Origin of the sequence: Staphylococcus sp. 11-B-312 (assembly GCF_016743055.1) — a bacterium.
Taxonomy (GTDB): Bacteria; Bacillota; Bacilli; order Staphylococcales; family Staphylococcaceae; genus Staphylococcus; species Staphylococcus ureilyticus.
On sequence record NZ_CP068241.1, the window covers coordinates 865,072 to 922,742 of the forward strand.

At 32.9% G+C, this 57,671-nt stretch carries 62 protein-coding genes and 1 riboswitch (2 of these 63 only partly in view); of the genes, 54 read left to right on the plus strand and 8 right to left on the minus strand.

Going from position 1 to position 57,671, the window contains the following annotated elements; genetic code table 11:
• Window positions 1-171, minus strand: the start of a protein-coding gene (gene deoD, locus JG554_RS03960; RefSeq protein ID WP_046207732.1) for a purine-nucleoside phosphorylase. The gene continues 540 nt to the left of window position 1, outside the view; the window shows 171 of its 711 coding nt (coding positions 1-171); the start codon lies at window positions 169-171; its stop codon lies off the left edge, out of view.
• 179 nt (window positions 172-350) lie between these two features.
• On the opposite strand from deoD, the gene deoC reads away from it, so the two are divergent.
• The 4 genes from deoC to JG554_RS03980 all read left to right on the plus strand — a co-directional run bounded on the left by deoC (window position 351) and on the right by JG554_RS03980 (window position 3,931).
• A complete protein-coding gene (gene deoC, locus JG554_RS03965) occupies window positions 351-1,013 on the plus strand; it encodes a deoxyribose-phosphate aldolase (RefSeq protein WP_046207733.1) in 663 nt (220 codons plus the stop codon).
• Between the two features lie 67 nt (window positions 1,014-1,080).
• Window positions 1,081-2,382: a pyrimidine-nucleoside phosphorylase gene (locus JG554_RS03970; RefSeq protein WP_064209831.1), complete on the plus strand. Its 1,302-nt coding sequence runs from the start codon at window positions 1,081-1,083 to the stop codon at window positions 2,380-2,382.
• An 11-nt stretch (window positions 2,383-2,393) separates the two neighbouring features.
• Window positions 2,394-3,581 (plus strand): phosphopentomutase, encoded by a 1,188-nt coding sequence (gene deoB / locus JG554_RS03975; RefSeq protein ID WP_203265376.1) that lies wholly within the window; start codon window positions 2,394-2,396, stop codon window positions 3,579-3,581.
• Window positions 3,578-3,931: a DoxX family protein gene (locus JG554_RS03980; protein WP_046207736.1), complete on the plus strand. Its 354-nt coding sequence runs from the start codon at window positions 3,578-3,580 to the stop codon at window positions 3,929-3,931. The genes deoB and JG554_RS03980 overlap by 4 nt, the downstream gene beginning before the upstream one ends.
• Window positions 3,932-4,723: 792 nt before the next feature.
• Here the strand turns inward: JG554_RS03980 and JG554_RS03985 are convergent.
• Window positions 4,724-5,194, minus strand: coding sequence for an S-ribosylhomocysteine lyase (locus JG554_RS03985; RefSeq protein WP_070039529.1), 471 nt, complete (start codon window positions 5,192-5,194; stop codon window positions 4,724-4,726).
• 252 nt (window positions 5,195-5,446) lie between these two features.
• On the opposite strand from JG554_RS03985, the gene JG554_RS03990 reads away from it, so the two are divergent.
• From JG554_RS03990 to JG554_RS04000, 3 genes are all read left to right on the plus strand, one after another.
• Window positions 5,447-6,631, plus strand: a complete 1,185-nt coding sequence (locus tag JG554_RS03990; protein WP_107360112.1) for a M20 family metallopeptidase — start codon at window positions 5,447-5,449, stop codon at window positions 6,629-6,631.
• The gene (gene ldmS, locus JG554_RS03995; RefSeq protein ID WP_064209835.1) at window positions 6,628-7,821 is read left to right on the plus strand and encodes an L-aspartate--L-methionine ligase LdmS; all 1,194 of its coding nucleotides are present in this window, start codon (window positions 6,628-6,630) and stop codon (window positions 7,819-7,821) included. Before JG554_RS03990 ends, ldmS begins: the two co-directional genes overlap by 4 nt.
• Window positions 7,822-7,985: 164 nt before the next feature.
• Window positions 7,986-8,651 carry a DUF2750 domain-containing protein gene (locus JG554_RS04000; protein WP_070039528.1) on the plus strand — a complete coding sequence of 222 codons (666 nt, stop codon included), beginning with the start codon at window positions 7,986-7,988 and terminating at the stop codon, window positions 8,649-8,651.
• 141 nt (window positions 8,652-8,792) lie between these two features.
• On the opposite strand, the gene coaW is transcribed toward JG554_RS04000, so the two are convergent.
• Complete coding sequence (gene coaW / locus JG554_RS04005) at window positions 8,793-9,593, minus strand: type II pantothenate kinase (protein ID WP_046207741.1); 801 nt, start codon at window positions 9,591-9,593, stop codon at window positions 8,793-8,795.
• A gap of 91 nt (window positions 9,594-9,684) precedes the next feature.
• Between coaW and JG554_RS04010 the strand changes: the two genes are divergently transcribed.
• The 4 genes from JG554_RS04010 to JG554_RS04025 all read left to right on the plus strand — a co-directional run bounded on the left by JG554_RS04010 (window position 9,685) and on the right by JG554_RS04025 (window position 13,591).
• The gene (locus tag JG554_RS04010) at window positions 9,685-10,050 is read left to right on the plus strand and encodes a VOC family protein (RefSeq protein ID WP_070039527.1); all 366 of its coding nucleotides are present in this window, start codon (window positions 9,685-9,687) and stop codon (window positions 10,048-10,050) included.
• 86 nt (window positions 10,051-10,136) lie between these two features.
• A complete protein-coding gene (locus JG554_RS04015) occupies window positions 10,137-10,997 on the plus strand; it encodes a GNAT family N-acetyltransferase (protein ID WP_046207743.1) in 861 nt (286 codons plus the stop codon).
• Between the two features lie 115 nt (window positions 10,998-11,112).
• On the plus strand, window positions 11,113-11,655 hold the full coding sequence (gene rpoE / locus JG554_RS04020; protein ID WP_019468279.1) for a DNA-directed RNA polymerase subunit delta: 543 nt from the start codon (window positions 11,113-11,115) through the stop codon (window positions 11,653-11,655).
• Between the two features lie 325 nt (window positions 11,656-11,980).
• On the plus strand, window positions 11,981-13,591 hold the full coding sequence (locus tag JG554_RS04025; RefSeq protein WP_070039525.1) for a CTP synthase: 1,611 nt from the start codon (window positions 11,981-11,983) through the stop codon (window positions 13,589-13,591).
• Between the two features lie 104 nt (window positions 13,592-13,695).
• Here the strand turns inward: JG554_RS04025 and JG554_RS04030 are convergent, their stop codons facing one another.
• The gene (locus tag JG554_RS04030) at window positions 13,696-14,217 is read right to left on the minus strand and encodes a DUF2529 family protein (protein WP_046207745.1); all 522 of its coding nucleotides are present in this window, start codon (window positions 14,215-14,217) and stop codon (window positions 13,696-13,698) included.
• A gap of 220 nt (window positions 14,218-14,437) precedes the next feature.
• On the opposite strand from JG554_RS04030, the gene fdaB reads away from it, so the two are divergent.
• The 27 genes from fdaB (at window position 14,438) to fabZ (ending at window position 38,938) form a co-directional block, all read left to right on the plus strand.
• The gene (gene fdaB / locus JG554_RS04035; RefSeq protein WP_046207746.1) at window positions 14,438-15,298 is read left to right on the plus strand and encodes a class IIb fructose-bisphosphate aldolase FdaB; all 861 of its coding nucleotides are present in this window, start codon (window positions 14,438-14,440) and stop codon (window positions 15,296-15,298) included.
• 361 nt (window positions 15,299-15,659) lie between these two features.
• Window positions 15,660-16,919 (plus strand): UDP-N-acetylglucosamine 1-carboxyvinyltransferase, encoded by a 1,260-nt coding sequence (locus tag JG554_RS04040; protein ID WP_070039523.1) that lies wholly within the window; start codon window positions 15,660-15,662, stop codon window positions 16,917-16,919.
• Between the two features lie 87 nt (window positions 16,920-17,006).
• Window positions 17,007-17,330, plus strand: a complete 324-nt coding sequence (locus JG554_RS04045) for a winged helix-turn-helix transcriptional regulator (RefSeq protein WP_046207748.1) — start codon at window positions 17,007-17,009, stop codon at window positions 17,328-17,330.
• Between the two features lie 434 nt (window positions 17,331-17,764).
• Window positions 17,765-19,195: an aldehyde dehydrogenase family protein gene (locus JG554_RS04050; RefSeq protein ID WP_046207749.1), complete on the plus strand. Its 1,431-nt coding sequence runs from the start codon at window positions 17,765-17,767 to the stop codon at window positions 19,193-19,195.
• 560 nt (window positions 19,196-19,755) lie between these two features.
• On the plus strand, window positions 19,756-21,072 hold the full coding sequence (gene rho / locus JG554_RS04055) for a transcription termination factor Rho (protein WP_046207750.1): 1,317 nt from the start codon (window positions 19,756-19,758) through the stop codon (window positions 21,070-21,072).
• A gap of 133 nt (window positions 21,073-21,205) precedes the next feature.
• Window positions 21,206-21,463 (plus strand): type B 50S ribosomal protein L31, encoded by a 258-nt coding sequence (locus JG554_RS04060; protein WP_019468287.1) that lies wholly within the window; start codon window positions 21,206-21,208, stop codon window positions 21,461-21,463.
• A 202-nt stretch (window positions 21,464-21,665) separates the two neighbouring features.
• Window positions 21,666-22,265: a thymidine kinase gene (locus JG554_RS04065; RefSeq protein WP_046207751.1), complete on the plus strand. Its 600-nt coding sequence runs from the start codon at window positions 21,666-21,668 to the stop codon at window positions 22,263-22,265.
• Window positions 22,265-23,341 carry a peptide chain release factor 1 gene (gene prfA / locus JG554_RS04070; RefSeq protein ID WP_070039521.1) on the plus strand — a complete coding sequence of 359 codons (1,077 nt, stop codon included), beginning with the start codon at window positions 22,265-22,267 and terminating at the stop codon, window positions 23,339-23,341. Before JG554_RS04065 ends, prfA begins: the two co-directional genes overlap by 1 nt.
• Window positions 23,328-24,164 (plus strand): peptide chain release factor N(5)-glutamine methyltransferase, encoded by an 837-nt coding sequence (gene prmC / locus JG554_RS04075; protein ID WP_070039519.1) that lies wholly within the window; start codon window positions 23,328-23,330, stop codon window positions 24,162-24,164. Before prfA ends, prmC begins: the two co-directional genes overlap by 14 nt.
• 95 nt (window positions 24,165-24,259) lie before the next feature.
• Window positions 24,260-25,303 (plus strand): L-threonylcarbamoyladenylate synthase, encoded by a 1,044-nt coding sequence (locus JG554_RS04080; protein ID WP_070039517.1) that lies wholly within the window; start codon window positions 24,260-24,262, stop codon window positions 25,301-25,303.
• On the plus strand, window positions 25,300-25,722 hold the full coding sequence (locus tag JG554_RS04085) for a low molecular weight protein arginine phosphatase (RefSeq protein WP_046207755.1): 423 nt from the start codon (window positions 25,300-25,302) through the stop codon (window positions 25,720-25,722). The genes JG554_RS04080 and JG554_RS04085 overlap by 4 nt, the downstream gene beginning before the upstream one ends.
• Window positions 25,723-25,866: 144 nt before the next feature.
• Window positions 25,867-26,391, plus strand: coding sequence for a TIGR01440 family protein (locus JG554_RS04090; RefSeq protein ID WP_046207756.1), 525 nt, complete (start codon window positions 25,867-25,869; stop codon window positions 26,389-26,391).
• Window positions 26,392-26,412: 21 nt separating this feature from the next.
• Complete coding sequence (gene glyA, locus JG554_RS04095; protein WP_046207757.1) at window positions 26,413-27,651, plus strand: serine hydroxymethyltransferase; 1,239 nt, start codon at window positions 26,413-26,415, stop codon at window positions 27,649-27,651.
• Between the two features lie 16 nt (window positions 27,652-27,667).
• The gene (upp, locus tag JG554_RS04100; protein WP_019468295.1) at window positions 27,668-28,297 is read left to right on the plus strand and encodes a uracil phosphoribosyltransferase; all 630 of its coding nucleotides are present in this window, start codon (window positions 27,668-27,670) and stop codon (window positions 28,295-28,297) included.
• Between the two features lie 22 nt (window positions 28,298-28,319).
• Window positions 28,320-29,450, plus strand: coding sequence for a non-hydrolyzing UDP-N-acetylglucosamine 2-epimerase (gene wecB, locus JG554_RS04105; RefSeq protein ID WP_046207758.1), 1,131 nt, complete (start codon window positions 28,320-28,322; stop codon window positions 29,448-29,450).
• Between the two features lie 155 nt (window positions 29,451-29,605).
• Complete coding sequence (locus JG554_RS04110) at window positions 29,606-29,956, plus strand: ATP synthase subunit I (RefSeq protein ID WP_046207759.1); 351 nt, start codon at window positions 29,606-29,608, stop codon at window positions 29,954-29,956.
• A gap of 27 nt (window positions 29,957-29,983) precedes the next feature.
• Window positions 29,984-30,706: a F0F1 ATP synthase subunit A gene (gene atpB / locus JG554_RS04115; RefSeq protein WP_019468297.1), complete on the plus strand. Its 723-nt coding sequence runs from the start codon at window positions 29,984-29,986 to the stop codon at window positions 30,704-30,706.
• A 38-nt stretch (window positions 30,707-30,744) separates the two neighbouring features.
• The gene (atpE, locus tag JG554_RS04120) at window positions 30,745-30,951 is read left to right on the plus strand and encodes a F0F1 ATP synthase subunit C (RefSeq protein ID WP_002482721.1); all 207 of its coding nucleotides are present in this window, start codon (window positions 30,745-30,747) and stop codon (window positions 30,949-30,951) included.
• Window positions 30,952-31,048: 97 nt separating this feature from the next.
• Window positions 31,049-31,576: a F0F1 ATP synthase subunit B gene (locus JG554_RS04125; RefSeq protein ID WP_026034759.1), complete on the plus strand. Its 528-nt coding sequence runs from the start codon at window positions 31,049-31,051 to the stop codon at window positions 31,574-31,576.
• The gene (locus tag JG554_RS04130) at window positions 31,576-32,115 is read left to right on the plus strand and encodes a F0F1 ATP synthase subunit delta (protein WP_070039515.1); all 540 of its coding nucleotides are present in this window, start codon (window positions 31,576-31,578) and stop codon (window positions 32,113-32,115) included. Before JG554_RS04125 ends, JG554_RS04130 begins: the two co-directional genes overlap by 1 nt.
• A 20-nt stretch (window positions 32,116-32,135) precedes the next feature.
• A complete protein-coding gene (gene atpA / locus JG554_RS04135) occupies window positions 32,136-33,650 on the plus strand; it encodes a F0F1 ATP synthase subunit alpha (protein WP_046207761.1) in 1,515 nt (504 codons plus the stop codon).
• Between the two features lie 30 nt (window positions 33,651-33,680).
• The gene (gene atpG / locus JG554_RS04140) at window positions 33,681-34,547 is read left to right on the plus strand and encodes an ATP synthase F1 subunit gamma (protein WP_046207762.1); all 867 of its coding nucleotides are present in this window, start codon (window positions 33,681-33,683) and stop codon (window positions 34,545-34,547) included.
• A gap of 21 nt (window positions 34,548-34,568) precedes the next feature.
• Window positions 34,569-35,981, plus strand: coding sequence for a F0F1 ATP synthase subunit beta (atpD, locus tag JG554_RS04145; protein WP_019468302.1), 1,413 nt, complete (start codon window positions 34,569-34,571; stop codon window positions 35,979-35,981).
• A gap of 18 nt (window positions 35,982-35,999) precedes the next feature.
• Window positions 36,000-36,404 carry a F0F1 ATP synthase subunit epsilon gene (locus JG554_RS04150; protein WP_019468303.1) on the plus strand — a complete coding sequence of 135 codons (405 nt, stop codon included), beginning with the start codon at window positions 36,000-36,002 and terminating at the stop codon, window positions 36,402-36,404.
• Window positions 36,405-36,836: 432 nt separating this feature from the next.
• Window positions 36,837-37,070 (plus strand): DUF1146 family protein, encoded by a 234-nt coding sequence (locus JG554_RS04155; RefSeq protein WP_046207763.1) that lies wholly within the window; start codon window positions 36,837-36,839, stop codon window positions 37,068-37,070.
• A gap of 101 nt (window positions 37,071-37,171) precedes the next feature.
• The gene (murA, locus tag JG554_RS04160; protein WP_064209846.1) at window positions 37,172-38,437 is read left to right on the plus strand and encodes a UDP-N-acetylglucosamine 1-carboxyvinyltransferase; all 1,266 of its coding nucleotides are present in this window, start codon (window positions 37,172-37,174) and stop codon (window positions 38,435-38,437) included.
• Between the two features lie 63 nt (window positions 38,438-38,500).
• Entirely contained in the window at window positions 38,501-38,938 is a 438-nt protein-coding gene (fabZ, locus tag JG554_RS04165; RefSeq protein WP_046207765.1) for a 3-hydroxyacyl-ACP dehydratase FabZ, read from the plus strand.
• A 48-nt stretch (window positions 38,939-38,986) separates the two neighbouring features.
• On the opposite strand, the gene JG554_RS04170 is transcribed toward fabZ, so the two are convergent.
• The gene (locus JG554_RS04170) at window positions 38,987-39,427 is read right to left on the minus strand and encodes a YwpF-like family protein (RefSeq protein ID WP_046207766.1); all 441 of its coding nucleotides are present in this window, start codon (window positions 39,425-39,427) and stop codon (window positions 38,987-38,989) included.
• Between the two features lie 189 nt (window positions 39,428-39,616).
• Between JG554_RS04170 and JG554_RS04175 the strand changes: the two genes are divergently transcribed.
• The 7 genes from JG554_RS04175 to yidC all read left to right on the plus strand — a co-directional run bounded on the left by JG554_RS04175 (window position 39,617) and on the right by yidC (window position 45,540).
• Window positions 39,617-40,036, plus strand: a complete 420-nt coding sequence (locus JG554_RS04175; RefSeq protein ID WP_046207767.1) for a single-stranded DNA-binding protein — start codon at window positions 39,617-39,619, stop codon at window positions 40,034-40,036.
• Between the two features lie 448 nt (window positions 40,037-40,484).
• On the plus strand, window positions 40,485-41,186 hold the full coding sequence (locus tag JG554_RS04180; RefSeq protein ID WP_046207768.1) for a transglycosylase family protein: 702 nt from the start codon (window positions 40,485-40,487) through the stop codon (window positions 41,184-41,186).
• Between the two features lie 304 nt (window positions 41,187-41,490).
• Window positions 41,491-41,588, plus strand: a riboswitch (TPP riboswitch).
• A gap of 79 nt (window positions 41,589-41,667) precedes the next feature.
• Window positions 41,668-42,357, plus strand: a complete 690-nt coding sequence (gene tenA / locus JG554_RS04185; protein WP_046207769.1) for a thiaminase II — start codon at window positions 41,668-41,670, stop codon at window positions 42,355-42,357.
• Window positions 42,350-43,171, plus strand: a complete 822-nt coding sequence (gene thiD, locus JG554_RS04190) for a bifunctional hydroxymethylpyrimidine kinase/phosphomethylpyrimidine kinase (protein WP_070039513.1) — start codon at window positions 42,350-42,352, stop codon at window positions 43,169-43,171. Before tenA ends, thiD begins: the two co-directional genes overlap by 8 nt.
• Window positions 43,164-43,943 carry a hydroxyethylthiazole kinase gene (gene thiM / locus JG554_RS04195; RefSeq protein ID WP_046207793.1) on the plus strand — a complete coding sequence of 260 codons (780 nt, stop codon included), beginning with the start codon at window positions 43,164-43,166 and terminating at the stop codon, window positions 43,941-43,943. Before thiD ends, thiM begins: the two co-directional genes overlap by 8 nt.
• Before the next feature lie 2 nt (window positions 43,944-43,945).
• Entirely contained in the window at window positions 43,946-44,584 is a 639-nt protein-coding gene (thiE, locus tag JG554_RS04200; protein WP_070039511.1) for a thiamine phosphate synthase, read from the plus strand.
• An 86-nt stretch (window positions 44,585-44,670) separates the two neighbouring features.
• Complete coding sequence (gene yidC / locus JG554_RS04205) at window positions 44,671-45,540, plus strand: membrane protein insertase YidC (protein ID WP_046207772.1); 870 nt, start codon at window positions 44,671-44,673, stop codon at window positions 45,538-45,540.
• Between the two features lie 197 nt (window positions 45,541-45,737).
• On the opposite strand, the gene JG554_RS04210 is transcribed toward yidC, so the two are convergent.
• The gene (locus JG554_RS04210) at window positions 45,738-46,382 is read right to left on the minus strand and encodes an HD domain-containing protein (RefSeq protein WP_070039509.1); all 645 of its coding nucleotides are present in this window, start codon (window positions 46,380-46,382) and stop codon (window positions 45,738-45,740) included.
• 277 nt (window positions 46,383-46,659) lie between these two features.
• On the minus strand, window positions 46,660-48,144 hold the full coding sequence (gene cls / locus JG554_RS04215) for a cardiolipin synthase (protein WP_046207774.1): 1,485 nt from the start codon (window positions 48,142-48,144) through the stop codon (window positions 46,660-46,662).
• Window positions 48,145-48,284: 140 nt separating this feature from the next.
• Here cls and csoR point away from each other — a divergent pair, with 140 nt between their 5' ends.
• The 3 genes from csoR to JG554_RS04230 all read left to right on the plus strand — a co-directional run bounded on the left by csoR (window position 48,285) and on the right by JG554_RS04230 (window position 49,197).
• Window positions 48,285-48,578, plus strand: a complete 294-nt coding sequence (gene csoR / locus JG554_RS04220; protein ID WP_046207775.1) for a copper-sensing transcriptional repressor CsoR — start codon at window positions 48,285-48,287, stop codon at window positions 48,576-48,578.
• 14 nt (window positions 48,579-48,592) lie between these two features.
• On the plus strand, window positions 48,593-48,799 hold the full coding sequence (csoZ, locus tag JG554_RS04225; RefSeq protein WP_046207776.1) for a putative copper chaperone CsoZ: 207 nt from the start codon (window positions 48,593-48,595) through the stop codon (window positions 48,797-48,799).
• A gap of 257 nt (window positions 48,800-49,056) precedes the next feature.
• Window positions 49,057-49,197 (plus strand): Lmo0850 family protein, encoded by a 141-nt coding sequence (locus tag JG554_RS04230; RefSeq protein WP_099091318.1) that lies wholly within the window; start codon window positions 49,057-49,059, stop codon window positions 49,195-49,197.
• 266 nt (window positions 49,198-49,463) lie between these two features.
• Here JG554_RS04230 and JG554_RS04235 read toward each other — a convergent pair whose 3' ends face one another.
• Window positions 49,464-50,651 carry an FtsW/RodA/SpoVE family cell cycle protein gene (locus tag JG554_RS04235; RefSeq protein WP_203265377.1) on the minus strand — a complete coding sequence of 396 codons (1,188 nt, stop codon included), beginning with the start codon at window positions 50,649-50,651 and terminating at the stop codon, window positions 49,464-49,466.
• A 259-nt stretch (window positions 50,652-50,910) separates the two neighbouring features.
• Here JG554_RS04235 and JG554_RS04240 point away from each other — a divergent pair, with 259 nt between their 5' ends.
• From JG554_RS04240 to JG554_RS04265, 6 genes are all read left to right on the plus strand, one after another.
• Entirely contained in the window at window positions 50,911-51,981 is a 1,071-nt protein-coding gene (locus JG554_RS04240; protein ID WP_046207778.1) for a D-alanine--D-alanine ligase, read from the plus strand.
• 12 nt (window positions 51,982-51,993) lie between these two features.
• Window positions 51,994-53,349, plus strand: a complete 1,356-nt coding sequence (locus JG554_RS04245; RefSeq protein ID WP_070039505.1) for a UDP-N-acetylmuramoyl-tripeptide--D-alanyl-D-alanine ligase — start codon at window positions 51,994-51,996, stop codon at window positions 53,347-53,349.
• Window positions 53,350-53,737: 388 nt separating this feature from the next.
• Window positions 53,738-55,252: a degradosome RNA helicase CshA gene (gene cshA, locus JG554_RS04250; RefSeq protein WP_046207780.1), complete on the plus strand. Its 1,515-nt coding sequence runs from the start codon at window positions 53,738-53,740 to the stop codon at window positions 55,250-55,252.
• Between the two features lie 221 nt (window positions 55,253-55,473).
• A complete protein-coding gene (locus JG554_RS04255) occupies window positions 55,474-55,953 on the plus strand; it encodes a PH domain-containing protein (RefSeq protein ID WP_070039503.1) in 480 nt (159 codons plus the stop codon).
• Window positions 55,946-57,451 (plus strand): PH domain-containing protein, encoded by a 1,506-nt coding sequence (locus JG554_RS04260; protein WP_070039501.1) that lies wholly within the window; start codon window positions 55,946-55,948, stop codon window positions 57,449-57,451. The genes JG554_RS04255 and JG554_RS04260 overlap by 8 nt, the downstream gene beginning before the upstream one ends.
• Window positions 57,444-57,671: the 5' portion of a PH domain-containing protein gene (locus JG554_RS04265; RefSeq protein WP_046207783.1), read on the plus strand. Its footprint extends 264 nt past the window's final position; the window shows 228 of its 492 coding nt (coding positions 1-228); its start codon is at window positions 57,444-57,446; the stop codon falls past the right edge of the window. Before JG554_RS04260 ends, JG554_RS04265 begins: the two co-directional genes overlap by 8 nt.

The following is a 57,671-nucleotide window of genomic DNA, read 5'->3' on the forward strand; positions in this document are numbered from 1 at the left end:
TCCTTTATAAGTGCCTGTATAACCAAACATGTTTCTAACTTCATTAAATTGTTTTACATCTTCTAAATAGTTATCAGCGATATATTTAGCTCTCAAGGGATCCCCAGGCATTAAAACAGTTTTAGCAATTTTAACTCCGTTAGGTTGAATATGTGGTGTAGATTTTGTCATAGACTTCTTCTCCTTTAAATTCTTTTATCAAAATAAAGATAACATTTGTTTATTATTTTTGCGAATTTTTGTAATATAGAGGTAAAGCACTTGTTGTGATGTTATTAATTTTTTAGAATAGTAATGACTTTCAAGAATTAGAATAATTTCATACAGTTAATATATTAGGAGGAATTAGAATGAATTATGCAAAATATATAGATCACACTTTACTAAAACCGGAGTCTACTAGAGCACAAGTAGATAAAATTCTTGATGAGGCAACAGAATACCATTTTAAGTCAGTGTGTATTAACCCTACACATGTTAAATACGCAGCTGATAAATTACAAGATACTGACGTATTAGTATGTACAGTTATTGGTTTTCCATTAGGTGCTACAAATACTGAAGTGAAAGTGTTTGAAGTAGAAGATGCTATTAAAAATGGCGCATCAGAAGTAGATATGGTTATCAATATTGGTGCCTTAAAAGACGGACGTTATGATGAAGTCCAAAAAGATATTGAAGGCGTAGTAGCAGCAGCTAATGGTAAAACGGTAAAAGTAATTATTGAAACTTGCCTTTTAACTGATGATGAAAAAGTAAAAGCTTGCGAACTCAGTAAAGCAGCAGGTGCTGACTTTGTGAAAACATCAACTGGATTTGCTGGTGGTGGTGCCACACCTGAGGATGTTAAATTAATGAAAGATACAGTCGGAGATGCATTAGAAGTTAAAGCTTCAGGTGGTGTCAGAAACTTAGAAGATTTCAATAAAATGCTAGAAGCTGGTGCTACTCGAATTGGCGCTAGTGCAGGTGTACAGATCATCCAAGGATTAGAAAGTAATTCAGATTATTAATCACTATCTTTAAGTTTAAAATGAGACATATAAAGACATAAATGTCTAACAGGGGAGGCCAACTCAAATGAGAATGGTAGATATTATTGAAAAGAAACGTGATGGTCAAGCTTTAACAAATGAAGAAATAGAATTCTTTATTAATGCTTATACCAGTGGTGAAATACCAGATTACCAAGCTTCGAGTTTAGCGATGGCAATTTTTTTCCAGGATATGAATGATCAAGAAAGAGCAGCACTTACAATGGCAATGGTTAATTCTGGTGACGTGATTGATTTATCAGCGATTAATGGGATAAAAGTTGATAAACATTCTACAGGTGGTGTTGGAGATACAACGACACTAGTATTAGCTCCATTAGTAGCTTCTGTTGGTGTTCCTGTGGCTAAGATGAGTGGTAGAGGATTAGGTCATACTGGCGGCACAATTGATAAATTAGAATCAGTTGAAGGGTTTCACGTTGAAATTAGTGAAGATAAATTTGTTGAACTTGTAAATGAAGCAAAAGTAGCTGTAATAGGACAAACTGGAAATTTAACACCGGCTGACAAAAAACTTTATGGGTTGCGTGATGTGACTGGAACAGTTAATTCAATACCACTGATTGCATCTTCTATTATGAGTAAAAAAATTGCCGCTGGCGCTGATGCTATTGTATTGGATGTCAAAACAGGCAATGGTGCCTTTATGAAAACAATCGAAGATGCTGAAGCACTTGCACATGCGATGGTTAGTATTGGTAATAATGTTGGCCGAAACACGATGGCGATTATTTCAGACATGAGTCAACCATTAGGTAATGCAATAGGTAATGCCTTAGAAGTTAAAGAGGCGATTGAAACACTGAAAGGTCAAGGTCCAAAAGATTTAACTGAGTTAGTTATGACTTTAGGTTCGCAAATGGTAGTGGTTGGCGGCAAAGCTAAAGATTTAGAGGAAGCCCAAGCATTATTAGAAAAAGCAATTGAAGATGGTTCAGCATTGGAAAGTTTCCGTACATTTTTAGAAAATCAAGACGGTGATGGCTCAGTAGTTGATGATGTTAGTAAACTACCACAAGCGCGTTTTCAAATTGATTTACTTTCGCAAAAATCTGGTACAGTAACCGAAATTATTGCCAATGAAATCGGTGTTGCATCTATGATGTTAGGGGCAGGTAGACAAACTAAAGAAGATGATATTGATTTAAGTGTTGGCATTGTCCTTCACAAAAAAGTAGGAGATTCAGTTGATGAAGGCGAAGCTTTATTAACGATTCATAGTAACCGTGAGCAAATTAATGATGTTAAGGAAAAATTAAATCAAAGCATTACGATAAGTTCACACGGCGAAGTTCCTACGTTGATTCATAAAATAATTACTGAATAGGAGATGGAATGATGTCTATACCATTTAAAAGGGTACATTTAATTGTCATGGATTCAGTGGGTATAGGCGAAGGGCCTGATGCAAAAGCATTTAATGATGAAGGTAGTCACACTTTGAAGCATACGCTTGAAGGTTTTGATAAATCATTACCTAATTTACAAAGGTTAGGTCTAGGTAATATCGCTGCATTACCTAATGTCGAAAAAGTGTCTAAACCAGAAGCGTTTTATACTAAGATGAGTGAAGCTTCTGTAGGTAAGGATACGATGACGGGCCATTGGGAAATTATGGGCTTAAATATTATGCAACCTTTTAAAGTTTATCCTGATGGATTTCCACAAGAATTAATCAGTGAAATTGAAACGATGACAGGTCGAAAAGTAGTTGCAAATAGACCAGCTTCTGGTACACAAATTATTGATGAGTGGGGAGAGCATCAGATGAAAACTGGAGACCTGATTGTCTATACATCAGCAGATCCAGTACTTCAAATTGCGGCACATGAAGATATTATTCCACTCGAAGAATTGTATGATATTTGTGAAAAAGTAAGAGAACTAACTAAAGATCCAAAATATTTAATTGGTCGAATCATTGCACGACCATATGTAGGTGAACCAGGTGCTTTTACAAGAACTTCTAATCGACATGATTATGCGTTAAAACCATTTGGACGAACAGTGATGAATGAGTTGAAAGAGAATCAATTTGATGTGATTGCATTAGGAAAAATCAATGACATTTATGATGGTGAAGGTGTTACTGAAGCAATTCGAACAAAAAGCAATATGGATGGCATGGATAAGCTCATAGAAACTGTACAACGTGAATTTAAGGGGTTAAGTTTCTTGAATTTAGTGGATTTTGACGCTCTGTATGGACATCGACGTGATAAAAATGGATATGCTGAGGCATTGAAAGATTTTGATGAGCGTTTACCAGAACTTATCAAACATCTTAAAGATGACGACTTAGTAATCATTACTGCAGACCACGGCAATGATCCTACGGCACCGGGGACAGATCATACAAGAGAATACATCCCAGTCCTAATGTTTAGTCCTAAAATAAAAGATTACCATGAACTATCTACGGACGATACTTTTAGTTCTATAGGTGCTACAATTGCGGATAATTTTGACGTTACATTACCAGAATTTGGTCGAAGCTATTTAAAAGAAATGGGTGTCGATAAATGAAGCGGTTATTAAGCTTGATTTTAGGCTGTGGCTTCATGATTATTGGTGTCTTACATTTTAAACATGAGTCACGTTTTAGAAAAATTGTACCTGAATATTTACCACTTAGAAAATCTGCGGTTATTATTTCGGGTGTAGTCGAAATAATTTTTGGCTTGCTTTTAATAGTTAATAGACCTGGCCAATGTCTCAAGAAAATGATTAATATGTTTTTATTAGCAGTATTGCCTGCAAATATTTATATGGCAAGAAAAAAATTGCCACTAGGCGATAAACAACTGCCGAATAGTTTGTTATACAGTCGAATCCCACTACAATTTGTCTTAATAAAAATCGTGAACAAACTATAGAGTGAACAATCAATAATTGCGTGACTGGATATACATTATAAAGCGCCATGGTTAGAATGCTCTGATTATAGACTAAACGCCAATTTCTATTAAATTAATATAGAAATTGGCGTTTTCTATGTGTTATATATCATAGTTAAGGTGTAAACTTGAAAAAACAAAACTTAAACGATAACATCATTTCTTTTAAAAATAGAGTTTTATAGCTGAGTCGAAACATGCGGACAGGCAAGGTAACCTTATAATTTGAGCGGTTGCATGTTCAAACTTTACAAAAATATATTTCTGATAAACATAAACGTATAAAAATGAAAAAAATATAAAAAATACCATTTTTCAATTTTGTTTTAATTATCATTAGCGCATTGAGTTACTACTTTTTTATATTAAATGCCATTAAAACAAAGAAATAAAGATTCAAATATGGACTTGTTTTTAAAGTGTTTTAATGTGAAATTACATATAAATACGTTGTATTTTGGCGAGACGCTTGAGGGAACGGAACAATCTGAAAACGACAGGCTGAAGTCGTCCTCTTAAGCAAGCGAGCCAACAATAATACGCCGCAGTATTGAATAATAAAGAAGCACGCAGATGTATTAATTAAATCATCTGCGTGCTATTTTTCTAGGTTTTATGTCTCAGATTCTTGTGTATTTTGACATTAGATGATAACGATTCAAATCAAGCATCTTTTTAAATAAATTAGAATATTGTCAGTGCTTATTCAAAAATAGTTACTTATATTTTGAATTTGATTTTTGTATCTTATTTTACAACGGTAATAAGATATTATTTGCCTTCGCCATAAATATCATGCCATTGATTCTTTTTATCTAAAAATGCTTGTGCAATTTCTTTGGCACCTTCTAATGAATGGCTAGCAGCCCAACCACATTGTACTTCATTACATGCTGGAACTTCTGTAGCAGATAATACATCTTGAAGTGTTTGTTCAATTATACTTAACACATCATCATAATCACTATGATTGATAAAAGATACGTAAAAACCAGTTTGACAACCCATTGGACTTATATCAACAACTTTATCTGAATGATTTCTAATATTTTCAGCCATTAAATGTTCAAGTGAGTGCAAACCAGACATTTCCATATGTTCTTTGTTTGGTTGTTTAAAACGAATGTCATATTTATGGATAACATCTCCATTAGCACCTTCCATTTTACCTGCAAGTCGAACAAATGGTGCTACTACTTTGGTATGATCTAAATTAAAACTTTCAACGTTCATTTTTGGCATGTGATGTCCTCCTAAAATAATAATTATCATAATTGTAACAAGACGTAACGCTATTTACAATTTCTATAAATTTTAGAAAACACAACTAAATATCATTTTTTAAAATTTCAGAAAAATAATGACAGAATTAATCAAAACGGATAGAATAAGTAATAATAAAAATGTATTTTGCACATTTAGTATTAAATATGCTTTATTTATAAGTTTTATAATACGTGTAAAATGTTGTAGTACAAGGGAGTTGTATTGAAAATGACACATGAACAAATCATATTAGATTATATAGAAAATGAAAAATTAACATACATAGAATTGAGTCACCTTATTCATCAAAGACCTGAATTAGGTAATGAAGAAATATTTGCTTCAAGAACGTTAATTGAAGATTTAGAGAAGCATGGGTTTGAAGTTGAAACAAATATTGCAGGTTATGCTACGGGTTTCATTGCACGTTATGATTCAGACATCGACGGTCCAACCATTGGATTTTTAGCAGAATATGATGCTTTACCAGGTCTAGGTCATGCCTGTGGTCATAATATTATAGGCACGGCAAGTACATTTGCTGGTATAGCTTTGAAGCAAGTGATTGAACAAACAGGTGGAAAAGTAGTAATACTTGGTTGTCCAGCCGAAGAGGGTGGTGTCAATGGTAGCGCAAAAGCTGCTTACGTTAAAGAAGGTATTGTAGATGAAATGGATGTTGCTTTAATGATACATCCCGGAAATGAAACTTACAAAACAATTAACACATTAGCGGTAGATGTTTTAGACATTAAATTTTATGGTAAAAGTACACATGCTTCTGAGAATGCTGAAGAAGCAAGAAATGCTCTAGATGCAATGATTACATATTTTAATGGCGTGGCTCAGCTAAGACAGCATATCAAAAAAAGTCAAAAGGTTCATGGTGTTATATTAGATGGTGGAAAAGCTGCTAATATTATCCCAGACTACACACATGCGCGCTTTTATACACGTGCAACATCTCGTAAAGAATTGGATATTTTAACTGATAGAGTAGGGCAAATTGCAAAAGGAGCCGCGATTCAAACGGGATGTGACTATGAATTTGGTCCCATACAAAATGGTGTTAATGAATTTATTAAAACGCCCAAATTAGATGATTTATTTGCAAAATATGCTACGAAAATGGGAGAGGCAGTGATAGATGATGATTTTGGTTTTGGCTCGACAGATACGGGTAATGTAAGTCACGTTGTACCAACGATTCATCCTCATATTAAAATAGGTTCTAGAAATTTAGTGGGACATACACATCGTTTTCGAGAGGCGGCAGGAAGTGCCCATGGAGATCAAGCTTTAATAAGAGGTGCTAAAATCCTTGCATTAATGGGATTAGAATTAATAGAAAATCAAGCAGAACTTAATGAAATAGTTGAACAGCACCAATATATAAAGGGGAACAAAAAATGAAAAAACTAAGTACTCAACACCCTAAATTAACACTTAGTGATTTATACAATGATGATGTCGTATATACTTCTAGACCATCTTATATTTCCAATCCATGGTTAGAACCAGAGGAACATCAATCTAATTTTTTGACTGGTAGGGAATTGATTATAGCTGATCAAATGCCTGTTATTGTGCATCAAGCAAGTGTCACAAAGAAATTGGAAAGGTTATTGGAATTGATTGGCAAACCAATGCCGACCAATATCTATACTTTTTATGATCAAACTTCGTACGAAAAAACAATAAAAAAACTTGCCAAACAAGACAATAAACGCATTTATTTTCAATATATTCATAGTGAATCTATTTTAGAAAAAGAATATTACGCAATGGATAAAGATATTTTTGTTGCATTAAATAATAAAGCACGCATTCCAGAATGGACGAATCAAAAATATTTACCTGCACGTGAAGTGGTAAAAGTAGAAGCGTTTGAAGATGCGATTACAAACTGGACGTTTCCTTTTGTCTTGAAGCCTGGTGATGACTTACCAACTGCAGGCGGTTATGGCGTGATGATATGTTATGACGATGAGGACTTGATTAAAGCAAAATCACGTATTGAACAAGCAAAAGATGAGACTGACACAATTATTATCGAACAAAAAATTCAGGAAATAGCTAATTATTGCGTGCAATTTGCATGTGAAAAAGAAGGGGATATTCACTATATAGGTACATCAGAGCAAATTACAGACAAATATGGACATTATAGTGGTAATCAAAATGTACATGATGTGCCTGAATCAGTCATTCAAGCAGGCAAAGAAATCATGGAAATAGGTGTGTCGAAAGGTTATTTTGGGATCGCGGGTTTTGATTTACTTATAGATGAGCACGGTGATATATTTGCGATTGATTTAAATTTTAGACAAAATGGCTCAACAAGCATGCTTTTATTAGATCCATTAATTCAGTCTGGATATCAAAAGTTTTATAGTTATATCGCACCTCATGATAATGAACATTTCTTCCAAACAATTATAAAATATGTTCGTAAGGGTTGCTTGTTTCCGCTATCATATTATGATGGTGATTGGTATAATAATGAAAACGTTCCTTCAAGATTTGCATGTATTTGGCATGGACAGTCTCAAGAACAAGTGGATAAACTAGAACAACAATTTTTAAAAGAATTAAAAATATAATCAGTAATATAGGAAAAATTCAGTTAATAGGATTTGTTAACTTAGTTTATTGTTTAGATATATTAAAATTTTAATATTTATTGTATGACGTTAATTGACTATAGTATTATACTCATTTATATTTTAAATATAGTTAAATATTTTAATGAATTGAAGGTGTGATTATGTCTTATAAAGCAAGTTCATTTTTTCAAGATATTCTGGTAAATGAATATTTTTATATAGCAACAAAGTCAAAACAACTAATTAGACATGAAATTTTAGGGAAAGATGTCATTTGTGTTTGGACTCAAAAAGAAACAGCTGAAACATTCTTAAATAAACATGACACCGATTATGATAAGATTAAAAAAATTGATATTGATCGTTTCGTAACATATGAAATGGATGATGTGTTTGCAGAAGGTGAAGAAGTGTTGATGAATGCTTCATCTCAGACAGATGGTGATTTAGTAAATATTATTGATTTTACAAATGAATTGATGTCAGATTTAGATGAAATTCGTCTCAAAGAATTTGTTATTGATGTAGCAGAAGAAGATGCTGTATTTGGTTTAACTAATAAAGATGCCAAACAATTCATTATGATTAGTGATGATGAGCATCAAAAACCACATATTATGCCGGTGTGGAGTATTAGAAATAGGGCAGAAAAAGTAAGAAATGAAGATTTTGAAGAATGCGATATTATTGAAATAGAGGGTGAAGTCTTCGCAGAATGGTTAGATACTTTAAGAGATGATGACAAAGCAGTAGCGATTGATTTGAAATCAGGCGTTGTAGGTACCGTAGTCTCAGCTCAGAAAGTATTAGATCAATTACCGTTTTAATATCATTGAATACAAGCACTGTTGGAAGTAATTATTCCGTTTGAATGAATTGTGATATTCAAACGGAATAATTACGTTCATTTTTTACCATGACATAAGTAAAGAAAAAACAATTCTTTACATTTATGTCATGGTATTTTTTTAACTTAAATGAATTGCGCCTAGTGCACCGGAAAAGGCACCGTGTTCAATATAAAATGGTTTAAAACCACGTAATACTGTATAATCTTTTACAACTTCTTTAAGTAAATGATTATTGTGGAACGAAGAACCGATATAAGCTACGTTTTCTGTACCATATTCTCTCGCTACTGTAATAGACATCGTAGTAATGACTTCTCCCACTACACCAATCAATGAAGCTAATTTGTCAGAATCTGAAAAATCCTTGTCTAAATTATGTAACACATGACCGAAATTAGCAGCAGTTAAATCTCCTGAAATAGGAGGTTCACTATCTTTATAGATATGTTTTACTTTTAAATCAATAAATTCGCGATCTCCTTTTTGGGCAGTATCTGTCAATTGTTTGTAATCTTTTAATCCAGTTAATAAATAACCCAAGCCTTGTATCATACCACCGCCTGTACCGACACCACCAACACGTTGTTGTTCTTTGCCATTTGAATAATGCAATGAAGTTCCAGTACCAACATTAGTAAAAATATAATTATCTAAATGATGACCTTGTTCTTCTAACAAGAGTTCTAAACCTTTTGCAGCAGCATCAAACTCTACAAAAATACGAGATTCACAATTTAAACTATTTTGAATTGTCCCAGCTTGCCCCCCTGTTAAACTAATACTTTCACAAGATTGTTGTTCCAACCATTCAATGACGTCATTTATTTCAGTAGTTAATTTTGTAGTATATTGTCGTTTACCATTATCATCTTGAACAATTTTTATAAGTGTTCCGCCGGCATCAATGCCTATTTTCATCTGTGTACCTCCTAAAAAATTTACATTATAACTTATATTATAATAAAATGAGGGAAAATCAAATATAGAAAATTAGAAAGGAATGGTTTTAATGAAATTAAGCCCTTTTATTAAAGTAGATGATGTAGAACAAGCATTAACATTTTATAAAAATGCGTTTGGTGGTAGCGAAAAAATATTAAACGAAACAAACGGTAAAACTTTACACGCGGAGCTCCATATTAATGAAACAGTTGTATTACATATTTCCAGCACATATGGACGGGAATGGAGCAATGACAACACAAATATAATTTTAACTTTCGACGATTTGGAAACTCAAAAACAAGTATATGATAAATTAAGCGAAGCGGGAGACCCACATATGCCTCTGTCTAAAACATTTTTTAATGCGATGCATGGACAAGTGAAAGACCAATTTGAAGTCAACTGGCTCATGAATTGTTTCTTAGACTAATAAGACAAAATGTCCAACTTTCGATTATACTAGTGTAAAAGTGGTATTAATAACTAATAAAAGTTAAACACAATAGGGGATATAATATGTTTATTAAAGAAACGTTTGAAAATATTACAATACAAGTTTTTGAAGAAAAATATAAATCAGCTGTTTGTCATTTTAAATTAAGTGAGCGCCAACAGATATATTCTTCATTGCCAAAAGATGTGCTTAGTGATGCATTGAAGGATAACGACCGAGTAGCTAATATTGCTTTGAATGATGAAGGAGAAGTAGTAGGTTTTTTTGTCTTACATCAATATTATCAACATGAAGGATACGATACACCTAAACAAGTTATATATGTTCGTTCTTTATCTGTAAACGAAGATTTTCAAGGGTTTGGGTATGGTACAAAAATGATGATGTATTTGCCACAATATGTTCAAAAGCTATTTCCAAATTTTAATCATTTATACTTAGTTGTAGATGCGGAAAATAAAGGTGCATGGAATGTATATGAACGTGCAGGTTTTATGCATGCTGCCACAAAAGAAGAAGGCCCGATTGGCAAAGAACGTCTATATTATTTAGATTTAGATTCTAAACATGTATCTTCTTTAAAGCTAACAGCAAATGGAGATACATCACCTTATGATGTGCATATTATTGATATGATGAAAGACGATAATAAGGTAGGTTTTATAGCAATTGAGCAACATGAACAGCGTATGAATATTAATTCAATTGAAGTTGATAAAGCAGAGAGACATAACGGTATAGCGGAAAGTGCATTGAGACAATTACCTACATATATTCGAAAACATTTTGAAGGTATAAAGCTAATAACGATTACACTTTATGGGGAAAATAATGAATTAAAACCACTATGTATAAACAGTAATTTTGTTGAAATTGAAAAGGCAGAAGATTTTTCTGTTTTTGAAAAATATATTAATTATTAATAGTGTTTGCGAAATCAGGGATTGTCATTTATAATTTACTTTTGTTATTATTACTTAAGATGAATAGTACTGATTTGGATAAATGCATAAATGCCTCTGAAAGGAAGAATAAATAATGAGAATTCAAGATTACACTAAAGAAATGGTTGACGAGAAATCATTTATTGATATGGCCTACACATTATTACTTGAAAAAGGCGATACAATGAACTTATATGATATTATTGACGAATTTAAAGCTTTAGGTCATTACGAAGACCACGAAATTGAAAATAGAATTGTTCAATTCTATACAGACTTAAACACAGATGGTCGTTTCCTAAATGTTGGAGAAAACATATGGGGCTTACGTGATTGGTATTCAGTTGCCGATATTGAAGAAAAAATAGCACCAACTATCCAAAAATTCGACATTTTAGACGATGACGATGAAGAAGATAAAACATTAAAATTACTTGGTGAAGATGAGGCAGACGACGATGATGACATCCCAGCAGTCACTGATGACCAAGAGACAATCGAAGAACCTGATGAAGAAGAAGTTGACGAAGAGATTCCTGAAAATGAAATCGTTATTGATGAAGACGATGACGAAGATGAAGATTTAGAAGAAGACGAAGATGAATATGATGAAGAGGAAGAAGACGAAGAAAATTAATCAATAATCTATCAATATTCATTTGACTTTTTCTGCGAAAATGATAAAATTTTATTCGGGCTCCTTTAATTAGGACGACGTGTATAAATATTATACGCTCCCCCTTGCAAATGCTGTGAGAGGGAGCGATTTTTTTATTTAAATGACTATACAAATTTTATAAAATTTTAATTTATGACGTTATTTTTAGTGAATATAATGATATTTAAAAATTATAACGCTTAGACGTTTACATAAATTATAACTATTTCAATGATTAATGAAACATGCCATAAATTTTTGTTGGTATTGTGGGAATGACTGTTTTAATAATAGGAGGCAGAAAATGACAAAATTTATTTTTGTAACTGGTGGGGTTGTATCTTCACTAGGTAAAGGTATCACAGCAGCATCTTTAGGACGTTTATTAAAAGATAGAGGATTAAAAGTTACAATACAAAAATTTGATCCCTATTTAAATGTTGATCCAGGTACAATGAGTCCATACCAACACGGTGAAGTATTTGTTACTGATGATGGTGCGGAAACAGATTTAGACTTAGGACATTATGAAAGATTTATTGACATTAATTTAAATAAGTATTCAAATGTTACTGCTGGTAAAGTTTATTCACATGTTTTGAAAAAAGAACGCCGTGGTGATTATCTTGGTGGTACGGTTCAAGTAATTCCTCATATTACAAATGAAATTAAAGAGCGTTTACTTTTAGCAGGAGAAAGTACGAATGCTGATGTAGTTATTACTGAAATTGGCGGTACTACTGGAGATATTGAATCATTACCATTTATAGAAGCGATTAGACAAATTCGTAGTGACTTGGGTCGTGAAAATGTCATGTACGTACATTGTACACTTTTACCATTTATAAAAGCTGCCGGTGAAATGAAAACAAAACCCACACAACATAGTGTTAAAGAACTTCGTGGGTTGGGTATTCAACCAGACTTAATCGTAGTACGTACAGAATATGAATTAACACAAGATTTAAAAGATAAAATTGCTTTATTCTGTGATATTAACAAAGAAAGTGTCATTGAATGTCGCGATGCAGATTCACTCTATGAAATTCCATTACAATTAAGTAAACAGGACATGGATGATATTGTAATTCAACGCTTAGAACTTAACGCTAAGTATGATACTCAGTTAGACGAATGGCAGTATTTACTAGATACAGTAAACAGTTTAGATGGCAAAATAACTATCGGCTTAGTTGGTAAATATGTAAGTCTTCAAGATGCTTATTTATCAGTAGTTGAATCATTAAAACATGCAGGTTATCCATTTAAAAAGGATATTGAAGTTAAGTGGATAGATTCTAGCGAAGTAACTGATGAAAATGTACATGATATACTGAATGATGTTGATGGCATTTTAGTTCCTGGTGGATTTGGATTCAGAGCAAGTGAAGGAAAAATATCCGCTATCAAATACGCGAGAGAGAATAATGTACCATATTTCGGTATCTGTTTAGGAATGCAACTTGCTACAGTAGAGTTTGCAAGAAATGTACTTGGCTTAGAAAATGCACACTCTGCAGAATTAGATCCCTCAACGCCACATCCGATCATTGACCTATTGCCTGAACAGAAAGACATTGAAGATTTAGGTGGTACGTTAAGATTAGGGCTGTACCCATGTCATATTAAAGAAGGAACTTTAGCGCATAAAATCTATGACGCAGTAGATATAGAAGAAAGACATCGTCATCGTTATGAGTTCAATAATGAATATAGAGACCAACTAGAAGAAAAAGGTATGATTTTCTCTGGAACTAGTCCAGACGGTAGATTGATTGAAATGGTAGAAATTCCTGAAAATGATTTCTTCGTTGCATGTCAATTTCATCCAGAATTCTTATCTAGACCTAATCGACCACAACCTATATTCAAAGCATTTATAGAAGCATCATTGAATCATCAACAAACAAAGTAAATATTGATTAAAAAGGCTGAAACGATGACATTCGTTTCAGCCTTTTTAAAGTTAGTTTGTTTATTAAATTAGATGAGATATGAAGAATAATAGTGATTTAGATGTTAAAGATTTAAATCTCTAACCATTTCAACCATTTGTGTATATATATCATAATAAATGTAGTTGAATGCAATTGGATGTGGTATAACAATTTTATCGTAATCTTCGGTATACACAATAGGTCTTGGTGTACTTAGATTAACAAAATGAAATAAATGATCTGGAAAATTTCCTGTTTTTGGTTTATTACAAATTAAGACAAAGTCTACATCATTTGCAATTAATGACTTAACATCATTTTCAACATTCTCAGTATAGTAAGGGGAAAAAAGAAACACTCTATCTGTTGTGTCAATATCTTCGAATGTATTAAGTGAGGATAATGCAACACTAGATTCTAACTTTTCATTACTATTTAAAATATAATTTTCAAAAAAATTCAAGTCCCCATAACCTTTAACAAACACATTACCTTCTCCACCTATTGCTTGAATTAAGCATTGAGCTGCCATTTGAATATCTAAATCTTGTGCTTCAATTCGATTGAAAACACCATTTAATTGTGTGTTTAAAATTTTAGACATATATGTACCTCCGATCTATTCACTCAACTTATTTTAAATAATGATAGAAAATATTGCAATTTTATATAAAAATATGAATGCTAAAGACTGATTTAAATGAAATAAATTAAAAAAATAAATTAAAAACGCTTACAAATGAATAGAAGAATGCAAATTGTTTGGGATTTTGATATAATTAAATTGTAAAAATATGTGCTCAATGCACTAAGGAGGAACTTTCATGCCTTTAGTTTCAATGAAAGAAATGTTAATCGATGCAAAAGAAAATGGTTATGCGGTTGGCCAATACAACTTAAATAACTTAGAATTTACACAAGCGATATTGGAAGCTTCACAAGAAGAAAATGCTCCAGTTATTTTAGGAGTTTCTGAAGGTGCAGCACGTTATATGGGCGGATTCTATACAGTAGTTAAAATGGTAGAAGGATTAATGCACGATAAAGAAATTTCGATTCCAGTTGCAATTCACTTAGACCATGGTTCAAGTTTTGATAAATGTAAAGAAGCTATCGATGCTGGATTTACATCAGTTATGATTGATGCTTCTCATGAGTCATTTGAAGATAACGTAGCAATTACATCAAAAGTAGTTGAATATGCTCACGAACATGGCGTATCGGTAGAAGCTGAATTAGGTACAGTAGGTGGACAAGAAGACGATGTTGTTGCTGAAGGTGTTATTTATGCAGATCCTAAAGAATGTCAAGAGCTTGTTGAAAGAACAGGTATTGATACTTTAGCACCAGCGTTAGGTTCAGTTCACGGACCGTATAAAGGAGAACCCAAATTAGGATTTAAAGAAATGGAAGAAATTGGTGCTTCAACTGGCTTACCATTAGTATTACATGGTGGAACTGGTATCCCAACTAAAGATATTCAAAAAGCGATTCCATTTGGCACTGCAAAAATAAATGTTAATACAGAAAATCAAATTGCTTCTGCAAAAGCAGTACGTGAAGCTTTAGACAATGATAAAGAAATGTATGATCCTCGTAAGTATTTAGGACCAGCACGTGAAGCGATTAAAACAACAGTAGTGGGTAAAATTAAAGAGTTTGGTACATCAAATAGAGCTAAATAATCTGCCTATAATAGAAAGATGCATATTTTAAAGTAATCTTGATGATTCAATCGGTAAGGCTGTGACAATTTTTAATGTCGCAGTCTTATTTTTTTATGTTATAATCTATGAGCGTTAAAATTAAGCAAATTGAAATATCAACATAAATTTTAAACAGAAATAAGATAAATAAGATTTGAACCCTATTAAATCGGGAATAAAAATATCATTATAGTATACATAAAAGTGAAGCAATACATAATTTAAAATTAAAAAAGTTTTGTTTCATTGGTGTGTTTTGCAAACTTCATTTTTTTACTTTATAATGCAAATAATGTAATTAAATTGAAATACTGATTGAAAGGCAAAGGAGATCAAGCGAATGGCTCAAGAAGTAATAAAAATTAGAGGCGGTCAAACACTAAAAGGTGAAGTTAATAATCATGGTGCAAAAAATAGTGCTGTAGCAATCATTCCAGCTACAATTCTAGCGGAAGATAAAGTTACAATAGAAGGGTTACCACAAATCTCAGATGTTGAAACGCTAGTGAGTTTATTAGGTGATTTGAATATTGATGCAAAGCTAGACGGCACGACACTTGAAGTTGATCCAAATGAAATTGAAAATGCTCCATTACCTAATAATAAAGTAGAATCACTACGTGCTTCATATTATATGATGGGGGCAATGTTAGGTAGATTTAAAAAATGTGTAATTGGGTTGCCTGGCGGTTGTCCATTAGGTCCACGACCGATTGATCAACACATCAAGGGTTTTAAAGCATTAGGAGCGCATGTTGATGAATCCAGTGAAACATCTATGAAAATTGAAGCTGATCGTTTAACAGGTGCTAATATATTTTTAGATATCGTTAGTGTAGGTGCAACGATTAATATTATGTTGGCAGCAGTACGAGCTGAAGGACAAACTGTAATTGAAAACGCAGCGAAAGAACCAGAAGTGGTTGATGTAGCTAACTTCTTAACAAGTTTAGGCGCTAATATTAAAGGTGCTGGTACAAGTACAATCAAAATAAAAGGTGTTGAGCATTTACATGGATCACATCATCAAGTGATACCAGATAGAATTGAAGCAGGAACTTATATGTGTATTGCCGCAGCTTGTGGTGAAGATATTGTGATTAATAATATTATCCCTACCCATGTTGAGCCATTAACTGTTAAGTTGAAAGAACTTGGTGTAAACATAAATGTTGGTGATGATAGTGTAACAATTAAGAGAAGTACACCATATTCTAGTGTAGATATTAAAACATTAGTATACCCAGGTTTTGCTACAGATTTACAACAACCTATTACGCCATTATTATTTATGGCTGATGGAGTTTCTTTTGTGACTGAAACAATCTATCCAGCTCGATTCAAGCATGTCGAAGAACTTAAAAATATGGGTGCTAATATTACATCAGATAATGGTACTGCAACAATCAAACCATCTAAATTAACAGGCGCAGAAGTATACGCGAGTGATTTACGTGCAGGTGCTTGTCTAATTGTAGCTGGCTTATTAGCTGAAGGTGTTACTACAATTTATAATGTAAAACATATTTATCGTGGTTATACTAATATTGTTAAAACACTAAAATCACTTGGAGCAGACATTTGGACTGAAAAAATATAAAACATGTGGTATAATAATTATACTGAATGTATAAAGTAAATTATAGTTTATGCAGTGGGGAAATATAATTGATATGAGGTGATGACCATGGAGGTTTGCCCTTATCTAGAAGAGACCTTTAAAATAGTAGGTAGAAGTTGGAACGGTCTTATCATTAATTACTTGTCTAGGTGCACGGAAAAATCTGCTCATTTTTCTGATATGAAACGTGATTTGAAAACAATTACGCCTCGTGCACTTAGCATAAAGCTCACAGACCTTAATGAATGGGGACTTGTAGAGAAAAAAATTATTTCTACTAGTCCTATGAACATTTTATATCAACTTACAGATAAAGGTGATGCCTTAGCATCGGCATTGGTTCCTATGGAAAAATGGGCCCAAGAATATATCGAGTTAGAAAGCGAATGATTTTAACTTTTTAATTTGACATTTTCATGTAATATTTTATTTGAATATGATTGTTATATCTAGTCTGTTTTTAACATACTAAGATTAGCTATAAAGAAATCTTTAATTAAAGATTTCTTTATAGCTTTTTTATTTATTGTCGAATCATCTAACCTTTAGTAGTGTTAAAATAATTTTGTTGATTAAGAGTGGATGTGCCGATTGACATGTCATGGTATGTTTAAATATTCTAAAAAAAGCAAAATTTTAAGGATATAAATGTTATTTCTAATTGATATATAACAAAATAATGCTATTATAACTATGCATAAATTTCAGGCGTAAAACCCTGTAATAACAACGTTTGCAATGATTTGGAATGAGCAGATATGTTTTAAAATTAAAAATCTAGGTTAGAATAAAAGCATGAACACAAATTAAGGAGTGAATAATTGATGAGAAATTTCACTAAACAATATATCGACGGAGAATGGGTAGAAAGTGCAAGTGGAGAAACACTTGATGTAATCAACCCAGCAACTGAAGAAGTGGCAGGCACAATTGCTAAAGGCAATAAAGAGGATGTTAATAAAGCGGTAGAAGCAGCAGATAAAGTATATTTAGAATTTAGACAAAGTTCTGTAGCAGAAAGAAAAGAACTGTTAGATAAAATTGTTCAAGAATATAAAAATAGAAAAGATGATATTGTTGACGCAATAACTGACGAATTAGGAGCTCCTTTAAAAGTATCTGAAAATGTCCATTATCAAATGGGATTAAATCATTTTGAAGCTGCACGAGATGCATTAGATAATTTTGAATTTGAAGAAAGACGTGGCGACGATTTAGTTGTTAAGGAAGCAATTGGTGTTGCTGGATTAATTACACCATGGAATTTCCCAACTAACCAAACTTCATTAAAATTAGCAGCAGCTTTTGCGGCAGGAAGCCCAGTTGTATTAAAACCATCAGAAGAAACACCATTTGCAGCCATCATTTTAGCAGAAATATTTGATAAAGTTGGCGTACCTAAAGGTGTATTTAACTTAGTGAATGGTGATGGCCAAGGCGTTGGAAATCCACTAAGTGAACATCCAAAAGTAAGAATGATGTCCTTTACTGGATCTGGTCCAACTGGTGCAAGCATTATGAAGAAAGCAGCTGAAGATTTCAAAAAAGTATCATTAGAATTAGGAGGTAAATCTCCTTATATTATTTTAGATGATGCTGATATTGATGGTGCTGCAAGTGCAGCAACTGGTAAAGTCGTCAATAATACAGGACAAGTTTGTACTGCAGGAACTAGAACATTGGTACCAGCAAGTATAAAAGAAGAATTCTTAACAGCTGTTAAAGAAAAATTTAGCCAAGTTAAAGTTGGTGATCCTCGTGAAGAAGGTACACAAGTAGGACCAATTATTAGTAAAAAACAATTTGATCAAGTTCAATCATATATTGATAAAGGTGTAGAAGAAGGTGCCGAATTATTATACGGTGGTCCTGGAAAACCTGAAAACTTGGAAAAAGGCTATTTTGCAAGACCAACTATTTTTAATAATGTTGAAAATGATATGACAATTGCACAAGAAGAAATTTTCGGTCCTGTTATGTCTGTGATCACTTACAACGATTTAGACGAAGCAATTGAAATTGCAAATGATACGAAATATGGCTTAGCTGGTTATGTATATGGACAAGACAAAGAAAAACTGCATAAAGTTGCGCGTTCAATTGAGGCTGGAACAGTTGAAATAAATGAAGCTGGACGAAAACCAGACTTACCATTCGGTGGCTATAAACAATCAGGTTTAGGACGCGAATGGGGAGATTATGGCATAGAAGAATTCTTAGAAGTTAAATCTATTGCAGGATATTTTAACGCGTAATTTAATACAAAATAAAATTATAAGTTGTAATAAAAATATACTGTGACAAATAAGCTCAAGCTTAAAAATGACTAATCCGTATGCTTATGGATTAGTCATTTTTTAATCTTCCGATTTTTAACATGCATGCGTGAGGATATGATTTGAGCCTGTAGCCTCTCATAACCACCATTTCTTCGGTGTAAGGACATTATAAAATCGCCAAAAATGAATGTTTAACTTATATTACTTAACGAAACGACAATCTCCAATTCCTAATATAAGTCTATTACGATATGCAAAGGTCAGTTTTTATATTTCTCAATGACAATTGATGTTAATGATTGAACCAGAGATACATATGCTTAGTTCTAATTATTTTTAGAAATTTTGAATTATAAATTAAAGCATTACAATTTAACATACTGTTTTATTAACTAATTAGCTTTAAAGCAGTATTAATAAATTTCAAAAATTGAAATACATTTTGTAATTAAATAAAATATTTGCTATAGTTATAAAGGTAAATAGCGTAGCCCTCTATGTTATTTAAAACTTTTTTATGAAATGGGTGCAAGATAATGCCTGATAAAGTACGAACATCACCTCAGTACGAATCGTTCCACGAGTTATATAAAAATTACACTACTAAAGATCTCACTCAAAAAGCAAAATCACTGAAATTAACAAACTATAGTAAATTAAATAAAAAAGAGTTAGTTCTTGCAATTATGGAAGCCCAGATGGAAAAAGATGGCAACTATTATATGGAAGGTATCTTAGATGATATCCAACAAGATGGTTATGGCTTCTTAAGGACTGTCAATTATTCAAAAGGTGAAAAAGATATTTATATCTCTGCTAGCCAAATACGTCGTTTTGAAATTAAAAGAGGCGACAAAGTAACTGGTAAAGTAAGGAAACCAAAGGATAATGAAAAGTATTATGGTTTGCTACAAGTAGATTTTGTTAATGATGAGAATGCAGAAGAAGTTAAGAAAAGACCACATTTCCAAGCATTAACACCATTATATCCAGAAGAGCGCATCAAGCTAGAAACAACAAAAGAAAATTATTCTACACGTATTATGGATTTAATTACGCCAATTGGTTTAGGACAACGTGGTTTGATTGTTGCCCCACCAAAAGCTGGGAAAACGTCATTATTGAAAGAAATTGCAAATGCCATCGCAAGCAATAAACCTGATGCAGAATTATTTGTGCTACTTGTGGGTGAAAGACCAGAAGAAGTAACTGATATTGAGCGTTCTGTAGAATCAGCAGAAGTCGTTCATTCAACATTTGATGAACCACCACAGCACCATGTCAAAGTAGCAGAATTACTATTAGAACGTGCCAAGCGTTTAGTAGAAATAGGTAAAGATGTCATTATTCTTATGGATTCTATTACAAGACTTGCACGTGCATATAACTTGGTTATCCCGCCAAGCGGACGCACGCTTTCAGGTGGTTTAGATCCAGCTTCATTACACAAACCTAAGGCATTCTTTGGTGCTGCGAGAAATATTGAAGCTGGTGGAAGTATGACGATATTAGCTACTGCTTTAGTAGATACAGGATCACGTATGGATGACATGATATATGAAGAATTTAAAGGGACAGGAAACATGGAATTACACCTTGATCGCAAACTAGCTGAACGCCGTGTCTTTCCAGCTATTGATATTGGTCGAAGTTCTACACGTAAAGAAGAATTACTAATACCGCCAAAAGATTTAGAGTCACTTTGGCAACTACGTAACATGTTCACAGATTCACTTGATTTCACAGAAAGATTTGTAAGAAAATTAAAACGTACAAAAACGAATCAAGAATTCTTTGAACAATTGCAACAAGCTGCCAAAGAAAGTACTAAAACTGGTAAGCCAATTATTTAAAGCAGCTTAACATTTAAATATGTGATTTAGGGTTGCGTTTTAGTTTTATAACAATTATAATTATCAAGTATTGGGTAAAAAAACTCACAAACAACTCTGTTCCAGATGGTTCAGGGCAAAGGAGCTGAAAAAAATGAAACAAAATATTCATCCTGAATACCACAAAGTTATCTTTTTAGATACAACTACAGACTTTAAATTCTTAAGTGGTTCAACAAAATCTTCATCAGAAACAATGGAATGGGAAGATGGAAATGAATACCCAGTTATTCGTTTAGATATTTCATCTGATTCACATCCATTTTACACAGGACGTCAAAAATTCGCTGCTGCGGATGGTCGTGTGGAACGTTTCAACAAGAAATTCGGATTCAAATCAAGCAACGAATAATTGTTGTCATAAGGCATTCTCATTTTATGAGAATGCTTTTTTATTTAACATGGACGATGTGAAGGTTTGAACAGAATTGCACAGTTGTTAGAGCACTTTGATTACATATTAAATTACAAATATCTTATGAGAAATTGATATTTTAAGATGGAAAATATGATATAATAAACCGATTATGTTTTGAAAAAGGGTGGAACGCATAATGAATGAAACTTATCATTCCGGGTGGATAGAATGTATAACTGGAAGTATGTTTAGTGGTAAATCTGAAGAATTAATTCGTCGTTTAAGACGTGGACTATATGCTAAACAAAAGGTGGTTGTATTTAAACCGGCAATAGATGATCGCTATCATAAAGATAAGATTGTGTCGCATAACGGCAATGCAATTGAGGCAATTAATATCTCGACAGCAGCTGAGATCTATAAACACGATTTAACAAATTTTGATATTATAGCAATTGATGAAGTTCAATTTTTCGAAAATAATATTGTCCATATTGTTGAAGAATTAGCTGAAAAGGGGCATAGAGTGATTACTGCAGGTTTAGATATGGATTTCAGAGGTGAACCATTTGAACCAATTCCCCATTTATTAGCAGTAAGTGAAGAAGTGACTAAACTACAAGCTGTATGTGCAGTATGTGGCTCGTCATCAAGCCGTACACAACGATTAATTGATGGTAATCCAGCAAAAATAGATGATCCAGTGATTCTCGTTGGCGCTAACGAAAGCTATGAACCTAGATGTAGGGCACATCATATTGTTGCACCAAGTAATCATGAGAAGGAGGAAATGTAGTGTTTGATCAATTAGACATTGTAGAGGAAAGATACGAGCAATTAAATGAAATGTTAAGTGATCCTGAAGTCGTAAATAATCCAGACAATTTACGAAAATATTCAAAAGAACAGGCTGATTTGCAAAAAACAGTAGAAGTATATCGTGAATATAAACAGGTTAAAGAAGATGTAACTGAAATAGATGATATGTTACAGGAAACAAAAGACGATGAAGAAGTCGAAATGCTTAAAGACGAAAAGCAAGAATTGAGTCAAAAAATTCCAGAACTGGAAGAAGAATTAAAATTCTTGTTAATTCCAAAAGACCCTAACGATGAAAAAGACGTAATTGTTGAAATTCGTGCAGCAGCTGGTGGGGATGAGGCTGCAATATTTGCTGGTGATTTATTTAGAATGTATTCTAGATATGCAGAAGCACATAGTTATAAAACTGATATCGTAGAAGCTACTGAAAGTGATCATGGTGGTTACAAAGAGATTAGCTTCTCTGTTACAGGAACAGGCGCTTACAGTAAATTGAAATACGAAAATGGTGCACATCGTGTACAACGTGTACCAGCAACTGAGTCTGGAGGACGTATTCACACATCTACTGCTACTGTTGCCGTATTACCAGAAGTTGAAGATGTTGAGATAGAGATTCGAAATGAAGATATTAAAGTAGACACATATCGTTCTAGTGGTGCAGGTGGACAACACGTAAATACCACTGATTCTGCCGTTCGAATTACACATATACCGACAGGTGTCATTGCTACATCATCTGAGAAATCTCAAATTCAAAACCGTGAAAAAGCAATGAAAGTGTTAAAAGCACGTTTATTTGATATGAAATTACAAGAAGAACAACAAAAGTATGCTGCACAGCGTAAATCAGCTGTCGGTTCAGGTGATCGTTCAGAGAGAATTAGAACATACAATTATCCACAGAGTCGCGTAACGGATCATCGTATTGGATTGACATTGCAGAAATTAGAGCAAGTTATGGAAGGTAAGTTAGATGAGATTATTGATGCACTAACTTTAGCTGAACAAACTGATAAATTGAAAGAACTGAATGATGGTGAATTATAGAGAACGATTAAAAATCGCACAAGACAAATGCGAAATTAAAGGTATTGAAGTAACACGAGCTGAATGGTTAATGCTTGATTTATTTCAATGGCAAAAATTAGATTATTTGCTACACGCAGATGAAGTTATGACGGAAGCACACAACGTGTTGTTTGATAATGCGGAAGCAAGGATGTTACAAGGCGAACCGATTCAATATATTGTAGGAACGCAAACTTTTTATGGTGAAATATTTAAAGTGAATGAGCATTGTTTAATTCCAAGGCCAGAAACCGAGGAAGTATTACTACATTTTTATAATTTGGTAAAATCGGGAGATAAGGTTGTAGATATTGGAACAGGTAGTGGTAACATACCTATTTTACTAAAAAAAATGAATCAAAATTTGGATGTTATAGCTACAGATTTATATGATGAAGCCTTATCTGTGGCAAAAGAAAACGCTGAGTATCATGATGTAGATGTTATATTTTTACAAGGCGATACCTTAAATCCATTAATAGAAAAGCATATTAAAGTGAATGGATTGATTTCAAATCCCCCCTATATCGCTGAGAGCGAAAAAGCTTTAATGGATGATACTGTTTTACAATATGAACCTATGAGTGCTTTGTTTGCTGAAAACAACGGCTTTCAAGTTTATGAAAAGATTTTAGATCAATTACCAGACGTATTATTACCTAATGCAATTGTTGTGTTTGAGATTGGTTATAAACAAGGAGCTACATTAAAAAGCAAAATTGAAAAAAAATATCCTGCTGTAAGTGTCCAAATAATAAAAGATATTAACGATAATGATAGAATGGTTTCTTTTAAATGGTAATTTAAGAAGTTGTGTACCTAACATGATATGTCATGAAGGTGCATAACTTCTTATTTTGTTTTAAAATTGAAATTAAGATGAAAGGGTGAGTATAAATGAAAACAAAAATATGGGATTTAAGAAATCATGCGACTGAGGATGCAAATGTAGATGCTTTTAATGAGATAAAAAATATTTTTGAAGCTGGTGGACTCATCGCTATACCAACTGAAACTGTATATGGTTTAGGTGGTGATGCAAGAAATGAACAAACTATAAAAAATATTTTTGCTGCAAAAGGTAGACCTTCAGATAATCCACTCATCGTGCATATACATAATGTTAAGCAACTAGATGTATTTACGAAGCATATTTCACAAGAAGTTAAAATACTGATGAATCAATTTTGGCCAGGACCAATTTCGTTTATTTTACCATTAAAAAAAGGATATTTATGTGAAAGTGTAAGTGGTGGACTTTCATCCATAGCGGTTAGAATGCCAAGTCATGTGATTGGGAGAAAAATATTAGAGTTTGTAGACATACCGATTGCCGCACCGAGCGCTAATTTAAGTGGTAGACCTTCTCCAACTAAGTTTGAACATGTATATCATGATTTAAACCAAAGCATTGATGGTATTGTTAATGGTGATCAAAGTGAAGAAGGTTTAGAAAGTACCGTGTTAGATTGCACGCAATACCCATTTAAAATTGCTCGTCCAGGATCTATCACCAAGTCGATGATTGAAAATGTTTTGCCAGGTTCTATTTCAGCAAAAGATGATTTAAATCAAGAAAAACCTATAGCCCCCGGAATGAAATATAAACATTATGCGCCAGATACGCCAATAACGATTGTATACGGCGTTCATCAACAACCATCCTCATGTAAAGATTGGAGTGATGTTGCGTTTATATTCCCGAAAGATAAATGTAAATATATTCCAAAAAACGCAACTTTCATTCCACTGTGTGAAAATGAAAGAGATATTAAAGGGGCAAACCATAATTTGTATCAAATATTGCACGATATAGACAAAAATAAAAAGATAAAAGAAGCTTATATATTTGGATTTGAAAATAGTGGCGAAGCAGTTGCTATTATGAATCGAATGCAAAAGGCGGCAAACTTTACCGTCGTTAAAGGAGAAAAATTATGAAAATCGTTTTTGTTTGTACTGGTAATACTTGTAGAAGTCCAATGGCAGAAAGTATTGCAAAAGCTAAAATACCTGACATCGAAGTTGCTTCGCGTGGTTTATTTGCATTAGATGGCGCACCTACCTCAGAACATACGCGTGCTATCTTAAAAGAAAAACAATTGCCAATACCTGACAATGCGCAACAATTCACTGAGATGGACATGCATGCAGATCTTATTTTGACAATGTCAAGGAGTCATAGAGATGCGATTAAACAAACGTATGGCGTAAATACACATATATTTACTTTAAGTGAATATGTATTGCATGGTGATGATGTTTCTGACCCATTTGGAGGAACTAAATCAGATTATATTGAAATTTATAATGAATTAAATTCATTGATTGAAAAATTAAAAAATAAAATATTAGAGTAAATAAATATGTGAAATTAGTATGAGTAAGTCATTAAATACGTTATAATAATTACGTGTAGCAAATGTGCTAGCAATTAAATTTGCCAGATTGGACTTATGTATTTTGGCTTACTTTTTTATCAAAATAAATAAGGGGTGTTTAATATGGAAGATTTAAGAGCATTGTTAGATGAACTAAAGTCTAAATCTTTCTTTAAAAAGGATGAGCTTTGTATTGTAGGTTGTTCTACTTCAGAAGTGATTGGCGAACGCATAGGTAGCGTCGGTTCAATGGAAGTAGCTAAAGATATATTTGAAGCATTAAAAGAGATTGAAACGGAAACAGGCGTTTCTTTTGTATTTCAAGGCTGTGAACATATCAATAGAGCAATTACGATTGAAAAAGCTAACTTCGACCCCGCAACGATGGAAGAAGTAACCGTTGTACCCGATGTCCATGCTGGAGGTAGTTTAGCTACGTATGCATATCAGCATATGGAAGCGCCTATGGTGGTTGAAACTATAACTGTTCCGAAAGGTATAGATATTGGTCAAACATTAATTGGTATGCATATCAAACATGTAGCAATACCCGAACGTACAAGCGTGAAGCAAATTGGCGAAGCAATTGTTACAATCGCTTCTTCAAGACCTAAAAAAATTGGTGGCGAAAGAGCAAAATACAACTAATACAGAAACGAGGGTTTACTAATGTCATTTATTAAAGATCAAGATAAAGAAATTTATGAAGTGATTCAAAACGAGTTCAACCGTCAAAATAACAATATAGAGTTAATTGCGTCAGAAAACTTTGTGTCGGAAGCAGTTATGGAAGCTCAAGGTTCAGTATTAACTAATAAGTATGCTGAAGGTTATCCGAACAGAAGATATTACGGTGGTTGTGAATATGTCGATGTATCTGAAACATTAGCTATTGAGAGAGCAAAGCAATTATTTGGTGCAGAACATGTTAACGTTCAACCACATTCTGGTTCACAAGCAAATATGGCTGTTTATCTCGTGGCATTAGAACACGGAGATACTGTATTAGGTATGAATTTAAGTCATGGTGGGCACTTAACTCATGGTGCGCCAGTAAACTTTAGTGGTCAATTTTATAACTTTGTCGAATATGGTGTCGACAAAGAAAGCGAACAAATAGACTATGACGAAGTATTAAAAGTAGCAAAAGCGCACCAACCTAAGTTAATCGTTGCTGGGGCTTCTGCATACTCAAAAACAATAGACTTCAAACGTTTTAGAGAAATTGCTGATGAAGTAGGCGCTAAATTGATGGTAGATATGGCTCATATCGCTGGATTAGTCGCTGCAGGCTTACACCCAAGTCCAGTAGAATATGCTGATTTTGTAACTACAACAACACATAAAACATTACGTGGCCCTCGTGGTGGAATGATTTTATGTAAAGAAGAATACAAAAAGCAAATTGACAAAACAATCTTCCCAGGCATTCAAGGTGGCCCTTTAGAACATGTTATTGCTGCCAAAGCAGTAGCGTTCGGTGAAGCACTACAAGATGATTTTAAAACATATCAGCAACAAGTTATTAAAAATGCAAAAGTATTAGCTGATACACTAAATAAAGAAGGATTTAGAGTAGTATCTGGCGGTACTGATAATCACCTAGTATGCGTAGATGTAAAAGGATCAGTCAATATTACTGGTAAAGTAGCAGAAGAAGCCCTTGACTCAATAGGTATTACTTGTAATAAAAATACAATACCATTTGATCAAGAAAAACCTTTTGTAACAAGTGGTTTAAGACTTGGTACACCAGCAGCTACTACACGTGGTTTTGATGAAGCGGCATTTGAAGAAGTAGCTAAAATTATAAGCTTAGTGTTAAAAGATCCTGAAAACGAAACAACATTAAAAGAAGGACAAGAAAGAGTTAAAGCATTAACTACGAAACATCCTTTATATAATTAAATTGGAGGAAGTAATTATGGGCAACGTACATGTTTTTGATCACCCACTTATTCAACACAAATTAAGTTACATTAGAGATGTACATACAGGTACAAAAGAATTTAGAGAACTCGTAGATGAAGTAGGCATGTTAATGGCTTACGAAGTGACTAGAAATCTAGAGTTACAAGATGTAGAAATTGAAACGCCTGTTACTAAAATGATAGCTAAGCGTTTAACTGGTAAAAAATTAGCATTTATTCCCATTTTAAGAGCAGGTCTTGGCATGACACAAGGTATCTTAAATCTTGTGCCGGCAGCAAGAATAGGTCATGTTGGCTTATACAGAGATCCTGAAACGCTAGAAGCAGTTGAGTATTTTGTGAAATTACCACAAGATATTGAAGAAAGAGAAATTGTCGTAGTTGATCCAATGCTAGCGACTGGTGCTTCCGCAATTGAAGCGATTAATTCACTTAAAAAACGTGGCGCCAAGCATATCAGATTTATGTGTCTAATTGCAGCACCAGAAGGTGTGGAAAAATTACAAGAAGCACATGAAGATGTCGATATCTATATCGCAGCATTAGATGAGAAATTAGATGACCATGCTTATATTACACCTGGATTAGGTGACGCTGGTGACCGTTTATTCGGTACAAAATAGTTTGACCCAGGAGTGGAGTAGTATGAAAAAAGTTATGACTGTATTCGGGACACGGCCTGAAGCTATAAAGATGGCACCACTCGTTTTAGAATTGGAGAAAGACGCTGAATTACAACCAATCGTTGTAGTGACGGCACAACATAGAGAAATGTTAGACTCTGTGTTGAAAAGCTTTGACATCACACCTGATTATGATTTGAACATTATGAAGCAGGGACAATCATTGTCTGATATAACTTCACGCATACTCGTACGATTAGAGGATGTTATAAAAGAAGCGAAACCAGATATGATACTTGTTCATGGTGATACCATGAGTACATTTGCTGGAAGTCTTGCAGCATTATATAATCAAGTCCCAATCGGACATGTCGAAGCTGGTTTGCGAACTTGGAATAAATATGCTCCATTTCCTGAAGAAATGAATAGACAAATGGTAGGAGTAATGTCCGATTTAAACTTTGCTCCTACCAATAATGCTGCAAATAATTTGATTGCTGAAAACAAACCAGAAGACTCAATTGTCGTAACAGGTAATACTGCTATTGATGCAATGAAAACGACAATTCATAATGGTTATCAATCAGAAATTATAGCCAAACACAAAGATAAACGAATTATTCTACTCACTGCGCATAGACGAGAAAATATTGGGGAACCAATGGCACATATTTTCAAAGCAGTACGAGATATCGTCGAAGCATACGAGGATGTTGTTGTCGTTTACCCAATACATAAAAACCCTAAAGTACGAGAAATTGCAGATTATTATTTATCAAATCACACAAGAATTGAGCTTGTAGAACCCTTAGAAGTTGTTGATTTTCATAATTTTGCACATCAGTCTTATTTAATTTTAACTGATTCTGGTGGTGTACAAGAAGAAGCGCCTTCTTTAGGTAAACCAGTACTCGTTTTGAGGGATGTTACAGAAAGACCAGAAGGTGTAGCGGCAGGTACATTAAAAATTGTAGGCACAAATGAAAAGAATATATTCGCAGCAACCAAAGAACTATTAGATAACGAAAATTTGTATGAGATCATGAGTACAGCTCAAAATCCATATGGAGACGGCAATGCATCATATAGAATTTGTCAAAATATTAAATATTTTTTTGGTTTAATTGATAAAAAACCTTCTTCTTTCAAATGATTTTTGTATTTATGTGTCATTTTTGTGACATTCTTGTAAAAAATTGAATTACAATTTGAATAGAATTGACACGTAAAGTACCCTATATTATTATTAAAATTGTATGATTGGAATGGTTTTCATATAAGAAAGATAAGGTGAAGCGAGGCACTGAAATGAAACGTTTCAACATCATTTTTAAACAGTACATGCAATACTATATATATTGTATTATTGTACTTGTAATTGTGTTTATTTTCACATACTCTGCATTTATATTAGGTCTTATAATTGGAATGATCGGATCGCTAATCAATACTTTTACTTTTGAATATTATTTGGCGGAAGCAAAAGAAAAGGATAACATACATATTTCAACGGGCAACATTTGGAGATATTTGGTTGTGATATTAGCTTGTACGACATGGTATTTTTATAAGGACCATATAAACATTTTTGGAGTAGTTGTTGGTTTAATGATTTCTTATGTTTTAATTGTTTTCAAACCATTTTTACACAAGAAATAAATTTTATAATGAAAGAGGTGAGAAAGCATGGATCATAAAGACCCTCTAGTCAGTTGGAATGTGTTCGGTCTAGACATCGTGTTTAATCTATCATCGATTATGATGATGTTGATTACGGCGTTTATTGTTTTTGTAATAGCTATTATTTGTACACGTAACCTCAAGAAACGTCCAACAGGCAAACAAAACTTTATCGAGTGGGTTTTTGATTTCGTAAGAGGGATTATCGAAAGTAACATGGCTTGGTCAAAAGGCGGTCAGTTCCATTTCTTAGCCGTTACATTAATCTTTTTCATATTTGTTAGTAATATGCTCGGTTTACCGTTCCAATTAATTTCGGGACACACCCTGTGGTGGAAATCTCCCACAGCCGATCCAACTGTGACATTAACATTATCAACGCTTATAATATTATTAACACATTATTATGGGGTTAAAATGGTTGGCACTAAAGGGTATTTTCAAAATTATACAAAGCCGATATTCCTATTGCCTATCAATGTGTTTGAAGAGTTCACTTCAACATTGACGCTAGGACTACGACTTTACGGAAATATTTTTGCAGGTGAATTATTACTAGGATTATTAGCAGGTTTAGTATTCGACTTCCCAGCATGGGGTTGGTTAATTGGATTACCTGGCCTAATCGTATGGCAAGGGTTCTCAATTTTTATCGGTACGATTCAGGCATATATATTTGTAATGCTTTCGATGGTATATATGTCACATAAAGTACAAAAGAGTCATTAAATTAAAAAATAAAAAGAACAAATTAGGAGGATTTTTAAATGAATTTAATCGCAGCAGCAATCGCAATCGGCTTATCAGCACTTGGTGCAGGTATTGGTAATGGTCTTATCGTTTCAAGAACAGTAGAAGGTGTCGCTCGTCAACCAGAAGCACGTGGTCAATTAATGGGTATTATGTTTATCGGTATCGGATTAGTTGAGGCGCTACCAATTATAGGTGTAGTTATCGCTTTCATGTCACTATAAGTAAACTAGTCTTTATGGCGAAGTCTTCTAGGCTCTCGCCGTTCGTTTTTATCAAAATACCTTATGATTATACTGGATGAAAGGAGTGTCTATGAAAGTGACTGCTACGACTAATATGTTCGTTCTAGGTGCGGCTAGTGGCGGTGGTGTACAATGGGGAACAATCATTGTTACGATTGCTACATTCGCCATATTACTCTTACTTTTGAAAAAGTTTGCATGGGGCCCACTTAAAGAAGTAATGGACAAACGTGAACGCGATATCAATAAAGATATCGACGATGCTGAACAAGCTAAATTAAATGCTCAAAAATTAGAAGCACAAAACAAACAAACACTAAAAGAAACACAAGAAGAGGTTCATAAGATTTTAGAAGAATCTAAAATACAAGCCCGTAAACAACACGAAGAAATTATTCATGAAGCCAATATTAGAGCTAATGGCATGATTGAAACAGCACAAAATGAAATTAATAGTGAAAAAGAACGCGCACTTGCAGATATTAATAATCAGGTTTCTGAGCTTTCCGTACTCATTGCTTCAAAAGTACTGCAAAAAGAAATTTCAGAAAAAGATCAAAAAGAATTAGTTGAAAAGTACATTAAAGAGGCAGGCGATAAATAATGGCTAATGTAGCAAAAAAATATGCAAAAGCGTTATTTGATACTGCTAAAGAAAAAGCGTTACTTGATCAAATGTATGAAGAGTTTTCAACAATTGACGAAGCAGTGCGACCTGAAGTAGGAAAATTAAAAGAATTAGATACAGACCCACAAAAAGATGTAGCACAACGCCAACGTTTTGTTGCTATTATTTTTGGACACGCACATCAATATTTACAAAATATGTTTATGGTGCTTGCAAGTAATCGTCACCTTACATATACACATGAAATATTCTTAGCTTTTGAAACTTTATATAATGCGTATCACAATCAAGACTTTGCGATTATTGAATCGGTGTATGAACTATCTGAGGATGAAATAGCAAGTATTGATTCAATTATTAGATCGCGCACAAAACTATCAAAACTAATGATTACAAATGAAATAAATCCAGATCTTATCGGTGGTATCCGAGTTAAAGTTGGTACGAAAGTGATGGATGCAAGTATTAAAAATGATCTTGCCAAACTTGAAAAGCAATTTATTAGAGTGAAATAAAAATCGAAGGAGTGACATAGATGGCCATTAAAGCTGAAGAAATCAGTGCATTACTTCGCTCACAAATAGAAAATTATGAGTCAGAAATGGCTGTTACTGATGTAGGTACAGTTCTGCAAATTGGTGATGGTATCGCTTTAATCCACGGATTAAATGACGTTATGGCTGGTGAGCTTATTGAATTTAATAACGGCGTTCTAGGTTTAGCACAAAACTTAGAAGAATCCAATGTCGGTGTAGTAATTTTAGGGCCTTACACGGATATTAAAGAGGGAGACGAAGTAAAACGAACTGGACGTATCATGGAAGTTCCAGTTGGTGAGGAGTTACTTGGTCGTGTCGTTAACCCATTAGGACAAGCAATTGATGGTCAAGGACCAGTCAATACTACAAAAACACGTCCTGTAGAGAAGAAAGCAACTGGTGTAATGGATCGTAAATCTGTAGATGAACCATTACAAACTGGTATAAAAGCAATTGACGCGCTTGTACCAATCGGCCGTGGACAGCGTGAATTAATCATCGGAGACCGTCAAACAGGTAAAACGACGGTTGCCATTGATACGATTTTGAACCAAAGAGATCAAGATACGATCTGTATATACGTTGCTATTGGACAAAAAGATTCAACTGTACGTGCAAATGTTGAAAAATTACGTCAAGAAGGTGCATTAGATTATACAATTATTGTTTCTGCTTCAGCAGCAGATCCAGCGCCTATGCTTTATATCGCGCCATATTCTGGTGTAGCAATGGCTGAAGAATTCATGTTTGCTGGCAAAGATGTTTTAATCGTTTATGATGATTTAACAAAACAAGCAGCAGCTTATCGTGAACTATCATTATTATTACGTAGACCTCCAGGCCGTGAAGCTTATCCTGGTGATGTATTCTACTTACATAGTAGATTATTAGAGAGAGCGGCTAAACTAAATGATGATTTAGGTGGCGGTTCAATCACAGCATTACCTATTATTGAGACACAAGCAGGCGACATTGCCGCTTACGTTCCGACAAACGTAATTTCTATTACTGATGGACAAATATTCTTGCAATCTGACTTGTTCTTCTCTGGTGTAAGACCAGCGATTAATGCAGGTCAATCAGTATCACGTGTCGGTGGTTCTGCGCAAATTAAAGCAATGAAAAAGGTTGCTGGAACTTTACGTCTAGATTTAGCATCATATCGTGAATTAGAATCATTCGCGCAATTTGGATCTGATTTAGATGAATTTACTGCTAAAAAATTAGAACGTGGTAAACGTACAGTTGAAATATTAAAACAAGATAAAAACAAACCACTACCTGTAGAAAATCAAGTTTTAATTATTTATGCTTTAACAAAAGGACATTTGGATGATATCCCTGTAGTTGATATCACACGTTTTGAAGACGAGTTGAATCAATGGGCTAAATCGAATGCATCTGATTTATTAAATGAAATCAAAACGACGGGTGCTTTACCTAATGATGAATCATTTGAATCAGCGATTAATGAATTCAAGAAGAGTTTTAGCAAATCAGAAGAAGCATAATAGTTAATGTAGATAAAAGGTGGTGAGATAATGGCATCTCTTAAAGAAATCGATACACGAATAAAATCAACAAAAAAGATGAAACAGATTACGAAAGCAATGAACATGGTTTCTAGTTCGAAATTGCGTCGTGCTGAAAAAAATACGAATCAGTTCAGACCATATATGGTTAAAATGCAAGATGCAATTACAGCTGTTGCTGGAGCGGACAAAAATTCACATCACCCAATGTTACAACAACGAGAAGTGAAGAAAAGTGGTTATATCGTAATTACTAGTGACCAAGGCCTTGCGGGTGCATACAATGCGAATGTGTTGAAACATCTAATGAAAGATATTGAACGCAAACATAGTAGTAGTGATGAATATTCCATCTTAGTTTTAGGCCAAACAGGTGTTGATTTTCTTAAAAATAAAGGATATGACATTCATGATTCTTTAACAGAAGTTCCTGATCAACCTTCATTTAAAGAAATACAAGCAATTGCTAAAAAAGCAATAGATTTGTATAACGATGAGATTGTGGATGAGGTGAAAATTTATTACAGTCATTTCGTCAGTGTTTTAGAAAATACACCGTCGATGAAAACTGTGCTTCCATTGTCTCCAGAAGATTCAAGCTTAGGACATGGTCAAATGTCTTCATATGAATTTGAACCAGACAAAGAAGCAATTTTAAGTGTCATTTTACCTCAATATGTTGAAAGTTTAATATATGGAACGATTTTAGATGCAAAAGCAAGTGAACATGCAACACGTATGACGGCTATGAAAAATGCATCTGATAATGCGACAGATATCATTGATGATTTATCTATCGAATATAACAGAGCGAGACAAGCAGCAATCACTCAACAAATTACTGAAATTGTTGGTGGCGCAGTTGCACTTGAATAATGATTAAAGGAGGAAAATAGCATGGGATTAGGCCGTGTAACACAAGTTATGGGTCCAGTAATTGATGTTCGCTTTGAGCACAATGAAGTTCCAGAAATTAATAATGCCTTAGTTCTCGATATAGAAAGAGAAGAAGGTACTGTTGAATTAACGTTAGAAGTTGCATTACAACTTGGCGATGACGTAGTACGTACAATCGCAATGGATTCAACTGATGGTGTTAAACGTGGTACAGAAGTAAGAGACAGCGGAAACAGCATTAGCGTTCCAGTTGGTAATGAAACGTTAGGTAGAGTGTTTAATGTATTAGGTGATACGATAGACTTAGATGAAGACATAGATGACTCAGTACGTCGTGATCCAATTCATAGAGAAGCACCTGCATTTGATCAATTATCTACGAAAGTTGAAATATTAGAAACAGGTATCAAAGTTATTGATTTATTAGCACCTTATATTAAAGGTGGTAAAGTTGGATTATTCGGCGGTGCAGGTGTTGGTAAAACTGTATTAATCCAAGAATTGATCAATAATATCGCTCAAGAACACGGTGGTATATCAGTGTTCGCTGGTGTAGGTGAACGTACTCGTGAAGGTAATGACCTATACTTTGAAATGAGTGATAGTGGTGTTATTAAAAAGACAGCGATGGTTTTTGGACAAATGAACGAACCACCTGGTGCTCGTATGCGTGTAGCACTTTCTGGTTTAACTATGGCTGAGTATTTCCGTGATGAACAAGGACAAGATGTTCTACTATTCATCGATAACATCTTTAGATTTACGCAAGCCGGTTCAGAAGTTTCTGCACTATTAGGACGTATGCCTTCAGCCGTTGGTTATCAACCTACATTAGCAACGGAAATGGGACAATTACAAGAACGTATTACTTCTACAACTAAAGGATCTGTAACGTCAATTCAAGCAGTATTCGTGCCAGCCGATGATTATACCGACCCAGCACCAGCTGCAGTATTTGCGCACTTAGATTCAACTACAAACTTAGAGCGTAAATTAACTGAAATGGGTATTTATCCTGCAGTTGACCCATTAGCATCTACTTCTAGAGCCCTTGATCCATCAATTGTTGGTCAAGAACATTATGAAGTAGCACGTGAGGTACAATCTACTTTACAAAAATATAGAGAATTACAAGATATTATTGCTATTTTAGGTATGGATGAACTTTCGGAAGAGGATAAACAAACTGTAGAACGTGCGCGTCGTATTCAGTTCTTCTTATCTCAAAACTTCCACGTAGCTGAACAATTTACTGGGCAAAAAGGATCTTATGTGTCTGTTCAAAAAACAGTAGAAGGCTTCAAAGCAATATTAAATGGTGATTACGATCATATTCCAGAAGATGCATTCCGTCTAGTTGGAAGCATGGATGAAGTAATTGAAAAAGCTAAAGATATGGGTGTTGAAGTTTAAAATTAGGAGGTATGGATAATGAATACATTAAGCCTAAATATTGTCACTCCTAATGGTTCTGTTTACGACCGAGAAGATGTCACTCTGGCAGTTTTACAAACTACTGCTGGAGAAATCGGTGTCATGTATGGACATATTCCAACAGTTGCAGCACTTGAAATTGGCTATGCCAAAATTAATTTTGACGGTGGTTCAGAATATATTGCAGTGAGTGAAGGTTTTGTTGAAGTAAGACAAGATAAATTATCAATCATTGTTCAAACTGCAGAGCCTGCGAATGAAATTGATGTTGCTAGAGCAGAATTAGCTAAGTCAAGAGCAGAATCTCATTTAAACAATGAAGAAGATAGCAGTGACATAAATAGAGCCAAACGCGCATTAGATCGTGCTAATAACCGTCTTCGTGTCGCTCAATTACAATAATGAATAAAAGATATACTATGACGAATATCTAAAAAAGTCGACAAAGTTTTTACTTTGTCGACTTTTTCTTTTCTAATTAAACATGTCAAAATTAAATTTTTAGCGTTAATTTAGCAATGAAACATTAATTCAAAATATGGATTATAGTAACTTTCTTAAATCACAAGTGAATTATAATAATGTACTAAAGATTTATGAGTGTAGTATGAATAAAAAGTAAAAGTTTTACTTTCACATATACTTTTAATCGTTTAGAAGTAAAGTAAGTAAAAATATTTAATTTTAATAGTTATGCATACATGATATATATAATGGGAAAATAATATTAAATTGACGCTTATTATTTAAAAGTCAGTAATCTAATTATTAAGTATCTTTTGTTTAGTGTTTCGTGTAAAATATATAAATAGTGTTTATCAAGGAGAATGGCTTATGGAATATTTAGGACAATTTTCAATTGTACATCTCATACTACATGTCCTTTGTATTTGTATTGCTTATTGGGCATTGAATGCAGTGAGATTAGAGCAATTTTTTAAAAAAGGTTTTCCAGTACAAGTTCAAATTTGTATGATATTTTTAGCAATATTAATTGGAACTTCGGTCAGTAATTTTATTGTAGATTTATTACAATTTTCTACACAAATAAAATATTTGGTACAATAATTCAAATAATTGTATATTACGTATGATTATCGATATAATTTAATAGTAAGTTTGAATAAAAATTTTAGGCAATATATAAGTAGTTAAGTGGAGGATTTAAGATGGATAAGATAGAAATTAATGGTGGTAAAAAATTAACTGGTGAAGTGAAAGTTTCGGGTGCAAAAAACGCAGTATTACCAGTATTAACAGCATCACTATTAGCATCAAAAGGCGTGAGCAAATTAAAAAATGTACCAGCACTTAGTGATGTAGAAACAATTAATAATGTAATATCTACATTAAATGCTGAGGTCTCTTATAATAAAGAACAAGAAGAAGTTACAGTAGATGCAACAAAACAATTAAATGAAGAAGCACCATATGAATATGTAAGTAAAATGAGAGCAAGTATACTTGTAATGGGACCTTTACTAGCACGATTAGGTCATGCCAAAGTTGCTTTACCGGGTGGTTGTGCAATTGGTTCAAGACCGATAGAACAGCATATTAAAGGTTTTGAAGAACTAGGTGCTGAAATCCATATGGATGGTGGTTTTATATACGCAAACACTACTAACGGATTGAAAGGTACAACGATTCACTTAGATTTTCCAAGCGTAGGTGCGACTCAAAATATTATCATGGCTGCTTCATTAGCTGAAGGTAAAACTGTTTTAGAAAACGTCGCACGTGAACCAGAAATTGTTGATTTAGCAAATTATATTAATGAAATGGGCGGAAATGTGTTAGGTGCTGGTACTGACACCATTACGATTGAAGGTGTTGAAGCCTTGTATGGCGTCGAGCATTCAATTATACCTGATAGAATTGAAGCAGGTACATTATTAATTGCAGGTGCAATTACAAGAGGAAATGTTTTAGTTAACGGTGCAATCAAAGAACATATGACGAGTCTAGTTTATAAATTAGAAGAAATGGGAGTTAATCTAGAATACCTTGATGATGCTATTCGTGTAAGTGCTGAAAACGAATTGAAACCGGTAGATATCAAAACACTTCCACATCCTGGTTTTCCTACAGACATGCAATCACAAATGATGGCGTTATTATTAACTGCAAATGGACATAAAGTAGTAACGGAAACTGTGTTTGAAAATCGATTCATGCATGTCGGTGAATTTAAAAGAATGAATGCTAAAATCACTGTTGAAGGAAGAAGTGCAAAAATTGAAGGTAAAAGTCAACTTCAAGGCGCTCAAGTAAAAGCAACGGATTTACGTGCAGCAGCAGCACTTATTTTAGCGGGACTAGTAGCTGAAGGAACAACATATGTTACTGAACTAAAGCATTTAGACAGAGGGTATGTTGATTTGCATGGTAAATTAAAGGCATTAGGTGCTGACATCAAAAGAATACAAGATTAATGTTATAATATATTATATTAATAAATTGGAAACAGAGAGAAGTAAAGTTGGAGGAAGCAAATTATGGAAACAATTTTTGACTACAACCAAATAAAAGAGATTATTCCACATAGGCAACCATTTTTATTGATTGATCGTGTTGTAGAATACGATGAAGGTCAACGATGTGTAGCAATTAAACAAGTTTCAGGTAATGAACCATTCTTTCAAGGTCATTTTCCAGAATATGCAGTAATGCCTGGCGTATTAATTACTGAAGCTTTAGCACAAACAGGTGCAGTCGCTATGTTAAATAGCGAAGCAAACAAGGGAAAACTTGCACTATTTGCTGGTATCGATAAATGTCGTTTTAAAAAACAAGTAACACCTGGAGATACTTTGCGCTTAGAAGTTGAAATCACGAAGCTCAGAGGCCCTATTGGTAAAGGTAGTGCTAAGGCAACAGTAGATGGACAGTTAGCATGTAGTTGTGAGTTAACATTTGCTTTACAAGACAAATAATAAAAAAATAGTGTTACAGACTGTTTAAACGGGCTGTAACACTATTTTTTATTTATCTACTTTTTCATCCTTCAGTCTTGGTTTAGATTGCATCATTCTATTAAAGGATTTCTTCAAGTCTTCACCAGATAAACCTTCATCTATTAATTGTTCTAACAAACTTTCAGCATAAACTTGTCTTAATGTGTAAATGTGACATTCACAAACAACAGAAATTGTATTTTCTAATTGAATGATATGTTTAATGGTTGCATCAAATAAAGCTGGATCGTTAGCAGGTCTAGTGATAACGACACGTATGTCTAATAATGTTTCGTTATCCATATATGTTTTCATAGTTTCATAATGATAATCTGAAATGACGATTTCAAGCAACCAGCCAGTGCCACTGTTTTCCTTATTGATGATGACACCATCTTCTAATTCGTACTCAGTTAAGCCACCATTTTCTGATACGATTTGAAATCGAACGGCTTTAAATGTTTTCATCGTCTCACATCCATTTAATTAATTTAAACTCTACATAAAATGTATTTATATTATCATTATAACGTAATTTTCTATGATAAAGGTGAAAAAAGTAGAATTTTGTAGTCATTTACTTTTTGAAATTATAAAAACTGTATTTTGACGGAATCATGTGAATTTTTTATGATTTACTTATAGAGGAGGTGACATATGATTAACAGTATTGTCATTGTAGGGAGACTAACAAAGGACCCTAAAATTTATGAGAAGGAAGGTAATAAACTAGCTACATTTTGCGTAGCCGTCTCAAGAAATTATAAAGATAAAAATCAAAAAGTTATTTGTGATTATTTATTTTGTAAGGCATTCGGAAAAATTGCTAATAATGTCGAAAAATATATCAATCAAGGTTCATTGGTTGGTATAACTGGACAAATGCAATCGAGAAAATTTGAAAAAGAAGGACAGATGCATTTTGTATCAGAAATTTTTATTGAAACTATTAAATTTATGTCCCCACGTTCTAAAAATGAAGATGAAACACTTTTTGATCCACTTCCAATAGATCAAAATCCAGATCTTATAAGTCAATTTGATTTTGAAGAAAACGAAATTTATGAAATTGTATAATATTTCAAGCACTCCCAACTCCCCGTTAATTTAACCCATCAAATCTAATATATTTAATCCTACTATTTAATTATACTTCTATCAGGCTATTCTTATTGTCTATTAAATTAACAATAGACAATAGGAATAGCTAAAATACATACTTTATAGGAAAATGTACTTTTATAAGAAGGTAGAAATTTATCTCGAAATAATACAGAATAATCTGATAAATTACAATTTTATTACACTCACTATATTTGTTAAATAGTCACATAAACTTTCATAGCAGTTTTCAACATAGTTGATGATGCTTATATTCTATTTTATAAATGTAATCACCATGTAAAGAAAAGGTGTACTTTTTTATTTGGCTGTAACCTACTACTGTTTTTAAGATGTTATAGTTGTACTTGCAAATTAATCATAACGAAAAAAATTATTTACCTTATAGGAGGAATTTTTAAAAATGAAAAAAACAGTATTAGCTTCAACATTAGCAGTAGGCTTAGGCGTAACAGGATTTGCAGCAGGAAACTCAGCAGACGCAGCTGAACAAGGTGTTGACAAAGCAGAATTAGCAAACTTAGCACAATCTAATCCAGAACAATTAAATGCATCACCTGTACAAGAGGGTGCATATAACTATAACTTTAATTATAATGGTACAAATTATAATTTTGAATCAGATGGCCAAACATGGTCATGGAGTTTTGGTGGAGGTTCTAGTGAAGATGTATCATCAGAACAAACAACTTCTGTTGAACAACCTCAACAAGCACAAACTGAACAACCAGCACAAGAAGTACAAACTGAGCAACCAGCTCAACAAGCTGCTCCACAAACTGAACAAACACAACAACCACAACAAGAAGCAACTACAAAAGCTTCAACTCAATCATCAAGCTCAAATGAAGCTTCAACTAGCTCATCAGGTGTGAATGCACACTTACAACAAATTGCACAACGTGAATCAGGTGGCGATATTCATGCTACAAACCCATCATCAGGTGCTTCAGGTAAGTTCCAATTCTTACAAAGTACATGGGATTCAGTAGCTCCAGCTGAATATCAAGGTCAACCAGCTGCTAACGCACCAGAAGCAGTTCAAGATGCAGCAGCTCAAAAATTATATGATGAAGTTGGCCCTTCACAATGGGTTACAGCATAATATAACAAAATACAATAAAGTTTATTTTTGGAAAAGCTGAGACAATTTAATTGTCTCAGCTTTTTATTGTTATATTAAGTTAGTGGTAATTATGCATGAACGATAGCCAAAGTCCTGCATATTTTTTCTTATAAATAATGTGCATCTAGAGTATATAAAGCTAATTATAAGTACATTTAACTTAGTTGATAACTGTTGGGAGTACAATCATATTAAAGGTTTTTGTATTACTAGAAGGTTTATATAAACCATTTTATTGCAATAGTTGATGTACTTTGATATGTTTTATATAAATACATAATAAAGAAACTACTAGGGGAGCCTTATGGCTGAGATGAGAAATTCAGACCCTTATAACCTGATTTGGTTAAGACCAACGTAGGAAAGTAGCATTCATTAATATTTGGGAAATTGCTCTAATATATATTAATAAACTACATTCCTACGTGGGATGTAGTTTTTTTAATTAGGAGGGCTAAATTTGTTATTTTCACAGGAATTAAAAAAAGCTTCACAACCAATTATTGAGGATATCTATAATGATCCATTTATCCAAGAAATGTTGCATGGTACGATTTCTGAAGAGGCTTTGAAATTTTATTTGAGAGCAGATGCTTCTTATTTAAAAGAATTTGCAAATATATATGCATTGTTAATACCAAAAATGAGTAGATTGGAAGAGGTTCAATTTTTAGTAGAACAAATACAATTTATAGTTGATGGTGAAGTAGAAGCACACGAAATCTTAGCAACATATGTACAACAAAACTATAGTGAAATCGTTCAAGAAAAAGTTTGGCCACCAAGTGGAGATCATTATATCAAACATATGTATTTCAATGCCTATTCAAAAGAAAATGCTGCATATACAATTGCAGCAATGGCACCTTGTCCATATGTGTATCAAGTGATTGCTAAAGAAGCGTTGAAAGACAGTGAATTAAATAAAGACTCAATTTTATCAAAATGGTTTGAATTTTATAGTACGGAAATGGATGAATTGGTAAATATTTTTGATGAATTAATGGACCGATTAACGCAAAATCTTGCAGTTGAAGAAAAAGAAGCAATAAAATCTTGTTTCTTACAAAGTACGATACATGAACGAAATTTCTTTAATATGGCATATATACAAGAAAATTGGTTATACGGAGGTCAAAATAATGAATAAACCTAAGATTGCGTTAACGATTGCTGGAACAGATCCTACCGGTGGTGCAGGTGTCATGGCAGATTTAAAATCATTCCATGCATGTGGTGTATATGGTATGGCTGCAATAACAAGCATTGTGGCTCAAAATACTAAAGGCGTACAACATATTCATAATCTAGATTCACATTGGTTAGAAGAGCAAATGGAAAGTGTATTTTCAGATGAACTACCACATGCTTTGAAAACTGGGATGATTGCATCTAAAGAAATGATGGAGATTATTCAAATGTATTTAAAAAAATACGACAATATTCCATATGTTATCGATCCAGTTATGTTAGCAAAAAGTGGTGATTCTTTGATGGATGATGATGCTAAAGCAAACTTACAAAATATTTTATTGCCTTACGCTACAATAGCGACGCCCAACTTACCAGAAGCTGAAGAAATTACAGGTATTACAATTAATGACCAACAGTCGATTTATCAAGCTGGCAATATATTTATCAATGAAATTGGTAGCAAGGGTGTAGTTATAAAAGGTGGACATTCAAGTGATGAAAATACAGCTATAGACTATTTATTTACACAAGATGATGTGTTTACCTTTGAAGAACCTAGATATGATACAAAACATACACATGGTACAGGATGTACTTTTTCAGCTGTTATTACTGCAGAGTTAGCAAAAGGTAAATCGATGTTCGATGCAGTTCAAAAAGCGAAGAAATTTATTTCACTTAGTATTAAACATACACCAGAAATTGGTTTAGGTAGAGGTCCAGTAAACCATTTTGCATATATGAAGGAAGTTGGTTTAGATGATGAATAATTTAGAAAAATTAAGGGCGGATCAACCGCTTGTCATTTGTTATACAAATGATGTAGTTAAAAATTTTACTGCAAATGGTTTGTTAAGTCTTGGTGCTAGTCCAGCAATGAGTGAGGCGCCTGAAGAAGCACATGATATGCTGACAGCTGCAAACGCTTTGTTAATAAATATTGGTACGTTAACAAAAGAAAGAGAACAAGATATTTTAAAAATCGCCAAAACAGCGAATCATCTTGGCAAACCGATTATATTTGATCCTGTTGCTGTAGGTGCTTCACAATACCGCAAAGATTTTTGCAAAAAGTTTCTCAATGAAATAAAAGTTACTGTTATTAAAGGAAATGCTTCTGAAATTTTAACGTTAATTAATAGCGATACTAAAATGAAGGGAACTGACAGCGATAGTAGTTTAGATTCAGTATCAATTGCAAAAGAAGCACGCAAACACTTTAATACGTCTATTGTCATAACTGGCAAAGAGGATGTTATTGCTCAGAATGAACACATATTTAAACTATCTAACGGATCTCCATTGTTGGCAAGAATAACTGGTGCTGGTTGCTTATTAGGAGCAATAGTAGCAAGTTTTGTTGACTCAGAAACCCCATCTATAAATGCGTTAATAGAAGCGGTCTCTCTATATAATATCGCTGCAGAAAAAGCTGAACAAATTTCAGCAGGACCTGGTAGTTTTAAAGTAGAATTGTTAAATGCATTGTATAATATGACCTTTGAAACTGATATACAATATCAAAATAAGCAAGAGGTGTAACTATGTTTAATAAAGCGTATTTAAAGCTATATTTTATTTGTGGTACACAAGATATACCAAAACAAACATCAATCATAGATGTTGTGACTGAAGCTTTAGAATCAGGAATTACAATGTTCCAATTTCGAGAAAAAGGGGACGGTTCATTAACAGGAAATGCCAAAATTGAACTTGCACAAAAATTATTATCTTTATGTAAAAGTTATCATGTTCCTTTTATTGTTAATGATGATGTAGACTTAGCAAAAGCAATAGATGCTGATGGAATACATGTAGGACAAAATGATGCCAATATTGATGCATTCGCCAGTACATTTAGTAATAAAATAATAGGTCTTAGTGTAAGTGATTTAGAAGAATATCAAGTATCGGACTTAACCAATGTTGATTATATCGGTGTTGGACCGATGTATCATACGGGCTCAAAATCAGATGCTAAAGCTCCAGTGGGCCCAGGAATGATTCAAACATTAAGAACTAAAGTTCAAGATTTTCCAATCGTTGCAATTGGAGGTATTAATACAAAAAATGCTCAAATCATTATGAATCATGGTGCAGATGGATTATCAATTATTTCTGCAATCTCGAAAAGTTCAAATATCCAAGAAACTGTACAACAATTTTTACAAACTGTTGAATAATGCGGAAAATTTCTTTTTTTGTTTTCTACTTTCCTTTGAGTATGATAAAATAAATTTTATGTGAATATATCATTAGAGGTGGAAAAATGAAAAAGAAAGCGCTACTACCTTTATTATTAGGTGTAATGGTCCTTTTAGCAGGCTGTGACTACTCTAAACCTGAAAATAGAGATGGATTTTTCTTTAATACGTTTGTAGAACCAATGGACAAGTTAATTCATTGGTTGGGAACAAGTTTCAACAATGATTATGGTTTAGCAATAGTAGTACTTGTATTGGCAATACGTGTTGTATTATTGCCTTTCATGTTATCAAACTATAAAAATAGTCATATGATGCGAGAAAAAATGAAGGTTGCAAAACCGGATATTGATGCAGTTCAAGAAAAAGTTAAGCGTTCTAGAACGCAAGAAGAAAAAATGGCTGCAAACCAAGAAATGATGGAAGTATATAAAAAATACGATATGAATCCAATGAAGAGCATGTTAGGTTGTTTACCAATCTTAATTCAAATGCCAATCATTATGGGCTTATTCTTCGTATTGAAATACCCGTCAAGTGGTGGATTTACGGAACACCCAAATTTCCTTTGGTTTAACTTGTCTCAACCTGATATTTGGATTACTGTTATCGCTGGTATTTTATACTTCTTACAAGCTTTTGTATCAAGTAAGAGTATGCCAAATGAACAACGTCAAATGGGTTATATGATGATGATTATTTCTCCAATTATGATTGTTTGGATTTCTTTAAGTTCTGCGTCAGCATTAGGTCTTTATTGGTCAGTCAGTGCGGCATTCTTGATTGTACAAACTCAAGTTGCCAACATGTATTATTCTAATCTTGCTAAAAAAGAAGTTGCTCCAATGATTGAAGCAATGAAGAATAATAATTCTGAAAAAGCTAGCAAAGGTAAAAACACACAAGTAGCACCTAAGAAATCTAAAAAGAAATAATGCATTACATCATTAATTTAAATGATAGACCTGGTACATAATATATAGCAGGTATAAAGTTTAGAAGCACTTGAGATGATTATCTCAAGTGCTTCTATTTTTATATTTAAAATAAATGTATCTTAGTTTCGAAAGTAACGTAGCTATCCAATATATAAAGATGGTCTACAAAGTCTGGAACAAACATACTTGAATTTTTAAAAATACCATTCTTTGAAAAAAGTATCTACATAATTTTTCATAAATTCATGTCGTTGTTGCGCTAAATTTTTTGCTGTTTGAGTGTGCATGAGTGATTTAAGTTTAAATAATTTTTCATAAAAGTGTTTTATTGCAGAAGGTTTCCAATCAAAATATGATTGATTAGATTTTTTTTTATTATTGGATTGTTGGTCAATCCACATAGGTTCACCAAAATGACCTGCAAATTGAAATGTGCGTGCTATACCAATTGCACCAATCGCATCTAAACGATCAGCATCACGAACAATTTGTCCTTCAATCGATAATTTAACATGATCATTTTTACCATTTTTATAACTGATATGTTCAATAATATGTAACACATCTTGTTGTATTACGAGATCAAGTTCCAAACCATTGAGGAATTGAGCTAACTTTACTTTTGCTTCTTTAGTATTTGTAAGTTTGCTATCGATAGTATCGTGTAAAATACTTGCTAATTGTATGGTGAGTAAATGACCTTGTTGTTCATTGTTAGCAATATATTCTGCTAATCTTGTTACGCGTTGTATATGTGCAATATCGTGCCCGGTTGTATCATCTTTATGAAAAAGTTTCATGTAGTTTTGCGCTTTAGTGATTATATCTTCATTAGTCATATCAAGTTGCCTCCATTTTGACAAAAAACTAAACTAAATTATTAATTGAGATTTAATTGTTATAAAATTATAAATAATACATTGATGTGTTTAAATAGTGGGTGATCAACAATCTTTCTAAGATGAAAGTATTAAGTGTTTTTACTAGAGTGACAAACAACATGTATATACTTTAAGCTTTTATAAGCGTAGAAATACATTTTTTAATTCGGTTGTTTATAATTACTAAGATTAAAAATGTCCGAGACATATGATAAGTCTCGGACTGATAATGATTCTATAAAATCGGAGATAATAATCTTGAAATGCCTTCTTTAAATTTGACCCATAAACTTCTTTGTTCATATAGTGCTTTAGTTAATCTATAAGAGACATTTAAATCTTCTTCAAAAGCCATTCTTAAAGCTTTAGCAATATGTGGGTCATAGATGAATGCGTTTATCTCAAAGTTTAATGTGAAGCTGCGGTGATCCATATTTGTTGTTCCAACACTGGAAACTTCATCATCAATGACGAGTGTTTTAGAATGTAAGAAACCATTATTGTAGTGAAAGATATTCACACCAGCATCTAATAAAGAAGCAACGTTATTGTATGTTGCCCAATAAACAAAAGGATGATCCGGTTTATTAGGTATCATGATATTTACGTTCACGCCACCTAAAGAAGCAATTTTAACAGCATCTAAAAATGCTTGATCGGGAATAAAATAAGGCGATTGTATATAAATAGAATGCTTTGCTGAAGCAATCATTTTTAAATAACCGTATTTTATTTGTTCCCACGTTTCATCAGGACCACTAGAAGCAATTTGCACACCCGTCGTACCACCTGAATCTACGTCTGGAAAATAACGTTCTTCATATCTTAAATTATCACGTGTTGAGTGTGAGTTCCAGTCAAGCATAAAACGAAGTTGTAAAGCGTTAACGGCATCACCAACGATACGGAGATGTGTATCTCTCCAGTATCCAAATTTTTTCTTAAGTCCCAAATATTCATCACCGACGTTAAATCCACCTACGTAACCAATATGTCCATCGATAACAACAATTTTTCTATGATTACGATTATTCATTCTCAAATTGATTAATGGTAATTTAGATGGAAAGAATGCTTCAACGAGTCCACCTTTTTTTCTAAAAGCTTTAAAGTCTTTTATAGATAAACCTCTAGACCCCATGTCGTCATAAAGCATTTTCACTTCGACACCTTCGTCAAGCTTATGTTCTAATGCAGTTAATATTCGTTTTCCTAGATAATCATTACGGAAAATATAGTATTGAATATGTATATAATCTTTGGCATTATATATATCTTCAATAAGTGCATCAAACTTTTCTTTTCCGTCTATAAAGATGCTTATATCATTATCAGTAGTTAAGAAAGCCGCATTATTATACAATAACATTTGAACCATATCTTTAAATTTTACGATTTGATGATTGCCTTTAGAAAAATCATCATTTTTCAAAGCTTCTAGTTGTTCATTTACAATCATTTCAATGCCGACTTTATCTTCTTCGTCTAAACTAAAGATATGTTCGCGTTGGATTTGGCGACCAAAAAGTAAATACACGATAAAACCTAAAATAGGTATAAGACCCAAAACCAATATCCATGCCCAAACAGAACCAGCAGATCGTCGCTCCATAAAGATAATTGTAAATGCAAAGATTAGGTTTAATATAAATGCGCCAATCAGAATAACATTAATGATGACGTTTGTATGGTTGTAAGTTATAGCAAAAATATCTATCATATTAAACCTCCAAATTGCTATTCAATTAATTTACAATTGATAAATTCTTCATCATTGTAACATGGTACCACGTTTTTATCACTTGACTAATACCTGATAGGGGTATATTATAAATGTATATTAAGAGGGGGCGTTGGATCATGGCAGAAATGCAAAAAGCGCATCATTCTGAACAAATTAAATCAAATTTAAAATCTCGTTTAAATCGCATTGAAGGACAAGTAAGAGCGATCAATCGTATGATTGATGAAGATGTATATTGTGATGATGTGCTTACACAAATTAGAGCGACAAGATCAGCACTTAATAGTGTTGCTACGAAATTATTAGATCACCATATGAAAAGTTGTATTATGGATAAAGTGAACCAAGGTGAGCAACAAGAAGCAATGGATGAGTTGTTGGTAACTTTCCAAAAGTTAATGAAAGATTAGAACAGGTGACGCCAATGGAATCACAAACGATTTATTTACGTAAAATAGATAATAAACAAGATAAGCTTCAAATAGAAAGAACATTATCACAAATCATCGGTGTGAATCATGTTTCAGTTGAAATTGAAAAAGCACAAGTGTTTATAGAATTTGAAACACCAGCAAGTTTAAACAATTTAGAAAAAGACTTATATGATTTAGGATTTGAAATTTTGTATTAAATCGACTTCAGTCATTGAAATGTTATCTTTCTCATATCATGTTATAAAGTACAGGGTGAAACAATCAATAGACTGACTGGTATTGATTTATATTCTGTTTTTGTTTTTATTGCTTATAATAATTATAAGTGAATGTTTTAAAATTACGTAATAAAACAAAAATTATTTTATAAGATAAAGAAAATTTCAATAACATGTAGTAATTCGTAAATAAATAGGGTAAGATATAATAGAAGCTAGAATTTAGGAGTGATGATATGAGTAAAGATAACGAAAAGATTCAAAATGTAGTTAAACTATTATCATCATTAGGGGTAAACATAAAGAAAACTAAATCAAGATTAGAAGTTATGCATACTTTACCAACGACTGTGAAAACCGCTAACGAATTGAAATAGTGCGTTACCCATACAAAGATTAAAAGCATATATGCAAATTTAAGAGGCTGAGACATTGATTGTCTCAGCCTCTTATTGTTAAAGCAGCAGTTAATCTTGACTTGAAGGGATGGTACGGTGAAGCCTTATTAAATAAATTGATTTTCTACTCATTCCATTTTAGTGTGCCGTGTTGAACGATAAATTTATAAAAAACAAAAGCGTTGAAAACTTTTTGATCTAAGAGTTTTCAACGCTTTTTAAATATGTCAATGCAAAACAAGTAGCTATTTGTTTTGCGTTGTATATTGTCTAGATTGGTGATAATAAATTGATAATATCACGCCAATACCACACATTAAACTCCATAATGAGCTACCACCATAACTAATAAATGGCAATGGTATACCCGTAATTGGTAATAACTGAATGGTCATACCAATATTTTCTAGGATATGGAATAGTATCATTGTCGTAAATCCAATGATGAAAATTTTACTAAACGGTAATTCAATTTTAGTAGCAAGTCTTACTAAGTGAAAAATAAATGCAAGAAAAATCAATAGCAAAATGACTGAACCAATAAAACCAAATTCTTCTCCAATAACTGAGAAAATAAAATCCGTATGGTTTTCAGGAATATAAACTTCACCTTGATTGAACCCTTTACCAAATAGTTGTCCAGAACCAATCGCTTTAAGTGACTCAGTTAAATGAAATCCATCACCACTACTATAAGTATAGGGATCAAGCCACGAATTGATACGACTCAATTGGTAAGGTAGAATGCCGAAACTATTTTCTAAAATAGAAGGTTTATAAATCACTGATAATATCACCGTAGAAGCAATAACGACTGACCCTATTAATATAGGTGCTAGTATCTTCCAAGTGATTCCACTGATTATCATAACACCGATAATAATCGCAAAGATAACCAGTGTTGTACCTAGATCATTTTGCAATAATATAAGTACCATAGGGATAAAAGCTATACCGATAATTTTAAAGAATAATTTAAAGTCAGTTTCTAAAGATTTGTTAAATGTAAATTGGTTATGTTTAGTTACAATTTTGGCCAAAGCTAAAATCATAACTATTTTCATAAATTCGGATGGTTGAACACTAATTGGTCCAAACGTATACCAACTTTTTGCCCCGTTAATAATCGGTGTGATAGGTGTTTCTGGAATAATTAGTAATAAAAACAATGAGAAACAAAGTATAATATAAAGTAAATATGTATATTTCATAAGTTTTTTAGGTGAAATTAGCATTATTAGAAATGCGATAATCGCCCCAAAAACATAATATAGTATCTGGCGTATACTAAAGTTAGCGCTATATTGACCTCCGCCCATTGCAGAACTAATAAACGTAATACTTATGATTGCTAGTAATGCGATGAAGCCAATTAAAATCCAGTCTATTTTTCGGATCCAATGATTATTTTTTGATTGACGTGAAGTATTCATTTCTTACTCCTTTGGAAAACTATTATTTCAATTACTTGTAGTATATATAGATTTTACCGAACTTTATACGATTTTGCTAGAAGTAGGGTATGTAAAACTTAAATAATTATTTTAAGTGTCATTGAAGTTTTCACTTTAAATACTTTAAAAACTTCAATATACTTATAAAAAACAATTATTTTACAACTACATAACAAATGCAAAATGCTAATAAATCGTGATATGATGTAGTTTAAGAATTCTATATGGAGGCTAAAATATGGCTAAAGAAAATGTTTGTATCGTATATGGAGGGAAAAGTGCTGAACACGATGTATCAATATTAACAGCACAAAATGTCTTAAATGCGATTGATAAAGAAAAATATCAAGTGGACATTATTTACATAACAAACGATGGAGATTGGAAAAAGAAAGAAAATATCGTAGATCCTATAGATGACATAGATGCGTTACGATTAGCAGATGTTCCTGCCGGAGAAATCTCCAAATTATTAAATGAAGGCAGCCTTGGCACAGCATATAGTGCGGTTTTCCCATTACTACATGGACCGAATGGTGAAGATGGAACAATTCAAGGTTTATTTGAAGTGTTAGATATTCCATACGTTGGTAATGGTGTGCTAGCAGCCTCAAGTTCAATGGATAAGCTTGTGATGAAACAACTCTTTGCGCATAGAGGCTTACCTCAATTACCATATGTAAGTTTCTTAAGAAGCGAATATCAAAAATACGAAAATAATATTTTGAAATTAGTACATGACAAGTTAGAATATCCTGTATTTGTGAAACCTGCAAATTTAGGATCAAGCGTAGGTATTAGTAAATGTAACGATGAGGAAGAGTTGAAACAAGGTATAGAAGAAGCATTTCAATTTGATCGTAAATTAGTAATTGAGCAAGGCATCAACGCTAGAGAAATTGAAGTGGCTGTCTTAGGTAATGACTACCCAGAAACGACTTGGCCGGGAGAGGTAGTTAAAGATGTGGCATTTTATGATTACAAAGCTAAGTATAAAGATGGAAAAATCAAATTGGATATTCCAGCTGACTTGAATGATGATGTAAAAATGACTTTAAGAAATATGGCTGTAGAAGCATTTAAAGCAACAGATTGTTCAGGATTATTGCGCGCTGATTTCTTTGTAACGGAAGATAATCAAATTTTTATAAACGAGACAAATGCTATGCCTGGTTTCACAGCTTATAGTATGTATCCAAGTTTATGGGAAAACATGGGCGTAAGTTATGCAGAACTCATAAGTAAATTAATTGAATTAGCAAAAGAAAAACATGAAGATAAAAAGAAAAATAAATATAAAATTGATTGAGGCGGTTAAATCATGATTGAAGTAACTTTAGAACAAATTCAAGACTGGATTCCATGCGAGATTGATAATGACTATTTAGATTACACAATTAAAGGTGTTTCTATAGATTCAAGAAAAATCGACGAACAAAATTTGTTTATTCCTTTTAAAGGAGAACATGTCGACGGACATAAATATGTGAATCAAGCGTTGGAAGATGGTGCGGGAGCGGCATTTTGTCAGAAGGACAGTGTTTTAGCCCCTCAAATTTCTGGCCCTATTATTTGGGTAGATGACACATTGGAAGCATTGCAGCAGTTAGCCAAAGCCTATTTGGCATTTGTTAATCCATTTGTGATCGCTGTTACAGGTTCTAATGGTAAAACAACGACTAAAGACATGATAGAAAGTGTATTAAAGCCTCAATTTAAAGTGAAAAAAACACTAGGAAATTATAATAATGAAATCGGTATGCCGTTAACCATTTTGCAATTAGATCAAGATACTGAAATTTCTATATTAGAAATGGGTATGTCTGGTTTTCATGAAATTGAAGCATTATCACAATTAGCTAACCCAGATATTGCAATTATTACTAATATTGGCGAATCACATATGCAAGATTTAGGATCGCGTGAAGGTATAGCGAAAGCTAAAGCGGAAATTTCATTTGGTCTTAAACCTCAAGGTCTATTTATCTACGATGGAGATGAGCCATTATTAAAGCCTCATGTCGATAAATTAGTAGATATAGATTTAATGAGTATAGGTAAAAAAGAAAATAATGATTTAGTTTGTAAAATTGACAATATAGATGATAATGGTATTGTTTTTAATATTAATGAAAATGAGCATTATGAATTACCAATTTTAGGTGAACATAATATGAAAAACGCAACTATAGCTATTGCTGTTGGTAAAAGACTTAATCTGAGTTATGAAACGATACATCAAAATATTCAAGCGGTTCAACTTACAGGTATGAGAATGGAACAACACCATACCGACTCCGATACGCTTGTTATCAATGATGCTTATAATGCTAGTCCAACTAGTATGAAAGCCGCTATTGATACACTCAGCAGTATGGGAGGCCGCAAGATACTTGTGTTAGGTGATGTCTTAGAATTAGGGCCTAATAGTCAAACAATGCATGAAGCGGTTGGTGATTATTTAGTTAATAAACAAATCGATGCGTTATATACTTATGGAACAGAAGCGGGTCATATTCATCGTACAGGCAAAGCGTTTGTAAAATATGCAGAACATTTTACAGATAAAGCTGCACTGATACAGTCATTAAAATCAAATACTGAACCACAAGATAAAATACTAATTAAAGGTTCAAGAGGGATGCAATTAGAAGAAGTTGTAGATGCCTTAATTTAAAATTATTAACACCACATTTCATATCACTTTTATTAGTGGGAAAGTGGTGTTTTATTTTGTTATAAATAAAATAGATATTTCGATAGTTAGTAACTTGAACTAGTTCATTTAAGTTACTATTTTTAAAAATTACTAAAAATTATCAATATAAATAAATCTACAATTTTTTCGTAAACAAAAATAAATACTGGTAAATATAATTAAACGCTTACAACCTATATATCACAGTATTTTCTCAGTTTACTTTGATTATTAATGAGGTGAATTATGTCATTATAATAAATTTGGTTTATTGCGATTATAGACTTGAGGTGGTACTATAAAGAAGTTGAAGAAACTTAGATGAACATATATGTAGAGAAATACAGATAAATAAAGGAGAATTATATTGCAAAATTTTAAAGAATTAGGGATCTCAGATAAAACGGTAGAAACCCTAGTATCAATGGGGTTCGATGAGGCCACTCCTATACAAAAAGAGAGTATCCCTCTTGCCTTAGAAGGTAAGGATGTTCTTGGTCAAGCGCAAACAGGTACAGGAAAAACAGGCGCTTTTGGTATTCCACTTATTGAAAAAGTGGCAGGACAAGATGGAGTTCAATCATTAATATTAGCACCAACTAGAGAATTGGCGATGCAAGTTGCTGAATCACTTAGAGCATTTGCGACCGGCCAAAATGTACAAATAGTAACTGTATTTGGTGGAATGCCAATAGATCGTCAAATTAAATCACTTAAAAAGGGTCCACAAATTGTTGTAGGTACACCTGGACGTGTTATTGATCATTTAAATCGTCGTACGTTAAAAACAAACACTATTCATACATTAATATTAGATGAAGCAGATGAAATGATGAATATGGGCTTTATTGATGATATGAAATTTATTATGGATAAAATACCAGCAGAACAACGTCAAACAATGTTATTTTCAGCTACAATGCCAAAAGCTATTCAAACATTGGTACAACAATTTATGAAATCACCAGAAATTGTTAAAACTATGAATAATGAAATGTCAGATCCTCAAATAGATGAATATTACACAATTGTAAAAGAATTAGAAAAATTTGATACATTTACAAATTTCTTAGATGTACATCAACCTGAGTTAGCAATTGTTTTTGGTCGTACTAAGCGTCGTGTTGACGAACTAACAAGTGCGTTAATTTCAAAAGGATATAAAGCTGAAGGTTTACATGGCGATATCACACAAGCTAAACGTTTAGAAGTATTGAAGAAATTTAAGAACGACCAATTAGATATCTTAGTTGCTACAGATGTTGCAGCAAGAGGACTCGATATATCAGGTGTAAGCCATGTTTATAACTTTGATATACCTCAAGATACTGAAAGTTATACTCACAGAATTGGCCGTACGGGTCGTGCTGGTAAAAAAGGTGTAGCAATTACTTTTGTTAACCCAATTGAAATGGATTATATCCGTCAAATTGAACAAACGAACAAACGACAAATGACTGCATTGAGACCACCGCATCGTAAAGAAGTGCTTAAAGCACGTGAAGACGACATTAAAGGTAAAGTTCAAAACTGGATGTCAAGAGATAGCGAACCAAGACTGGAACGTATTGCAACAGAATTACTGGAAGAATATAATGATGTAAATTTAGTAGCAGCATTATTGCAAGAGTTAGTTGAATCAAACGATGAAGTTGATGTTCAATTAACATTTGAAAAGCCATTATCTCGAGGCAAAGGTCGCCAAGGTAAAGGTGGACCAAAACGTGGTGGAAACCATAAACGTGGTGGCGGCAAATTCGATAGCAGAAATCGTCGTCCAAATAAAGGCGGCTTCAACAATAAAAAGAAAAATGATAGATCATCAGATAGAAACAACAAAAAATCAATGAAGGGTCGCACATTCGCAGACCATAAAAAATAAAATACTTTATCATATATGAATTTTAGGTTTAGTCACTCCAATTTATTGGAGTGATTTTTTTATATCTAAAATCGATTCAATCACATAAAAGTGATTAGAAAAAGTGGGAAATTAAAGTGATGATAAAAATATTAGAATAATCATTGCCTTCTACGACGATAATGAAGCAAACATGTCCCTATGTTATAATGAATTGAAAAATTTTATGGAGGAGTGTAATTATGACTAACGACCAACAATTTAGGCGCATCCCTAAACAAGCGATGAGATATTATTACATACTAGAAGCTCTTGAATTGATTGTTAGTTTATTATTTATGATTGCATTAGTATTTTTATGGAATCATTATAATTGGTGGCATTTTTTAATTTACATATTTATTGCAATAACGATTTTTGATGTAATATATATGCTGTTGAGACCTTGGTTGAAGTATAAATATACTTTTTACTGCGTCAAAGACCAATATATTGAAATCAAAACAGGAATATTTTTTAAAAAGAATGAAATTGTTAAATATGAGCGAACGCAATTTTTAAAAAGAAAAAGCAATCCATTATTAAAACAATTACATATATCAAGGCTAACTTTGGTGACAGCTGGCCACTCACTTGATTTCCCGTTGATGTTAACAAAGGAAATTGAAGTATTTGAACATAATATTTTAAAATACTTACGAGGAGCTGATTATGATGTATAGTCCTCAAAAATTACATCCAATTTCATACATAACTGGAATAATAGAGGCGATTAAACAAAATATTATTTTGATTTTTATTTTTTTAGTGTTTAATTTACGCAACTTTGATTTTACGGATTATAAATCATATATCTATCCAGGCATTGTTACTATTATCTTTCTGATTTCGTTTATAATACAAATATTAAAGGTTTATAACACTAGATATTGGATTGAAAATGATCATTTTATTTTAGCCACTGGTATTTTTAGTAAAGAAAGGAAAGAGTTAAATATACGCAGAATTCAAACGTTAGATACTTCACAAGGTATTATTAATCAAATTGTGGGTGGGGTAATACTTCAAATTAAAACGCCTAGTGATGGTATAGAGTTAGACACTGTATCCAAAAATCAAAGTGATTTTATACAGCAAACATTAAAAGAAAAACAGCAAAAACTGACTCAAAATAGCGAAATCATTGACAACAATAATTCTTTTGCAGAGCAGGATGCTGAAAAAGAACAAAAAATGCAGTCGCCAGCTATGAATATTTATAAATTAAATTTTAAAGAACTTTTATTTATGGCTTTAACAAGTGGTGTCATTGGTGTAGCTTTTGCAACATTGTCACCAGTCATGTTTGCATTAAGTGATATTTTACCTTGGCATAAAATTACCAATACATTTTCTGAAATTTTTCAGACTGCTTTTATGATTATTTTAATGATTGTTGTCTTGGTCATTGTAGTGAGTTATATTTTTGGCACTATCATAGAAATAGTTAGAAATTTTAATTATACGGTTAAGCAACAAGGTACACAGTTAAATATTCAATATGGTTTGTTTAATGTCAAAAGTATTACTGTACCAACTGACCGTGTGCAAGCGATTGTAGAACGTCAATCATTTATAAGAAAGTTATTTGGCTATACTTCAATTCATTTTGTAATTACGAGTGATATGGATGGTGTTGATAAGGATGATGTTACTCTAGGCGGCAATGTAATGATTTTACCATTTATTAAGAGGCAAAAAGCATTTTATCTGATAAAGCACCTGATACCAGACATGAAATTCACTGAACCAAAACTAGGCATGCCTTGGAGGGGATTTCATAGGTATTTTTGGAGAGAATCACTAGTATTACTTATCGGTGCTACGATTGCTACTTATTACTGGTCTGTTTGGTCATTTGTTATTGCAGGGTGCCTAATATTAATAATGATTCTTCACAGTTTTATCGTTATTAAATCCTCTGGTTTAAACTTAAATCACGATGAATTAGTTGTGCGGAATGTAACTATGTTTGGATTTAAAAACACATATTTTAAACACAACAAATTGTTAGGTATGGAAATGTCAGAAAATCCGTTTCTTATTCGAAGTAACCTAGCAAACTTTAAATTTATCATTGCTAAAGCGGCTGGCAGTGCAGAAATAGGGTTAAAATATAGTGAAGTTAGTCATGTGGAAAAACTAAAATCATGGTATTTGAGAGGTGATTTTGATGAATGAATATAATTATATGGATCCATCAGGCAAAACAGTCATTTGTATTGCTTCAATAATTACTGCAATTTTATTAATTTTGGCTTTATCAATCATTACAGTAATAGATAAGGTATGGTTACATTTCATAAGTTCTAAAGTCATGTTTTGGTTATGGACGATTAATATCATAATTGCATTCATTGTTATCATTATCGGTGGTATGATTAGACCGATTTATAAATAT

What these genes read in the sequence shown, in the direction of transcription:
- deoC (WP_046207733.1), top strand. Translation starts at nt 351, where the DNA reads ATGAATTATGCAAAATATATAGATCACACTTTACTAAAACCGGAGTCT.
- JG554_RS03970 (WP_064209831.1), top strand. Translation starts at nt 1,081, where the DNA reads ATGAGAATGGTAGATATTATTGAAAAGAAACGTGATGGTCAAGCTTTA.
- deoB (WP_203265376.1), top strand. Translation starts at nt 2,394, where the DNA reads ATGTCTATACCATTTAAAAGGGTACATTTAATTGTCATGGATTCAGTG.
- JG554_RS03980 (WP_046207736.1), top strand. Translation starts at nt 3,578, where the DNA reads ATGAAGCGGTTATTAAGCTTGATTTTAGGCTGTGGCTTCATGATTATT.
- JG554_RS03985 (WP_070039529.1), bottom strand. Translation starts at nt 5,194, where the DNA reads ATGCCAAAAATGAACGTTGAAAGTTTTAATTTAGATCATACCAAAGTA.
- JG554_RS03990 (WP_107360112.1), top strand. Translation starts at nt 5,447, where the DNA reads ATGACACATGAACAAATCATATTAGATTATATAGAAAATGAAAAATTA.
- ldmS (WP_064209835.1), top strand. Translation starts at nt 6,628, where the DNA reads ATGAAAAAACTAAGTACTCAACACCCTAAATTAACACTTAGTGATTTA.
- JG554_RS04000 (WP_070039528.1), top strand. Translation starts at nt 7,986, where the DNA reads ATGTCTTATAAAGCAAGTTCATTTTTTCAAGATATTCTGGTAAATGAA.
- coaW (WP_046207741.1), bottom strand. Translation starts at nt 9,593, where the DNA reads ATGAAAATAGGCATTGATGCCGGCGGAACACTTATAAAAATTGTTCAA.
- JG554_RS04010 (WP_070039527.1), top strand. Translation starts at nt 9,685, where the DNA reads ATGAAATTAAGCCCTTTTATTAAAGTAGATGATGTAGAACAAGCATTA.
- JG554_RS04015 (WP_046207743.1), top strand. Translation starts at nt 10,137, where the DNA reads ATGTTTATTAAAGAAACGTTTGAAAATATTACAATACAAGTTTTTGAA.
- rpoE (WP_019468279.1), top strand. Translation starts at nt 11,113, where the DNA reads ATGAGAATTCAAGATTACACTAAAGAAATGGTTGACGAGAAATCATTT.
- JG554_RS04025 (WP_070039525.1), top strand. Translation starts at nt 11,981, where the DNA reads ATGACAAAATTTATTTTTGTAACTGGTGGGGTTGTATCTTCACTAGGT.
- JG554_RS04030 (WP_046207745.1), bottom strand. Translation starts at nt 14,217, where the DNA reads ATGTCTAAAATTTTAAACACACAATTAAATGGTGTTTTCAATCGAATT.
- fdaB (WP_046207746.1), top strand. Translation starts at nt 14,438, where the DNA reads ATGCCTTTAGTTTCAATGAAAGAAATGTTAATCGATGCAAAAGAAAAT.
- JG554_RS04040 (WP_070039523.1), top strand. Translation starts at nt 15,660, where the DNA reads ATGGCTCAAGAAGTAATAAAAATTAGAGGCGGTCAAACACTAAAAGGT.
- JG554_RS04045 (WP_046207748.1), top strand. Translation starts at nt 17,007, where the DNA reads ATGGAGGTTTGCCCTTATCTAGAAGAGACCTTTAAAATAGTAGGTAGA.
- JG554_RS04050 (WP_046207749.1), top strand. Translation starts at nt 17,765, where the DNA reads ATGAGAAATTTCACTAAACAATATATCGACGGAGAATGGGTAGAAAGT.
- rho (WP_046207750.1), top strand. Translation starts at nt 19,756, where the DNA reads ATGCCTGATAAAGTACGAACATCACCTCAGTACGAATCGTTCCACGAG.
- JG554_RS04060 (WP_019468287.1), top strand. Translation starts at nt 21,206, where the DNA reads ATGAAACAAAATATTCATCCTGAATACCACAAAGTTATCTTTTTAGAT.
- JG554_RS04065 (WP_046207751.1), top strand. Translation starts at nt 21,666, where the DNA reads ATGAATGAAACTTATCATTCCGGGTGGATAGAATGTATAACTGGAAGT.
- prmC (WP_070039519.1), top strand. Translation starts at nt 23,328, where the DNA reads ATGGTGAATTATAGAGAACGATTAAAAATCGCACAAGACAAATGCGAA.
- JG554_RS04080 (WP_070039517.1), top strand. Translation starts at nt 24,260, where the DNA reads ATGAAAACAAAAATATGGGATTTAAGAAATCATGCGACTGAGGATGCA.
- JG554_RS04085 (WP_046207755.1), top strand. Translation starts at nt 25,300, where the DNA reads ATGAAAATCGTTTTTGTTTGTACTGGTAATACTTGTAGAAGTCCAATG.
- JG554_RS04090 (WP_046207756.1), top strand. Translation starts at nt 25,867, where the DNA reads ATGGAAGATTTAAGAGCATTGTTAGATGAACTAAAGTCTAAATCTTTC.
- glyA (WP_046207757.1), top strand. Translation starts at nt 26,413, where the DNA reads ATGTCATTTATTAAAGATCAAGATAAAGAAATTTATGAAGTGATTCAA.
- upp (WP_019468295.1), top strand. Translation starts at nt 27,668, where the DNA reads ATGGGCAACGTACATGTTTTTGATCACCCACTTATTCAACACAAATTA.
- wecB (WP_046207758.1), top strand. Translation starts at nt 28,320, where the DNA reads ATGAAAAAAGTTATGACTGTATTCGGGACACGGCCTGAAGCTATAAAG.
- JG554_RS04110 (WP_046207759.1), top strand. Translation starts at nt 29,606, where the DNA reads ATGAAACGTTTCAACATCATTTTTAAACAGTACATGCAATACTATATA.
- atpB (WP_019468297.1), top strand. Translation starts at nt 29,984, where the DNA reads ATGGATCATAAAGACCCTCTAGTCAGTTGGAATGTGTTCGGTCTAGAC.
- atpE (WP_002482721.1), top strand. Translation starts at nt 30,745, where the DNA reads ATGAATTTAATCGCAGCAGCAATCGCAATCGGCTTATCAGCACTTGGT.
- JG554_RS04130 (WP_070039515.1), top strand. Translation starts at nt 31,576, where the DNA reads ATGGCTAATGTAGCAAAAAAATATGCAAAAGCGTTATTTGATACTGCT.
- atpA (WP_046207761.1), top strand. Translation starts at nt 32,136, where the DNA reads ATGGCCATTAAAGCTGAAGAAATCAGTGCATTACTTCGCTCACAAATA.
- atpG (WP_046207762.1), top strand. Translation starts at nt 33,681, where the DNA reads ATGGCATCTCTTAAAGAAATCGATACACGAATAAAATCAACAAAAAAG.
- atpD (WP_019468302.1), top strand. Translation starts at nt 34,569, where the DNA reads ATGGGATTAGGCCGTGTAACACAAGTTATGGGTCCAGTAATTGATGTT.
- JG554_RS04150 (WP_019468303.1), top strand. Translation starts at nt 36,000, where the DNA reads ATGAATACATTAAGCCTAAATATTGTCACTCCTAATGGTTCTGTTTAC.
- JG554_RS04155 (WP_046207763.1), top strand. Translation starts at nt 36,837, where the DNA reads ATGGAATATTTAGGACAATTTTCAATTGTACATCTCATACTACATGTC.
- murA (WP_064209846.1), top strand. Translation starts at nt 37,172, where the DNA reads ATGGATAAGATAGAAATTAATGGTGGTAAAAAATTAACTGGTGAAGTG.
- fabZ (WP_046207765.1), top strand. Translation starts at nt 38,501, where the DNA reads ATGGAAACAATTTTTGACTACAACCAAATAAAAGAGATTATTCCACAT.
- JG554_RS04170 (WP_046207766.1), bottom strand. Translation starts at nt 39,427, where the DNA reads ATGAAAACATTTAAAGCCGTTCGATTTCAAATCGTATCAGAAAATGGT.
- JG554_RS04175 (WP_046207767.1), top strand. Translation starts at nt 39,617, where the DNA reads ATGATTAACAGTATTGTCATTGTAGGGAGACTAACAAAGGACCCTAAA.
- JG554_RS04180 (WP_046207768.1), top strand. Translation starts at nt 40,485, where the DNA reads ATGAAAAAAACAGTATTAGCTTCAACATTAGCAGTAGGCTTAGGCGTA.
- thiD (WP_070039513.1), top strand. Translation starts at nt 42,350, where the DNA reads ATGAATAAACCTAAGATTGCGTTAACGATTGCTGGAACAGATCCTACC.
- thiM (WP_046207793.1), top strand. Translation starts at nt 43,164, where the DNA reads ATGAATAATTTAGAAAAATTAAGGGCGGATCAACCGCTTGTCATTTGT.
- thiE (WP_070039511.1), top strand. Translation starts at nt 43,946, where the DNA reads ATGTTTAATAAAGCGTATTTAAAGCTATATTTTATTTGTGGTACACAA.
- yidC (WP_046207772.1), top strand. Translation starts at nt 44,671, where the DNA reads ATGAAAAAGAAAGCGCTACTACCTTTATTATTAGGTGTAATGGTCCTT.
- JG554_RS04210 (WP_070039509.1), bottom strand. Translation starts at nt 46,382, where the DNA reads ATGACTAATGAAGATATAATCACTAAAGCGCAAAACTACATGAAACTT.
- cls (WP_046207774.1), bottom strand. Translation starts at nt 48,144, where the DNA reads ATGATAGATATTTTTGCTATAACTTACAACCATACAAACGTCATCATT.
- csoR (WP_046207775.1), top strand. Translation starts at nt 48,285, where the DNA reads ATGGCAGAAATGCAAAAAGCGCATCATTCTGAACAAATTAAATCAAAT.
- csoZ (WP_046207776.1), top strand. Translation starts at nt 48,593, where the DNA reads ATGGAATCACAAACGATTTATTTACGTAAAATAGATAATAAACAAGAT.
- JG554_RS04230 (WP_099091318.1), top strand. Translation starts at nt 49,057, where the DNA reads ATGAGTAAAGATAACGAAAAGATTCAAAATGTAGTTAAACTATTATCA.
- JG554_RS04235 (WP_203265377.1), bottom strand. Translation starts at nt 50,651, where the DNA reads ATGAATACTTCACGTCAATCAAAAAATAATCATTGGATCCGAAAAATA.
- JG554_RS04240 (WP_046207778.1), top strand. Translation starts at nt 50,911, where the DNA reads ATGGCTAAAGAAAATGTTTGTATCGTATATGGAGGGAAAAGTGCTGAA.
- JG554_RS04245 (WP_070039505.1), top strand. Translation starts at nt 51,994, where the DNA reads ATGATTGAAGTAACTTTAGAACAAATTCAAGACTGGATTCCATGCGAG.
- JG554_RS04255 (WP_070039503.1), top strand. Translation starts at nt 55,474, where the DNA reads ATGACTAACGACCAACAATTTAGGCGCATCCCTAAACAAGCGATGAGA.
- JG554_RS04260 (WP_070039501.1), top strand. Translation starts at nt 55,946, where the DNA reads ATGTATAGTCCTCAAAAATTACATCCAATTTCATACATAACTGGAATA.